The following is a 40446-nucleotide window of genomic DNA, read 5'->3' as shown; positions in this document are numbered from 1 at the left end:
TTACTATGGGACTTCCGGATCTGTCAAACTATGCGTGCCTCCCCGGCAAAGCCGGGGGGTCTCCCTTTTGGACTAGAAATATTCTTATATGCGTCCTTCAGCTCCTCGCTATCAAGATGCGACTTCATGCTAATAGCACCAAAAACGCTTTCCCTTGGATATAGGGAGTGAGAATCAGATTTTAAAAACAGAGGGCAATGATCTTTATCAAAGATCACAATATCTAGTTCACCACTAATTTCATTTTCAGGTGAGATTACCTCACCCAGACCTATGCCATATTTATTTGGCAAGTATTCTTGAAGAAAGTCTACAAAAGCATCCTCTCTGTTATCTCCCTTTCCGCCATTGTGTTTTATTTGTGTCGTTTTTTTGAATTTTGCCGACAATTCTAAACTTATCGCTTCAAATATATTTCGTATATCCATGTCTTCCCTCGAAGGCTTAACGCCATCATAAACGGCTGCCGGAAGCAACGCGTGGGCAGTCGTTTATGATGGCGTGATTTTTACGCCCGGAACAAATTTAATGGCCTTATTAAATTTCAACCGTACACCCTTTGCATATGCGGCCTACAACACTTTTTAAATTGCTTGGCAGAACCACATGCGCATTTAGCTTTAAGTGGATGAAGTGCATAGATCACCCTGCTTAGGAGGTCTGTTTGTTGACGCTCCAAGACTGAGAGTGCCTGTGCATCTGCAGGGGAAAGCAGCACCCCATTCGATGATACAGGGTACTTGATCTTTATGTTTCTGATATCTTCACGAACATTTAGTAACTTTTGAACTTCAGGCTTCTTTGAAATAGCCACCTCACAAGAGGGAAGCCTCGAATTTGGATTGTCGAAGTCAAATCTTATAGAAGGGTCTGGAACAAATAAAACTTTTTGGTCTCCCATTTTTGATGGTGTAACACAGTAATAGCGTCTATCTTTTTCTACTACTGCATGTCCGATCAAGTCAAACATAACCTTATCCCATAGAAAAATTGCCCGGCCGAAAACAACCTCACCACCGACCGTTTCAGCCTCATCTTTAGCGTTATAGGCGCACTTGTTGGGTGTATATTTGGCTCGAGGCTCAATATCAACAAATTGAACTCTATCGTTATCGGCAATATTCAAGCAGATTTTCTTTATCTCTGGTGAGATGAAACTAGGGACGACCGTTGGGGAAAATGCCATATCTATCCTTGAAATATAACAGTGTATTCAAAAGCAGCTGCATTATATCGCTCACCACTATATCTACAGACTTCTTTCGACCACAACTTGAAAAACCTTGGAGAATATTAGGTTACCTACAATTGGCACTATCGTACATAAGCGTATAAATTGCAGCTCTATTATATCCAGACATTTTCGGTGCCGTATATCTTTTTGGAAACCTCTTAAAAGTGAAAAGTTAATACCTTTTCCTGGGTATAGATGAAGGTGCTTTTGATCCCGGATACCCGACAAGAACTTCCACCTTGCAAGAAGCATGAAGCTTAGCTTGACGCACTAACGCCAGCAAAAGGCGCGCTGCCTTTTGGCGTCACTCTTGTTGCGATTGTTATATGGTTTACTCTTTGGGCCTAAGTGTTTCAATAATCTGCGCATCCACCCACATCCTGTCATAGGGTGGGTTACAGTTCGGGCAAAAGGAAAGGTATTTCCCATCGGGCGTTACGTACGCTCCGCCATCCCAACCGTCTGTGTTTATCTTATCTCCAAAGTTAATAGCCTCCCCCCAGGAGCCATTTTTTTTTCGAAAACTGATATGCATATCAGTTCTTCCATATCCGCCTTCTCTCTCGCTATCCCAAATGATATAGGACTCATCTGGAGCGATGAAAGGGTGAGCATTCCATTTGCCAGTATTTATTTCCTTAGCGAAGGGTTTCGGCGCTTCACGTTTCCCATCTACTAAACGTGAATAGCGAATAATGCCGTTTCCATTAGTGCCTACTTCGTCAAAAACCAAGGTTCCTTGTAACGAAGCGGTAAGGCGCATGATTCGTATGTCTTCGAAAGGAGCTCCAATGCTTTTCACCTCTGACCAGCCAGTGTCGGTTCGCTCTATGTACTTATCTTTCGAGTACATAATATCGCTTCCCGAAGAATAAAAGTCGTATTTCTTCCAGGCTCGGCCTTCCTTACGAAAGCTGATAACGACAGGCCGAAAAGGTCCAGCAAGGGAGGAGATAAAGTAAAATTCATCCATGCCCGAACCGTGTAGTCCACCTAGCTCCCATCCCTCTGCAGACATGGCGTCTAATGCAAGAGGCATTGCTACCATGTCCGGAGGCGTTAGCCCATAATAAAGGTCCTTAGATGCTGAAACTGTATCTTGACAATAACTCTTGCTACTTATGAGTAGCATATGAAGTAGCAGAAGAGTTGAAATACAAATATGCTTCATAACTTATCCTTATTTAAATATTATTGAGCAATAAGTTGGTTTAATTTAACTGGTCTTAAAACTCCTGACGTTCTTATGACTTTTATATGATTTTATTCTAGTAGCGATAATTAACACATTAAGTACATATAACGCCTTGATCTGCGGCGGGTCGCGCGAAGCGTGGACCGTCCGGTGGAGGCCCGCAGGGCCGGAACGAACAGCATCAACTTGTTATGATGCTCGATTTTGAACCGAAAATTTTACTAAACAATATCATACTGATACCAATACCCAGTGATACTAAAGGATACGCCCCAACTTCTTCAGTTGGTACGATTTTATAGTACGTGTGGCTTTCATCGTTTCCGATCAGATTTCTTAGATTGACCCAAAAGTCGACTGGCAGATAATCAAGAGCGTAATAGGCTACTGAATAGAGAATCAGAACATATCCCAATAGAGAAGCAATTTTTGTCGAAATGCGTTTAATGCGATTCTTTTCCAATGTTCCGTCTCTGTCTTTTACAACTTCTTAGCTCGATCTATTTTTATCGTGCTCATAACATTTTTATACTGATCACCATGACCACTATTATCCTGATTACTGTCTCGGAATCAATTCTGTGCCACTCCCTTCATACGCCCTACCTTGGGTAGCTCCAGACTGTGGGGCCGTCACGCTTGCCCGGAATAGCTCCAAGATCGTCCAGGTGCAGGAATCTGCCCTTGTGTGGACCATGCTGCTTTACTCCAATACCAGTGAACCCTTCCTCCAGCGCGATCCCCAGCAGCTCATAGGCACGCCCACCAGAAACTGATACATCCACAGCCTGCCCGGTAGTGTGTGTCATGGTGGAACCGATCCTGGCGCAGTGGTCCCGGCAGCGATAACCGGAGGTGATCACCATCGGCTTGGCAAACCTTCCCCTCACCCTGATCAATCGGCGCAACGTGCCATCCGAGAAGTGGAGTTTCCCGCAACAACGGCAGGACAGCTCCGCTTTCGTGAAGTAGGCGTTTTCAAACATGGGATTACCAGATACAAAAAAGCCCGCACGGGGCGGGCTTGGGAATGCTTCGGTTTTAATCTAAATACTTAAAGATGATGAAAATATCGGCCCATGAAACTATCCAGCTTGCAGAGAGTTTTGTACATCTTCGCTGGAATTGTGGGAAATACCTTATTATACCGTAAACACTAAAACTGTACCTGTCTAAACTTGTGATGTGTATCAAGCTGTACTGATTGCAAGGAACTAAATATGGCAGGCTTGACTATAAAGAATGCGTAGGAATCTCCATCCTCGTCGAACCACAATATTTTGTACCCCCGAGCTTCAACAGCTTCTTCTAGTTTAGATACATTAGTACGAGCAATGTAGTTCTGATCATCTTTAGATTTCTGTATTTCTGTGGTTATCTCTTGCTTTTCTTCCAGAGATATTTTTTTGAGAGATAATTTCGATAACACTTTATCTAAAGAAAAAATAAACTCCTCGATATTGTATATATTCTTCCAATCAAGGTGGCCCATATAGCCAAGCCCTGCCATAACCGTTTTAAACACTGCACAAGGTATCATCTGGTCTTCAATATCTTCTTGAATCCACTGTATAAAGTTATTTCCAAAATCATTTCGCGCCTGATTATAAAAGACTGAATCTTCTCCTCGAATATCATCATCATTTTTTCCAAGAAGTATATATTCTTTAGCCTTATCTGGATTGACAGATATTTTTGATGACACGTCAATCACTTTATCCCATACAGTCGGCACCTCTGAGTCCTTGCCTGTGCGGGCCAAAACTTTAACCGCAAAACCCACAATACTTGCAGCTAAAACTACTATTAATACAACCTTAATCATTTCCTATAGCTCTTCACAAAAATTATATGGTGGATAACATCTATATAGTGATCGCCGTGATCACCATTATTCTGATTACTGCTTCCCGAGTAAAGGCACGGATTAGGGGCTCTCTTTACCAGATTAACTCGTTAAGTCGTACCTTAGTCGTAGCTCATTAATATACTTTTGTCTTGAGCTACTTTCCCGTTCATGTGGCGCAAAATATGAACTTACGTCGTCGAGAAGATCTATTATTTTTATCAGCTTTTTTCTGCTCTGATCCTCAATTAAATCGCAGTCTAAAAAATCACTGGCGATGAGTATAGCAATTTCTTTTGAGGCTATCTGCTCTGGAAGGCCATTTTTTGTACATAAGCCATAAGTACCATCAAGAAAATATTTCCACTCACTATCAAGTGTCAGCTCTAACTCACTGTTTAATTTTGGGCTGTTTGAATAAATTCCGTCTTCTCTCAAAGACTCCAGTTGTTGGCAGTATCTGTCTTTGAATATTTTCTTGGCATCCTCAACTTTTTCCAAAGAGAGCAAAATATTTACCCAAGACAAATAACCTTTAGAATAAAATTCTGAATTTTCACTTGCCTCGTATGCCCCAAAGAAGGAGTCGCATTGAATACTAATCTCAAGACTATACGAGGCTCTAGGCATTACTTCCAGATTCTGAAGCTCCAGAAGCCTCCCTTCGTCAACATTAGCTTTATCGAGCAATTGATTTTTGGTGTAAAAATTATCAAAAAAATACCTAACCAACTCCATAATTATCAAATACCCCTCTACACGGCAACCAATGTGCGCTTGTTAAAAGTGTGTCACAAGGCTTTAACCGGTCTTTATTGACCGTGACTACACCTTCTATGGGTCGAAGAGCGTGGGCCGGAAGCAGATCTAGCAGTCTCTACAAAAACGCCCTGCCTCTATCCAAATCTTGCCTTACTGGCATTTATCTTATTACAGTATACATCGGGTTTGGCGTTGATCAACACCTTATCCCAATTACATTACGAATAGCCCATACCCAAACTACAGCCATAAAAAAGCCCCGCCGGACTAACCAGACGGGGCTTTCAAAGGGGGGTATGGTCCCGCTGCGCATACTTCGCGACAGCTTAGCTGAATATAGTATCTTCACGCCTAGGCTGTCAATACATACAGCTTGTATTTAAATACAGTTATGCGGCATTATCCGCCAGATAAAGTGCCTCTACCGTTCCCTCGATTAAGTTACACATATTCTCCACCCAGGCTTTGGATCGCTTCACCCTTATGCAGGTCTCTCGCATTTCCCACCGGTAGTAATACCGCAACCAAAAAACAGATCTCTCCAGCGCAGCCTTTTTCTTATCCTGGCGCCTGGCTATCACATTTAGATAAGCCAATACTGCAGCATCCGTGAGTGCTGCTCTCTCGTAATCTATCGGGTCCGGGCTCTCCCTGCGCCCTGATAGCATCCTGCGGCCAAATGCCGCCATGCGGGGCCAGCCCACTGAGTCCCCCGCACGTTCAGGATAAGCTCTGGACCACTCCCACAAGCGCTCGCGAATGCTAATTTCATTGACCATCTTTCCCCCTATCACGATCAACCAACGAATTGCCGGAATCTTCTCAGAAGCTCAACCTGGCTCATTCCAACACCTCCGCAATCAGTACTCGGGTATACCCTTGACCACGCTTGGCCGGCGCCTGGGTGACTCGACGCTTAACTACGCACTGGTTGTTGTCGTTCTCGATCAAGCCCAGGCCGTGGGGATTGGTCCGGCTGGGCTTTTCCAGCACATCGATCAGCAGCTTTGTGCCACCCTGCAGGTTGTCATCGTCCAGTTCACCGGCAGAACCGCGCTCAATCTCGATATACACCTGTGCCAGGGGCTCATTGGGGCGGCGTTGACCGCTTCTCACCAGGGCTGCCGCTACTTCCATGACTGAATGCTTCTTTAAATTGCACGCCCGTAACAGTACCGATGCCGTCGCTAAAGCCATTAAACACGGCCTGATCCAGTTCGGCCTGCTCGTCTCAATCATTGTCAGCGCCGGCACCGATTCCCAGGAACAACTCCGTACCCGTTTCCAGCGCAAACCCACCATTAAAACTATTCGCATACGCAACCAGGGAGGGAGTGCCGTATGAAAGGCATTGAGTATGTAACAACACCAATCACAGAGACTGAGGGAAGCTGCCGTAGGCCAATAGTCGGCATAGAAACCGTTGTGCTACATGGCAACCCCCTCGGGGAAATGATCTGCCGCCGCAATTTGGGCGGGTCATTGGATTATCACGCAGTCCTAAACCTCGACCACAACACTATTCACGAAGCCTTGGGTTCAGGCTTGGCACAGGGCCACGGAACAAACCGTGAAGAGGCTATAAAAGACGCCTTCATCAGCAGCCGGGACGCTGCAACTAATTACCTCGCAGCCCTCGATCACCTTGCAAAGCAAATCAATGAGAGCGAGTTCGCATGACCGACCACAGTGCCCACGCCTTCCTGAAAAAGGCCGCTCAGCATATGCGTGACCGTGCTGAACAACGTGATGCGGGGAATGGCGAGCGCTCCATGGCCAAAACCGTGACCGCATTCAATGCCCTACACGGAACCAAGCTCACCGAAGAACAGGGATGGCTGTTTATGGTGCTACTGAAGCAGTCCCGTGCAAGCTGCGGGGTGTTTGTACCAGACGACTATGAAGACGGCGCAGCCTATCTTGCCCTGGCCGGTGAAGCCGCAGCTAAGAACAGGACAACAACTTAAACCGAATTTCCACTGCGCCCCTGGCGCATTCAGTCAGCTGTAACTATTTGGGGTCATTAACTAAAAGGACAAATGTCATGAACGAAATACAACAGCTCGTATCTACCGGACTCGAAAATTATATTAAAGATGGCCGACTGAAAGAGGCTATTAACAAAAAGCTCGAAAAAACAATTGAATCAGTACTAGACAGTGCTCTCCGTGAATACAGTGATTTTGGAAAAGTTCTTGCAGAGAATATTAAAGAGCAACTATCCGTTAGTGCAAGTCAAATATCTCTACCAGAGTACAATAAGTATATCTCAGATATGGTTGGAGAGCTGTACACCAGTGTGCTTCATGAACAAGCCAATGATCACCTGAAACCACTAATTGAAAAAGCATTAACCCCAGTGCCCAAGGAAATTTCTGCCAGCCAACTCCTAGAAGAAATAGAAAGCAGCTGGAAAGAAGAAGAATGGGCATACGATGAAATAAAACTGGATTGGAAAGAAAGCGAACATGCAATTTATTTAACCCTTAATCATCCAGAGCACTCTTGGGAAAGTGTCCGTATTAGCCTGTTTAAGGATGAGGGCGAAAATGGTTATCGTATTTGCTATCTAAATCAGGATGGAAAAACTTACCGGCGAGGACCTCAAGCTCATACTCATAACTATGGATTGATTGGCTATCTATTCAAACTTTACTGCCGAGAAACCCTAATTACTGGAATCGAAGAGATATACGGGCACTCGATTGATCTGGATATCGATCATTAATCATTCTCACCGCGCCCCTGGTGCATTCAGTCAGCTGTACCCCCAAGCTTAGGGCCTTTGGTACTGGGCCCCTTTTTAAAAGGATCTAATTATGGATGTCCAAATTAAAAGTGTAGAACCCACCGAAGAGATTCAGGCTCCAAAGCCTGAAATGCCCGAATGGACAAAATTTGCAGGAAACGAGACTGCTGATCTTCCAGCAGGGATTGAAGCAGATACCCCAATCGCTATTCGCCTGCGCCAGGGCACGGAGCTGGCTGTATTTGCCGGTGACTCGTTTGATCTGCCCCTTGGGGATTGGGATCACGACGACCACGAAAAAGATATTGTGGCCTACCGGCTACTGTCTGCCGAAGAGGCACGAGAGTTTATCAGAGCCCAAGCTGTTATCGAATATTTCTCTGGGCATTTGGAGGAGGAGATTGATCGCTGGCACGTTCTTGTTGAAGACCTAAAGGTAAGATTCAGCAATCCCCTATTTAAATGCATGATGCCAAAGCTAGTTGTCGCCCTCCACTGTCCAGCGGATTGTGAGCATAAAGCAGTCACTGCCAACACTTCCAAATCACAAGCCTGGCTTTTACAGCAAGTCATGCCGGCGTTTAGCGAGCCATCCAAGTAAGGAGGATGTGCGGCGTGAGACTCTGGCAATCCCTCACCGGCATCGCCGCACTCATTTTCTGCGGCACCAGCCTCGCCTTTACTGTGCAGCTGTGGATCGCTATACCCAGCACTACCGGCAGCCAGGTAGTGGCCGGCCTTACCGCCGTTGCTCTGGAGCTGTGTAAGTTTAGTTTTGCGCCTCTGGGCCTCTGGCTGCGCTCCCAGGGACAGCTCAGCGGCCATGTCCTCCTCGCGCTCTGGCCATTACTGGTGGTGATCAGCATTGTCGCCACCGTTGGATTCCTCGCCACACACAGTGAAGAACAGCAGCAGCGCAGTACCCAGGGCAGCCTGGAATACCAAGCGCTTGAACAGCAGCTCAACAGCATTAAAGAACAGATCAACAGCCTAAACAGTCTGATCGCCACAGATGCCGCCAACGGCTACCGCCAGCGCGCTATTGATACCACCCCCAAATTGCATGCCCTGGAAGCCCAGCGCAGCCAGTTGATCGAAAGCCTTTCCACAGCGCAACCAGGCGCCAGCGCACACGGTGCATTTAGCAGCCTGGCCAGCACGCTCAATGTGGATCCCGTGCGACTACAGCACGTCGGATTCCTCGCCCTGGCAATCATCACTGATGTGGTAGGGCTGGTGGCGTTACTAGCGTTTAACGCTGCCTCAACGGTTTGTAAACGGTCAGCTCAACCGTTTAAACGGTTTTCAACGCCAACTAAACAGTTTTCAACGGATTCTAAACGGTTTTCAACGGACGCTAAACGGTCGCCAACTGAGCCTAAACAGTTGCTAAATGACGCTAAACAGCTGCCAACAGTAGCTAAACGGTTGCCCACGGGAGAGCAAGATTCCTCAACGCTTTCTAAACAGTTTTCAACGGTTTCTAAACGGCTCTCAACGCCAGCTAAACGGTTTGTAAACGCTAACCTCAGCCAGGATCAGATTGAACTGGCCAACCAAATTTGCGCCGGAGAGTTCGGCACCCGGCCCGTGTTACGCAACATCAGTAGGCGCATTCGTGGTGGTTACCCAGCTGTTAAACCTGTTTTCGACGCCCTGCAAGAGTCGGGAGAAATAACACGCAACAGCAAGGGCTTTGCCTTGGTGAGCCAGGGAGGGCTATTCAATGGGTAAGCTGGTGAAAGGAATCACCTGGGCTAAAGAGCAATTTGAATTAGGCTCCCGCCCCGGTAGAGACAAAATAATCGAGTGGATCACCGCCGAGCATATCCCCGGCCAGATCATCGCCGGGGAGCCCTATGTGGATGCCGATAGGTTCGCTATTCGCGATCACACAGGACAAACCCCAATGCGGCTTGGCGCCAACGACAACAGGCCAAAAACCGGTATCGACCTGCTGGTGGGCTGACAGCAATCCACATTAGTGAACAACGGACATGGCCAGACCCAGAAAGACCCGAAAGTGGGGCAATACCTCTTTACCGGACAACCTTTACCCCGACGCGCGCAAACGTGAAAACTATTGGCGCTACTGTTTACCGGATGGGCGTTACCGGGTTTTTTCTGCGCCACTAGAAGACGCTATTCGCTTGGCTCAGGAAGCCAACGCTTTACGCGGGGAAAGTGTTCAAGCTAAGCCGGTAAAAGTGCCCGACAGGGCCAGTTTCGCTCACCACGTCATACGCTACATAGAGTGGCGTGAACAAAATGACTTGTGCCTATCCAGCAAAGCAAGCTGGCGCAACCGTTGCAACGCTCTTAACCGATTTGGTCAGGATTTTGAAACCACCCCAATACACAAAGCCAAGCTAGCTGATCTGCGTAAATGGTGGGAATCCCTCACCTATCACCAGCAGCACGCACGTCGCGCCGAATTTAATAAATTTTTTAATTACTTAATGGCAGAAGGACTGTGTAAACTCGATAGTAACCCATTCACTACTGCGGATGATCGCCCACGCCTGTTAGAAAAGGGCAAGCCTACCAAAAAGCGGCAACGCCTCACCCTGGAAGCCTACTGGGCCATTTATGAGAAAGCAGGTGAACTTGGCTATGAGACACTACAGATCGCCATGGGCATCAGCATGCTCACCACCATGCGTCGTGCCGATATCTGCGAGCTCCGCTTTGATGAGCACCTGCAAGGCAACCACCTCCGAAAGACCATCAATAAATCCGAAGCGCAGAGGGACAGCCTAGCAGCCAGCCACCTCAGTTTTAACCTAAAGACGCACCAGCAACTGGGCAAGCTGATCAGCCGTGCCACAGAACTAAGTCTAAGAAACTATCACTGCCCCTACTTGCTAAGCCACACACCCAAACAACGCCGGACAGGGAAAACTAAAGAGCACATCTGCCAGGTAAGCCCCGACCGTTTGAGCGATATGTTTACCGAAGCCCGAAATACCACCAGCCTATATATCAGCCTACCCAAGGATCAAACCCCGCCCAGCTTCCACGAAGTACGCAGCCTCGCCTCAGACCGATTTAAACGGATGGGATATAACGTGAAGGATGTGCAGCACCTAATGGCCCACACCGATGAGCGTGTCACACAGGCATACCAAGCTGGGCATGGCATTGATTATGATGAGATCAGTATTTACCTGGATGAAAAGGCCATAGGCAGGGGGTTTTGAACCCCCTCCTAAGTCATAAGAAACACGAAGTAGAGCTGTTTGTGCAAAAACTTAAGAAGCAAATGCACAAACAGCGGCGCACAGTGGCTTCCCATACACCCAATTATTATGCATTAAATTTAGACCGCAAATTAAACGATCCCGAGTTTATGAAAAAATATTCGACTTCTCATTGACGCGTCTTTTAAAACCTTATCCCAGCCGATAACCTCAATATACAAATTTAAGTTTTCATGCCTCTGAAAGTAACCCAATCTATCTGGCATCGGTTTAAAATCTTTCTCTTCCTCTAGCCAAGATCTCACTTTTTTTGCTAAATCACAAACAACGAACCCATAGAATGGAGTATTCTCAGAAATTAGAATTTCTCTACCCTGAGGGGTTTTGAAATCACCGGAACGGAGTCGTCTTACATATCTTACTACTTGTTGAACGGGGTCCTCATTAGAAGACGGATTTACAAAATCATCACGCTGGGGCTTTTTGAACTCAAATATTGTGACTGGATTTGTAGCTTCGTTTTCACCACGGAAAACGACTCTTGAATCATACGCAAGAAGATCTGGTCTATCCTGCCTTCCTTTCAGTGGTAAATCTGAAGAAAGGTACTCAGTAAAATTTAACCTTTCATCAATCAGCCAAAGGTTGTGCTCCTCAAATGCTGTTGTATCTGAGTCACCCCTTCTTGGGAAAATAATATCGTGGACTACTCCTTCTGAAGAGTAGCTACCATCACCTTCAACCTGCAGACTTCTATCAAACAAATCAATAACACTACGTCTAAGAGCGATATAATGCGCAAGATCATTTTTGGTAGATCCAGAAATTCTTCTTACTATATCCGAAGCATTTTCTTTAAGATCTTCAAGATTACCTTCCCCCAAAATCCTACTTACTTCGCCCCTAACTTGAATCTCTTGCTCGTATTTTTTCTTTTGCAGTTTAGTTTCTATTTGTTCGTTAGTTGCATTGTATGGCATATCAGTTAAGTCGATTTCGCTTAACATCCCCTTATGCCAAGGAGCTTGTTCATTAACATAGTCCTTTACTTTCTTTTTCTTTTTCTCATATCTCTCCTGAACCTCTGAATTCACAGCAGATCTGGCTAATTCTGCCGCATTCTTTTCAATTTCAACCTGAGAAATCCCATAAATTACGTCATTTTCTTTTTGGAATTCAAATCCACCACGCTCAAGAGATACGTTTTCATCCAAGTATTCACCAAAAACGTAGACCTTAATCGTGAAGTTCTTTTCCGCTATTTCTTCACCAGTAATTTTTCTATCGTAAAATTCTTCAATAAACTCAGGAATATACTTATGCAAAGAAACACTTGTAACTTCTCTTCTATGAGCCACTAAGCTAACTTTGCTTGTTTGACTCCTAGGCGAATAAAATTTAAAAACCCTAGCTATAAAACGCTCTTCCCCCTCATTTCTTTCAAGACAAAAATTACTACTTGCTGAATTTATTTCCTGTATTTGACTCTGAGTTTCTACATACTCGTTAAGTATAATTACCTCTGATTCATCTTCTTCTCGAAGTACAATTTTTGGTGGTATTCTATCCTTATTTACAAAAAATGGTAACAAACGCTCAACCAAAATCCTTGCTATAGTCTGAATCTTTTTTTCTGGAAATTTTTTCTTTTTAATTTTTAAAAGTTTTATTTTGCTACCTGTAATATTTTTATTCGATTTTTCTTTTTTTTCATTTATAATTATTTCATTCTCTTTTCCCATCTTGAAAGATCTATCAAATAATTTTCCATTTTTTTGGAATGAGCTTTCTACCTCCATATCTTCAAAGTACTTCAAGCAGGTGAAGCGACCAAATCCTTTACCGCCCTCAGCTATTTTATGAGCTGAATAAAGAGTATCAAAAGAATCACGGTTTTGATCAGTAAAACCTATACCATTATCAACGACTTCGAATCCCTCTACTTCTGGTATTGAATCAACTAGATCGATCTGTCGAGCTCGCTTTATGGCAATATCTACTAGACCATCGCGCATGCACATGTTAGTAGATTCAATCGCTTGAATCGCATTGACTATGACTTCTACAATCGGTGTATAAACGCTAGTTCCCGAGCGTATATTATCTATGGCTCTTTTTATATTTACGTTACTCATGATAATCCTTTATCTTTAGCTCTGAACGTGCCAAACAGTTAATCCAAAAGAAACTTCTTAATACTTAACATCACCTTACTCTATACTCTCAAGACTCCCCCCCCTTCGAACACGAAAAAAACCAAGCGAATCATTCAGCTGCCTGTAATTGGCACAAGACTACACCAGTGGATATAAAACAGTTTTTTATATCCCAGCATTTTCGCTGCTCTTGATCACTTTTGGAACCCTTTAAAAGCCGATGACTTAGAGCTTTTCGCTGGTAGATAGACGAAGCTACTCTTGATCTCCGCTATTAACTGAGCGCACTAGGACAGCCTCGCAGCCAGCCAACTCAGCTTTAAACTGAAAACTCACACCGACGAGAGGGTCACACAGGGATATTAGGCTGGGCACGGCACTCTGATCACAACGAAATCAACATTTACCTGGGTGAGCAGGCAATCGGAAGGGAGTTTTGAAAAGGGAAATTTCAGACGAAAAAAAAGGCCGAAAAGGCCCTTTTCTCATTCCTGCGAGTTTTTGTTCACGTTTTTTTCCAGTTTTTGTTCACTGGATAAAAGGCCGTGCACCTCTTCTCGCAACCCCTTGATAAACAAGGGAAATTTGGTGGAGCTAAGCGGGATCGAACCGCTGACCTCAACACTGCCAGTGTTGCGCTCTCCCAGCTGAGCTATAGCCCCGAATATTCTGTATTTTCGTCGAAAACGGGGCGCATTCTAACAAGGTTTGGGCGCCTGTCAACAGAAAAAATCACTTTTAATCATATAGTTAGCAACAAAGCCTATGCGCGGAAGCCAAGAGCCCGCGCAAGACTCATGCCAGTACAGCGTACTCCTTCTCCCAACGTTTCAGCACTTTTTTCCCCGCCCCACCCAGGGTATCTATTGCCTGGCGCAACCGGGCGCGGCTGAGGTCTGGGCCCAAAAGGACCATGGCATCCATTACTGAGAAAGAAGCGGTGGTGCCACTGATCGCCACGAACAGGGGAGCATTGAAGTCTTTGAGCTTGATCCCCATGGATACGGCCAGCCCTTTTATCGCCTGGAAAATGCTGTCGCGGTCCCAGGCGCGCAACGCCTCCAAACGCCATAAGGCAAATTGCAGTAACCTCTTCTGCTCATCCAGCGCCAGCTTGTTGTCGATAAAGCTTTCCTCTGTTAGGCCAAGCTTTCCAGAGGCGAGAAAGCTCACCAGTGGTGCAAAGTCGCTAAAGGTCTCCATACGCTCACGGGCAAAAGGCAGGACTTTAAGCAGGTTTTCCCGGTTGAACAGCCAGTCAGTCAGGCGATCTGCGAGCAATTGGTCCCCTAATTCTCGAATCCACAAGCCATTTAACCAGGACAGCTTCTCTACATCGAAAACCGGGCCACCAAGGGAGACGCGCTGAATGTCGAAGTGCTCAAGCATATCCCCAAGGGCGAATTTCTCCCGCTCATCCGGCATGGACCAGCCCATACGGGCAAGATAGTTCAACAGAGCCTCGGACATAAAGCCAGCGCGCTGGTAATAGAGGATAGAGGTTGGGTTCTTGCGCTTGGAGAGCTTGGTTTTGTCAGGGTTTCGCAACAGTGGCAGGTGACAGAGTACCGGCATCTCCCAGCCAAGGTATTCATACAGCAGTTTGTGCTTGGGTGCGGAATTGATCCACTCCTCACCACGCAGCACATGCGTAATCTCCATCAGGTGATCATCCACAACATTGGCCAGGTGGTAAGTGGGCATACCGTCGGATTTGAGTAAAATTTGAGCATCCACCTGAGCCCAGTCGATCTCTATGGGCCCCCGCAGCAAATCCTCCACCACACAGGTGCCGCTCTCCGGCACCTGCAAGCGCACAACATAAGGCATTCCGTCGGCACGACGCTTTTCCACCTCTTCCAGTGGCAGTGCCAAATCGCTGGGCTTGAGCGCTATGCGCCCGGATTCCCGCAGTGCTTCACGGAGCTGTTCCAGTTCTTGTGCAGTTCGATAACAGTGGAACGCATGGCCTCTTTCCACCAATTCATCGCTATAAGCCCTGTAGATATCTCCGCGTTCACTCTGGCGGTAGGGGCCATGGGGCCCACCCACATCTGGCCCCTCCTGCCAGTCCAGCCCCAGCCAGCGCAGGCTATCGAGAATCGCTTTTTCCGACTCCGGAGTACTGCGTTGCTGGTCGGTATCTTCAATACGCAAAATAAACTGGCCGCCCTGCGCCCAGGCAAAACACTGGTTGAACAAGGCGATGTAGGCTGTACCAACATGGGGGTCCCCAGTTGGCGAAGGTGCTATACGGGTTCTTACACTCATGGCAAACCTGATTCAAGGTAAAATTAGAGGCTGTGAAAACGCGGGATTATAGCGCTGGCCAGCCCTGGCGCACAGACAAGGATTGTAAAAGTCTTTCATGCCACAGAGCAAAGAGGGCATATGAACATCGCACTATGTGTTAGTAATAAACTGTATTATTAGCGCAGGACACAGGATATAGTCCGGCCGGCATGTTAATCGAAGTTTCGCAAGAATTACTTTGCATAACACCTGCCAATACAGTGGGCCAACTACCTGGCAAACCATACCATGTGAGAAAATGTCGTTCGCTCACTGGTCACTGGGGGCTTCTTTGTCAGCATAATGGCAGCCCCACCCCCCTCAAGTGCTACAGCGCTGGTTGATGCCATCCTTTCCGCCCGGTTTGCAACAGGGTCCACAGCGTCTATTTTTCCTATAAGGCTCGACTGTAGGCCGGGGCCGAATCGCCTTTGTGGTGCTGAACGCTGACGTGCCCCAGCCCAGCTGACATATAGCACCTGCGACCTGGAGCCGACTTACATGCAAATCACCTTTCAGGGCGACACAACCTGTCCATTGGATAAAGTCTCCACCGCCCTTGAGCCAGCTCAGCACCAGAGGACCCATGCTATTCAGTGCGACATCTGCTTCAGCCGTAATGGTACCCACTGGTATTTTCGCAGCGAACACCCGCTGTTCGACAAACATACGTGTTTTTCCTTCAAACCGAGGGACTCCCAGCCCTCAGTGCCGTTGGTGGACGGGTCCAACCTCACCGGCATCGGTTTCAACACAACCAGGGTGAAATTACTGGGCCTGAAGCGCAGTGGTCACAAGCCCACTACCCTGGCTACCCAGGGCTGTTGCAGTTTACATACCCCCCGGTCTATCGGGTGGTACAGAATGGTATTGCGAGTTGGCAGTATATCCTGCTGCCTGTTGACAGATATTGTGACACTCAATTGGGAGTATCTCCTGGCCCGGAACTGCTATATCAAGCGCAGCAAATTACCATCAGGTTCACTGCAATGGACCCCCTACCAGACCACGGCTGTACCCAGGCAGGCACAAGCTGGCAGCCCATCACATACGTTCAGGGAGCTTGCTGCTATTCATCTGCTTGCGGGAAGTAAGTAATGTCTACAGATTTTGATGTCGTGGTGGTTGGCGCAGGTATTCTCGGTGCAGGTACAGCCGAGGCATTGTCCCAGGCCCATCACTCTGTCGTTATACTGGAACAACTCGGCATCGCTGCGGCCACATCCTCGCGCTCATCCAAATTGATCCACGGTGGATTGCGTTACCTGGAGACCGGTCAATTCCGCTTGGTATATGAATGTTTGCGTGAAAGAAGTTGGCTGCTGGAAAATAAACCCCAGCTGGTACGTATGGTGCCCTTTTATATACCTGTCTACCGACATAGTAAAAGACCACCTTGGATAGTCAGATTGGGACTCAGTCTCTATGCCCTACTCTCCGGCGTGAAGCATGGCATCTCGTTTTTCCAATCATTGCCAAAATCTGATTGGGAAAGTCTGCAGGGCCTCAAACGGGAGGGCCTTCTCGCAGTATTTCGCTATTACGATGCACAAACCGATGACGCCGCCTTGACCCGTGATGTGGTCGCATCAGCTATCGCCCATGGCGCACAAATTATCTGCCCGGGCAGTTTGGTGGGGGCTGAAGTGACCGAGGGCAGTGTCCGCGTTGACTATATGGCTGACGGAAAGCTCAATACACTGCGTACCCATGCATTAGTCAATTGCAGTGGCCCCTGGGTGGCCACCACCAATGCGCGCTGTATTCCTCCACTGCCCCTGCCGCCTATTGATTTGGTTGCCGGTACACATATTTTATTGCCCTTTTCTCTAGGGAACAGAATCTTTTATATAGAAGCGAGCGACGGGCGCGCCGTATTTGTTATGCCCTGGCAGGACAAAACGCTGGTGGGCACCACCGAACGCCCATACTATGGCGACCCGCGGGATGTAGCCCCCACTGCAGAAGAGGAGTCCTACCTGCTGCGTACGGTACAAAGTTACTTCAGCCAGACCCGCGGTTTACAAGGGAAAGATATCTATGAGAGTTTTGCTGGTCTTCGTGTACTGCCGAAGGTTGTGAGAAGCCCTTTTTCCCGCTCTCGGGAATCCATGATTTGTTGTGACAATAACAGAAAACCGCGTATCCTTGCGGTAGCTGGCGGCAAACTCACCAGTTATCGCGCCACCGCACATAAACTGGTCAAGAAACTTCAGCCCACCCTGCGAAATAAGCACCACGCACTACGGAACCCTGTTCGCCCCATCAATTCTTCGGAGCGGGAACGCAACCCCTAGGAGTTCCAGAACCCGCTATAAGCGTCACTCACACCATGAAGCCGTAATTTCGTCAAGCAGACCTGAATGCTTTGTGACCAGAATTATTTTCCCAAATCATGAATTTATCTTTCCCAGCACTCCCTGCAGGCTGTCCTTTGCATCTCCAAACAGCATCCGGGCATTTTCCTTATAGAAGAGCGGATTGGCTACGCCCGCATAACCCGAGGCCATGGAGCGCTTGAGCACCACCACTTTGTCCGCTTTCCACACCTCCAGCACTGGCATCCCGGCAATGGGAGAACCCGGTTTTTCGACTGCATCCGGGTTCACTGTATCATTCGCACCAATGACCAGTACCAGGTCCGTACTGGGAAAATCCGGGTTTATTTCATCCATTTCCAACACGATGTCGTAGGGCACGTTGGCCTCCGCCAGGAGTACATTCATATGACCGGGCAGGCGGCCCGCTACGGGATGGATACCAAAGCGCACCGTCTTACCCATTTTACGCAGCCGATCGGTCAAGTCGCTGACAGCCTGCTGCGCGTGCGCAACGGCCATACCGAAACCAGGGACAATAATAATCTTTTCAGCGACCTTTAGATCGTCGGCCAGATCTTGCTGACTGATCGACACAACCTCGCCCTCAACTTCATCATCGGAAACCACTCCGCCTTCAGAGCCGAAGCCTCCCAAAATTACGCTGATAAACGAGCGGTTCATACCGCGACACATAATATAACTGAGAATCGCACCAGAAGAACCGACCAAGGCGCCTACGACAATCAACAAGTCATTGCCCAACATAAATCCGGTCGCCGCTGCAGCCCAACCAGAATAGCTGTTCAGCATGGAGATCACCACCGGCATATCGGCACCGCCGATTGCCGCAACCAGGTGAATACCAAGCAATAACGCAATTGCAGTCATCAGAAGCAGGTTTATCAGCGTGCCGGTGCTGACTTCTGCCGGCACAAACCCAATACCCAGCACTATACAGGCCAGAATCGCGGTCAGATTCAGCCAATGGCGGGCCGGCAGTGTCAGTGGTTTACCAGACACCAGTCCTTGCAACTTGCAGAAGGCGACAAGGGAACCGGTGAGGGTAATTGCACCAATAAACACACCGAGATAGATTTCTGTACTGTGCACCACATGGGCGGCCCCGCGCAAAGTCACTTGTGGATCGAGAAAACCACCCCAGCCAATTAATACCGCGGCAAGACCGACAAAACTGTGTAATAAGGCCACCATCTGCGGCATCTGGGTCATGGCTACACGCCTTGCCAGGGCAAGTCCGATACTTGCCCCAACCACCATCGCGACGGCTACCATCCAGAGGGCTCCGGTGGCGACGCCGGCTATGGTAGCAATAATGGCGACCGTCATACCCACCATACCGTAGAGATTTCCCCTGCGTGCTGTTTCGTGGCTGGACAGACCGCCCAAGCTTAAAATAAACATCACCGCTGAGAGCAGGTAAGCCATTGCTATCATTCCGTTCATCACTAATTCTCCCTAGCGGCGAAACATTTTCAGCATTCGGTGGGTTACAAAGAAGCCACCAAATATATTAATGCTGGCAACCAGCACACCGACAAAAGCGAGGACCGTTACCAGGGCTGAGCCTGTTACCCCCAGTTGTACCAGAGCCCCGACCACCACAATGCCGGAAATCGCATTGGTGACACTCATCAAAGGGGTGTGCAATGCATGGGTTACATTCCAGATCACTTGCCAGCCTACGAAAATGGCGAGAACAAAAACGGTAAAATGTGAAACAAATTCCGGTGGTGCCACCCGCCCAAGCCACAGCAGCAACACCGCCGCCACGGCCCAAAATACAAAAATAGCCAGGGGCGATTTCTTCTTTTTAACTTTTTCCTCAACAGGTCCTTTATCCAGCTCAGCTTTTTTGGCTGGGGTTTTGGGTTGAGCTGAAATCTTTGGAGGGGGAGGGGGCCAGGTGATTTCCCCAGCCCTGACCACAGTTGCACCGCGGATCACTTCATCCTCAAAGTCAATATGGATCTCACCATCTTTATCCGGTGTCAGCTCACCCAGCAGGTGGACAAGATTGGTGGCGTACAATCTGGAAGACTGGTTCGCTGCGCGACTGGGCAGATTGGTGTAGCCAATAATGGTTACACCACTGTGCTCTACTTTTTTATCGGGTACTGTGTAATCACAATTTCCTCCCATTTCCGCAGCCAGGTCTACCACAACCGACCCTTGTGCCATGCTATCGACCATATCGGCAAGCCAGAGTTTTGGGGCAGGCTTGCCGGGGATCAATGCTGTGGTAATGACTATATCCACTTCTCTGGCCTGCTCGCGGAACAGGGCCATTTCCACTTCAATAAACTCCTTGGACATCTCCTTGGCATAACCACCAGTGCCGGAACCCTCCTCGGCTATTTCCACAGTCAGGAATTCCGCACCCATAGACTCCACCTGTTCACGCACTTCTGAACGGGTGTCGAAGGCACGCACAATAGCGCCCATACTCCTTGCAGTACCTATGGCAGAGAGGCCAGCAACACCGGCACCAATCACCAACACTTTTGCGGGGGGAATTTTTCCGGCAGCCGTAATCTGGCCGGTAAAGAAACGGCCGAAATTATGTGCAGCCTCGATTACCGCGCGATAGCCGGCGATATTTGCCATGGAGCTGAGTGCATCCATTTTCTGTGCACGGGAAATTCTGGGAACAGACTCCACAGCCAACGCATTGATTTTTTGATCAGCCAGTTTCCGCAGAAGCTCGGCATTTTGCGCTGGCTTGAGAAAAGCAATCACGGTGGCCCCTTCGGGAATCAATACCAGTTCCTCATCAGTGGGGGCCTGCACTTTAAGGACCACCCCCGCACCGGCAAGACATGCCTTTAGATCATTGCGGATTTCCGCCCCGACCTCAGCATAGGCCGCATCGGTAAAGCTGGCCATATCACCAGCCCCCTTTTCCAGCGCAATGGAAAAACCCAAATGGCGTAAACGTTTTACGCTGTCGGGAGTTGCCGCTACGCGCGCCTCTCCCTTTGCGGTCTCCCTTGGTATGGCTATTATCACCGCTGTGCCCCTCTTGGTTTGTTCTCTGGATTGACTACTAAACCTGCTTCGAAATGCTTCCGCCTGCCCAATTTATAAACAGCCGGAGTGTAAACCGGTGGGCTGAAGATGAAAAGTGGTCTCTTTTAATAGCGGTAATTGGTGAAATTTATAAGTCTCTTCTAAAAAACCAGGGTAAGGGCACACTACACACTATACGGACATCCCATCAAAAGTAACATTTGTAACCATTTCTCTTAGCTGGGCGGGCAAAAGTAAGCCTTGTTAACCGAGCCAGCGCGCAGATTGCCCGGTTTATAACACCCAGAACCCAGTCACTGCCGGTCGTAATCCGCCGAGAGGCCATATAGCCCTAACAACATCACGCTTCATTATGCTACTACCCAGATCCAAACGGTTTGATTACAAATAGCATTTCCATTATAAAATGTCATTTAGAATATTTATGACTTATTTTGATCCATTAGCAAAAATAACTTCAATACCAATATTGAATTTTACATACCCTCTTAACCAAAACTCATTAACAGAGTATTTACTGCCCAGCATAACCCTTTGCAATAAATTGTTCGAATAGAAGAAAAAGAAGAAACAATCTTACTTAACATCACACATCATATCCGACCGAATTAGATCTTCATAAAAGCACCCCGGTTGTGCAAGAAAAACAATAAACGCAAACTATCGCACCAAAAAATTGCAGTTGTCCTTATCCTCACTTCCGGAAACAAAACCAATAAGGCAACCTGCTCAGTCAAACCGTGCGAAATATATTTTTTCTTAGGATTCCAGAGATCAAATCCGATAACTTTTTCGTGCTGGCATATTAATTGAATGGAAATAAAATGATGATCCAATGCGCTAATTCCGGGTAGATCACCAGAGTGAAGCGGTTTATTTACCAACTTACCAGTAAGCCAGGAAGGAAGAATACCCCACTCTCAGGGTCGTATAAGGCATGGATGCCGATTACAAGCGCACAGGAATGTATTCACAGCGTATTTTGGGAGAGGAATATTCTTTCCTTACGGCCCGGTAGTAAATTGCCAACAAAGTCCATCGATACCAACCGCCGGATTTCGGTTGCAAACGTCGTGGGCCTGCGAGATTTGTAAACAGAGGAATTACGTATGACCAGTGAGCCACTCAATCTGATCTCGTTCCGCGGTAAGATAAAAATACTTCACCTAACCTGGGTGGCTTTCTTTATCACGTTCTTCGCCTGGTTTAACCATGCACCACTCTTAATGGCCATTTCAAAAAGCCTCTCCTTAACGCCAGAACAGATCAAAACACTGTTAATCCTCAATGTGGCCCTGACCATACCTGCGCGCATCGTGGTCGGTATGTTCACGGATAAATATGGTCCGCGACTCACTTATTCCCTGCTCCTGGCCATTGGCAGTGTGCCCTGCTTTATCTTCGCACTGGCGGACAACTTTATACAGGCAGCGATCAGTCGTTTTCTCCTAGGATTTATCGGTGCCGGTTTTGTGGTTGGCATCCGTATGGTATCGGAGTGGTTTCCCGTGCGCCAGTTGGGTACAGCCGAGGGTATTTACGGCGGCTGGGGAAATTTTGGTTCCGCTGCCGCAGCCATATCTCTGCCAGCGATTGCCCTGATTGCTGGTGGAGACAATGGCTGGCGCTATGCCATTGGCCTCACCGGAGTCATCGCACTGGTTTACAGTGTCATTTACTACCTTTCAGTAACAGACACTCCAAAAGGCTTTGCCTATTTCAAGCCAAAAAAGATCGGCGCCATGGAAATTACCAGCCGTGGAGATTTTATTCTTCTGCTAATTGTGAAGATCCCCATCTATGCAGCATTGGTATTGCTTACTTGGAAATTGTCCAGCGGGATTGGTCTTTTTTCCGAGGCTGCTGCCACAATCATTTACTGCGGCCTTGGCCTGCTCTATATGCTGGATACACGCAAGACCTTCAGAGTAAACCGCGAAGTCCTCCACAACCCGCCAGCGCCGTTACACCGCTATAAGTTCAAGCAGGTGGCGGTTCTAAATCTGCTGTACTTTGCCACTTTTGGCTCAGAGCTTGCCGTGGTTTCCATGCTGCCCCTATTCTTCTCAGAAACCTTTACCCTGGACCCGATAAAGGCCGGTCTGCTTGGTTCGGCTTACGCATTCATGAATCTGATGTCGCGCCCCGCGGGCGGACTGATTAGTGATCGCTGGGGGCGCAGGCCCACCCTGCTGGTGCTCACAGCAGGGCTGGCTCTGGGATATTTCATCATGAGTCTTATCGATACCCAATGGCCACTTTACCTGGCCGTTTTCGCTGCGATGGCCTGCTCTTTCTTTGTGCAGGCTGGCGAAGGGGCCGTATTTGCTGTGGTTCCTTTGATCAAACGCCGTCTCACTGGCCAGATTGCGGGAATCACCGGCGCCTATGGCAATGTCGGTGCTGTGTTTTATCTCACCGTTTTTAGTTTTATGTCCTACCAGGAATTCTTCCTGGTTATTGGCATCACGGCGCTGCTCGGCTTCGCTGCCGTATTATTGCTGGAAGAGCCCGAAGGGCAGATAGCGGAGACTCTCCCGGATGGCAGTGTATCAATGATCAATGTCGCCTAAAAAACTTGCATAAATTCATATCTATACTCGGCACTACTGACCTATCCCATTGACCTTACAGGAATTCGCCATGCATTTTCCGGAGAGGCGTTGTTGCTCAATTGTCAAGCTGGTATGAATATTGAATGATTAAACTAACAGTTCTTGCCCAACCAGAACTGGGTAATCTGTTATGGATATTGGCAGAAGTGGAAGCTTCTAACACCCTCAAAATCGCCCTATTCTGAAAACGTCGACTAGAGCCTGGCAGGAATTTCAAGAATGAAAAAAGCAGAATCAAAAACCAAGCTGATAATCATTGGCAATGGTATGGTGGGGCATCACCTCCTAGAACAGCTAGCAGCCCACAAACAGGTGGACTATTTCGACGTCACAATATTCTGTGCCGAGCCCAGAACAGCTTACGACCGCGTGCATCTTTCGGACTATTTTGCCGGGTCCACTGCCGAAGATCTGGCCATGGGAAGCGCCAGACAGTATCGACAGTGGGGCTTTGAACTGCTTGTCGATGAGCGCGTGATAGAAATTGACCGGGCAAACAAGACAGTTACCGCACAAAGTGGGATTGTTAAAAACTACGATCAATTGGTCCTCGCCACCGGCTCTTACCCCTTTGTGCCACAAATTCCCGGAAACCAACACAAAAAGTGCTTTGTCTATCGCACCCTTGAAGATTTGGATGCGATACGCAGTGCCGCCGCCAACGCAAAGAGGGGCGTGGTATTGGGTGGTGGACTACTGGGTCTTGAAGCCGCAAATGCATTAAAAATACTGGGACTGGACACCCACATTGTAGAGTTTGCATCTGGGCTTATGCCAATCCAGTTGGATGCAGGTGGTTCGGCTCTATTGAAGCAAAAAATAGAGGCACTGGGTGTGGATGTTCACATAGGTACTGTCACAGAGCTGATCGAAGAAGTGAACGGGCGTCTGCGCATGCAGTTCCGGGATGGCAGTGAACTAATCACTGATATGATTGTATTTTCTACCGGTATCCGCCCCCGAGACGAACTGGCTGCATCGGCCGGGCTGCAGCTCGGGAAACGTGGCGGTATCGTCATTGATCAGAACTGTCGCACCTCCGATTCTGATATATTTGCCATTGGCGAGTGTGCGCTTTTTAAACAGCGTATTTTTGGCCTTGTTGCTCCTGGGTTTTCCATGGCACGCACCGCTGTCGCGCAATTGACTGACGAACAGACATTTTTTTCCGGGGCGGATCTGAGTACCAAGCTAAAACTCCTCGGTGTTCAGGTCGGCTCCATTGGCGATGCCCACGGGCACACTGAGAATTCTGCTGCAATTACTTTTATAGATGAACAGGCCGGTGTATACAAACGCATGATCACCGATGCAGAAGGAAAGCAACTGCTTGGGGCCGTGCTGGTGGGAGACACTGATAACTACGATACTCTGCTGCAATATCACCTCAATGCTATCGTATTGCCCGAACATCCAGAACAATTAATCCTACCCACTGCGGACAACGCGGCAACTGCACCGGGTACCCCAGATCTGCCCGCAACAGCAACCGTGTGTTCCTGTCACAATGTGAGTAAAGGCCAGATCCTTGATACTATTGCCAAGGGCTGCCATTCCCTGGAAGAAATCAAGGATATAACAAAAGCCGGGACCGGCTGTGGCGGTTGTGCCCCCTTACTGAAAAACATCGTTGACGACGCCTTTACCACTTTGGGTATGGAAGTGAACAATCACCTTTGTGCCCATTTTCCCTTCTCGCGCCAGCAGCTTTTCCAGATAATACAGGTAGAGCGCATTAAGACTTTCCCTGAGCTTTTGCAGAAACGCGGCCGTGGGTATGGCTGCGAGATCTGTAAGCCCGCGGTTGCTTCCATTCTCGCCTCTCTGTGGAATGAGCATATCCTGGAACAGCCTCATGTAGGACTGCAGGATACCAATGACACCTTTATGGCAAATATGCAGAAAAACGGCAGCTATTCGGTAGTGCCGCGTATTCCCGCGGGAGAAATCACCCCACAAAAATTGATTGTGATCGGGCGGGTGGCAAAGCGTTACAACCTCTATACAAAGATTACCGGTGGCCAGCGCATCGATTTGTTTGGGGCTCGCCTGGAACAGTTGCCGGAAATTTGGCGAGCATTGATCGATGCGGGATTTGAAACTGGCCATGCCTACGGGAAATCCCTGCGCACAGTGAAATCCTGTGTGGGCAACACCTGGTGTCGATTCGGTGTGCAGGACAGTGTTTCCATGGCACTGCTTATGGAAAACCGTTATAAAGGTCTGCGCTCACCGCACAAAATAAAAATGGCAGTTTCCGGCTGTACTCGTGAATGCGCGGAGGCACAGAGCAAAGATGTCGGTGTTATCGCGACCGATAATGGCTGGAATATGTTTGTCTGTGGCAATGGGGGTATGCGCCCACGCCATGCAGATCTGTTTGCTACCGATCTCGACAACAAAACCCTGATCCGCTATATCGACCGTTTTTTAATGTTCTATGTACGCACCGCGGACAAATTACAACGCACCTCAAGATGGCTTGAAAACTTTGATGGTGGTCTTGACAATCTGCGCGAAATTATTATCGAGGACAAACTGAAAATCTGCAAGGAACTGGAAGCACAAATGGCCAGGGTGATTGATACCTATCAGTGCGAATGGAAAGCAACCATTAACGACTCTGAAAAACTCAAGCGTTTTCGGCAATTTATTAACAGTGACAAGACCGATGACAGGATTGTCTTTATGAATGAGCGCGGACAGCCACGCCCTGCCCAAGTGGAAGAAATTGTAGGCGTTGTCGAACCGATATAAAAGACTCCAATAAATTTATCTTTTATCCTGTGAGAAAGAATTATGGCTCATACTTTATTAAAATCATCCCAAACTCATTCATTTGACTTAATTCACTCTCTTTGGCAGCCGATCTGTCAGCGATCAGATCTGATCAGCGATTCCGGAGTCTGCGCCCTCTGGGAACATACTCCCACCCAAAAGAAGAGAAAAACCTGTACACTTTCAAGAAAAAGTATCGCGCTCTTTTTCTTGCCCAGCCAGGCGCAGCAGCTTTACGCCATAGACAACTGGGACCCAATCGCACAAGCTGGCGTCGTTGCGAGAGGAATTCTTGCAGAACTGGATGGGGAATTCACCATTGCCTCTCCGCTTTATAAACATCACTTCCGCCTTACAGATGGGCTTTGCATGGAAAATAGCAATATCCAGCTTTCCACCTACCCATTAACCTTTATCGGGGACACCGTTTTTATCGACAGCAATAGTATATAGTAATGGCCACAAAGAAATTTTTGGGCACACAGACTACCTGCCCTTATTGTGGCGTAGGGTGTGGGGTTTCAATCAGCCACAAAAATCCTGCGGACCCTGCCGCAATCGCGGTGTGTGGTAACAGGCACCATCCCTCCAATTTTGGTCGCCTTTGTGTCAAGGGTGCCGCATTGAGTGAAACACTGGGAGATCGTGGTCGTTTGTTGCGCCCGTATCTGCACGGCCAAGCAACCGACTGGGATACGGCCATGTCTTTTGTGGCCAATGCTTTTGCCGAAAACATTCGCAAACACGGACCAGACTCCGTGGCTTTTTACCTCTCTGGCCAGCTACTCACCGAGGATTACTATGTAGCCAATAAACTGATGAAGGGCTTTATCGGCACCGCCAATATTGATACCAATTCGCGCCTGTGCATGTCTTCGGCAGTGGCCGGCTACAAACGCGCCTTTGGTGCCGATGCAGTACCCTGCTGCTACGAAGACCTAGATCGCGCTAACCTGATTGTGCTGATAGGTTCTAATGCCGCATGGACTCACCCGATCCTGTTCCAACGTATGCAGGCTGGCAATGCCAAACTGGTGGTTATTGACCCTCGTGTCAGCGCCACGGGCGAATTGGCCGATCTACATCTGGACATCCGCCCCGGCAGTGACGCAGCACTGTTTAACGGGCTGCTGAATTTCCTTGCGCAACATCAGTATCTGGACAACCACTATATCCAGCAACACACCAACGGCTTCCAGGAGGCACTCACCACAGCCCGGACGTGGTCTCTGCAGCAAACTGCACTACACTGTGGGGTATCCGCAAAAAAACTGTTGGCCTTCTTCCAACTGTTTGCCGAGACAGAAAAAACCGTCAGTTTTTACTCCCAGGGTGTCAACCAATCCAGTAGCGGTACCGATAAGAACAACGCCATTATCAATTGCCACCTGGCCACCGGGCGCATTGGTAAAGCCGGAGCCGGCCCTTTTTCCATCACCGGACAACCCAATGCCATGGGCGGGCGGGAGGTGGGTGGTCTGGCCAATACACTGGCTGCGCATATGACGTTTAACCCGGATAACATCAATCGACTGGGCCGCTTCTGGCATGCCCCACGGGTCGCCCTGACGCCAGGGCTAAACGCTGTGGATATGTTCAGGGCGGTGGAAAGCGGCCAAATCAAAGCCATCTGGATTATGGCCACCAACCCTGCAGTGAGTATGCCCGAAGCCGGGAGAGTAGCTGAAGCCCTGCGCAAATGTGCACTCGTCATCGTTTCCGATTGCGTTGCCGATACTGATACCACCCGTTGTGCAGAAGTGCTGCTGCCAGCCACCAGTTGGGGAGAAAAAAACGGCACTGTCACCAATGCGGAGAGACGCATCTCTCGACAGCGCCCTTTTCTGCACCCTCCCGGAGAAGCCCGCCATGACTGGCAGATTATTTGTGATCTGGCGCAACGACTGGGCTATTCAGAAGCCTTTGGCTATTCACATCCAGTAGAGATTTTCCGCGAACACGCGCGGCTCTCAGGCTTTGAAAATAATGGGCGCCGCGCCTTTGATATCTCCCTGCTGAGCGATATCCAGCGTCAGGAATACGACGTGCTGGAACCGGTACAGTGGCCGGTAAACCAGGTCAACCCCCAGGGGCGTGCGCGGCTATTTAATGATGGTCGGTTTTTTACCGCCAATGGGCGTGCGCACTTTGTACCAATCACCCCCCGAGCACCGCTTCAGCAAACCTGTGCCCTCTATCCACTGTGGCTTAACAGCGGTCGCATGCGTGATCAATGGCATACCATGACCCGCACTGGTCACGCACGTACACTGCTGGACCACAGTGAAATTACCGAAATCCAGATTAACCCGCAAGATGCACGACAATACAACATTGAAGAGGGCACTTTGATCACGCTGAACAATGCCCAGGGCAAAATGTCCGGGCGTGCCACCCTGAGTGAAGCACAAAAGCCCGGCCAACTATTCGCCCCCATCCACTGGAGTGAAACCCTGGCCCGGGATGCCAGGGTCAGTGCACTGGCTGCTGCAGTTGTAGACCCCCACTCGGGCCAGCCGGAATTCAAACAGGTGCCGATCCAGGTAGAGGCACTTCCCTGCAGTAGTTACGCCACCCTGATTTGCCCCGACATCGTCGCAAAAAAACTGTGGCAATGGCTGCATAGTGCCAAAGATAAAAATCTGTTGCACTGGTACCGGGTACCCTGCACCGGCGGTTACCGCTACGAACTGGCCCTGCACCATCCTTTAAACGGGCGCGGCCTGGGCACACAACTATTAGGCGATATTCACGGCATGCACTGGCAACAGATTGAGTCACTAAAAAACCAGCGCTGGGTGGTCTATAACGACACGCTACAATTGCTTATCATTGCAGGCAACCGCTGGCAAGACCTGCCAGACCGGCGTTCGCTGGAACGCTACCTGGAGATGGCACTACCCCGGGTTCCCGCAAAACTACTGCACCCCATCGCACCCGGTGTGAAGATCATCTGCACCTGCATGCAGGTTTCCCGTGCACAAATCACCAAGGCAATCGGCAACGGTATGCACAGCCTGGCAGCTCTCGGCAACACCTTGGGCTGCGGCACGCACTGTGGCTCCTGTAAAGCAGAGATTTTATCCCTGTTGCGCACCGTCCACGCCAGTGCTACAGAAGAATAGACCGCAGCGGCAATTCCGTCGGTTGCGCCTATAATACCAATGGTATATTCCAAAAGTACCCTTCACACAGGGTATAGGGCATTTTCCCTAACAGGCTGTTAAAACCTACAGAGCGCAACTGTAACGGGCTTATTTTCAAGCAATCTGTTCGCAAGCCACCGGTCATTTCCCGCACCGAGCTCAGAGAAGTTTGCAGAAAAACCTGGCACAGCCCAAATAGACGATTTCAGTGATTAAGCTCACTTCTGCAACCCCAGGTCTTGTGTAAAACTATTGAAAATAGCGACAGGCCCTCTGTTTCGCTTTCCCAGGCACAGTCGAGTGCAAACAATTGCCATAAGACGCCACTTAATGCCCCCTTGTGGGCCGCGACCCCACCGGCCTCCTACACTTAGAGCCGGTGTATCGCAGTTTCCATTATTGCCCGAGACAGGTTTTCCTAAAATTAATGGGCTCCCATGTTCACTATCCAACATATCGATCACCTTGTATTGCGCGTAAAATCACTGGAAACCGTGCGCCGTTTTTACCAGGATATTCTCGGCTGCAAACTGGAACGGGAGAATACGAGTCTCGGCCTGTATCAAATGCGCGCCGGCAACAGCCTGATCGACCTGGTACCGATGGATCAGGAGATTGGACGCACAGGCGGTTCCGCTCCAGGGTGCGAGGGACACAATCTGCACCATTTCTGTCTGCGTGTGGACCCATTCAACGCCGACAATATTCTGCGATTCCTACAGGAAAGAAATATTGGTGCCTCACCGGTAGAACAGCGCTATGGAGCGGAAGGCATGGGGCCCTCTCTCTACATCTCTGACCCCGAGAACAACGTGATTGAGCTAAAGGGACCGCCGGATACCTAGGAATCTCTGCTAAAGTGCGCCATCGCACTTTAGCCTGGGCAAATTCTATTTAGAGAAACACTTTGAACTGGAAGAATTATGGCGTCGGAAGTAATTGATTACGCAGTAGATGGGCAATCCTATACCGGTTATTTAGCCTGGGATGATCGCATTGCTGACAAGCGCCCGGGCATTATCCTGGTACACGAATGGTGGGGGCAGAATGCCTTTATGCGGGATCAGGCGGACCAGCTCGCCAGGCATGGCTACCGCGCCTTTGCAGTGGATATGTTTGGCAGCGGTAAACACACTGACGATCCCGCCGAAGCACAAAATTTAAGCGATGCGGCGCGCAAAAACCCTGTGGCTCTGGAAGCCCGTTTTCGCACCGCGCAGTCACTGTTACAACAACACACCAGTGTCGACCCAACCCGCATCGCGGCACAAGGCTACTGCTTTGGCGGAGAAGTGGCATTGAATATGGCGCGACTCGGCCTGGAACTGCGCGGCGTAGTCAGCTTTCACGGCGCCCTGGCCAGCAATATCTCCTCTCAGAAGGGTGGAGTTCAGGCGGAAATCCAGGTGTATACCGGCGGTGCCGATGTCATGATCCCTCCGCAACAGGTGGGTGCCTTTGTCGAGGAGATGCAGGTGGCAGGTGCCAAACTCACACTGATCAGCTATCCCGGCGTACTGCACGGATTTACCAATCCTATCGCCACAGAGCGGGGCGAGAAGCTTGGGCTACCCCTTGCCTACAACAGGGAAGCAGCGGAGGATGCCCGGCAGGGAGCACTGCATTTTTACCAGAGGATATTTAGTTGAAAGGAACTGGTCACAAACCCACAGCCCGGGATATTATCGGGCTGATGGAACGCGAGAAGATGCTGTCACTGGCCGGTTCTAAACCTGAAAGACAAACCCGTTGGCCCTTTGAGAGCGACAGCCAAAGATGGTATGGAAAACCCGTTTGATTGCCGAATGACCAGCGACCTCAAGGAATTTTAATAAAGGTAGGGTATCCACTCTCCGCAATGGGCCGGCTGAGGAATGCTTACCGGCCCAACTATTTTTCTTCCAAATAGTGCGCACCACCTCCCTGCTCCGCTGCCCGGTCTCCGGGATTGCGCAACGGGCAGGTGTCCATAGAGAGACAGCCACAGCCGATACAGTCCTGCAGGCGATCGCGCAACCGGGTCAATTGACCAATGCGCTGGTCGAGGTCTTCGCGCCAGCCCGCCGACAGCCTTGACCAGTCTTTGGCAGTGGGTGTGCGGCCATTGGGCAGCGTGCCCAGAGCTTTGCGAATCCCGGCCAGGGGAATGCCGGTGCTCTGTGCGACTTTGATAATTGCCACGCACCGCAGTACATCCCGCGAATAGCGCCGCTGGTTGCCACTGGTACGCCAGCTGCTAATCAGGCCCTTGCGCTCATAGAAATGCAGCGCACTCACCGCCACACCGCTGCGCTCGGCCACTTCACCCACAGTCAACGCACGCCGAATACTACTTTCTGCGCCAGATGCCGTTTTGCTGTTATGCCCCTCAGTCACCGAAAAGCCTCCTGCAGCTATTGACCTCAATATTACTTGAGGTTTTACACTGCACAGCTTTCCAATGCAAGTGAAGGGAGACAAACCGTGAACTGCAACCGCAAACAGCCAAACCCTGCGCCTCAGCCACCGACAACACCGGGCTTCTTCCTATTGATGGTGGCAGCAGAGAGCCCAAGTATCCGCCTCGCCCGGCAGATCTTGAACCACACCTCGTCACCGACGGCCAATATGAGCCCGGAAGGTCATGCATTGGGAACCGGGCAATGAGCTTTGCAACTACCGTCACAGCACCCATGGCGCTCTCGGTAATATCCGGGGCAACCATAGACACGGTCACTGCCTGCGCTGCAAGCGCACTTTGCCAGTCACCTCAACAGCACACACCGGCTTACACTCTAATAAGCTGTTGAAAAAAGCCTTCCACGGCCTTTTTCAACCCGGGTTTGCGGCGCATGCCCGCAATCCATCCACGACAAATCAAGCACTTACATGCTTGATTTGCGACCCGAATATCCTTGTTCGAGTTGGCAGGCTACTGAAATATTGTGCGGCAGGATGTAGACTGAACCGACAGCGTGCAGACAGAAAAGCCCCGATCACCTTACTTTGACAAGGAGAAAAAGTGGAACCCATTATTTCCATTCAAGATCTCGGCAAAACCTATGCCGGCGGCTTTACCGCTCTAAAGAAAGTTAATTTGGAGATTCAACGCGGGGAAATTTTTGCCCTGCTTGGCCCCAATGGTGCCGGCAAGACCACCCTGATCAGTATTGTGTGCGGTATCGTCAATGCCAGCCAGGGCAATGTCACTGTCAGCGGCTATGATATCCAGCGGGATTACCGCAGGGCCCGCCGGGAGATCGGATTGGTGCCCCAGGAAATATCCACCGATGCGTTCGAGAGCGTTTGGAGTGCAGTGAAATTCAGCCGCGGGCTGTTTGGTAAAGCGCCCAACCCCAGCTACCTGGAAAAAATCCTGCGGCAGCTGTCCCTGTGGGAAAAGAAAGGCAACAAAATCATTACCCTGTCCGGGGGTATGAAGCGCCGCTTAATGATTGCCAAGGCACTCTCCCACGAACCCCATGTACTCTTTTTGGATGAGCCCACGGCCGGCGTCGATGTAGAACTGCGCCAGGATATGTGGGCCATGGTGCGCGGGCTGCGGGATTCCGGGGTCACCATCATTCTCACCACCCACTATATCGAGGAAGCCGAGGAGATGGCCGATCGTATCGGGGTGATCAATCGCGGTGAACTGGTCGTGGTGGAAGAGAAAAATGCCCTGATGCAGCGCATGGGGGAAAAGGAGCTCAGCCTGACACTGCCGGAACCCTTGCAAAAGATTCCCGATGCCCTCGCCGACCTGCCGCTCAGGTTGAACAGTGATGGCAGTGAATTGATATACCGCTTTGATATCAAGAGCGAAGATACCGGCATTGCGGAATTCCTGCGCTGCCTCAATGCCGCCAATATCGATTTTCGCGATCTGCACACCAGGGAGAGCTCCCTGGAGGAAATCTTTGTGAATCTGGTACACGGTGAACATCAGAAACACGAGGGACAACTCAGCGGGGAGATGCAGGAATGAACTGGTATGGCATTGGTGCAATTTACAAGTTTGAAATGGCGCGCACCTGGCGCACCCTGATGCAGAGTATCGTCTGGCCGGTGCTCTCCACTTCCCTTTACTTTATCGTGTTCGGTGCCGCCATCGGTGCACGAATGGGCAACATTGAGGGCGTCAGCTATGGGGCCTTCATTATCCCCGGACTGATCATGCTGGCGCTACTGAGCGAGAGTATCTCCAATGCCTCCTTTGGCATTTTCTTTCCGAAATTCTCCGGTACTATTTACGAAATCCTGTCCGCACCGGTATCTGTATTCGAGATTGTGGCGGGTTATGTGGGGGCCGCAGCAACCAAGTCTATCGTCCTGGGTCTCCTGATATTGGTGACGGCGCGCTTCTTTGTGGACTATGAAATTACCCACCCAGTGTGGATGGTGGTATTTCTTGTATTGACCGCCCTCACCTTCAGTTTGTTCGGCTTTATCATCGGTGTCTGGGCCGACGACTTCCAGAAGCTGCAAATTATCCCCCTGATGGTGATCACACCACTGACCTTCCTTGGAGGTGCCTTTTACTCTATCAGTATGCTGCCGGCAGTCTGGCAGAAAATTACCCTGTTCAATCCCGTGGTCTACCTGATCAGCGGTTTCCGCTGGGCATTTTACGGCGTGGCGGATGTCAATATTGGGCTCAGTGTGGGCATGACCCTGCTTTTCCTGATCCTGTGTCTTCTCGCCACCTGGTGGATATTCCGCACCGGTTACCGTATCAAAACCTGATCAAATGCAATCGGTAACTGATACGGGTGGCAATGTATAGCGGGAGCGTTTCACGCGGTGTCTGCGGGCCAGCGCATGCCCGCATCCGCACTGCATCGGACCAGCACCGCTAGCTGTGCCCTGTGATGGAGTTTAACGGTAGGCCCGTATAAACAAATCCACCGCCCTGCACACCCGCGCGCGCCGCTCCGCCCCTGCCTCCACCTCTGAGCGCCCGATCAACACGCCCAGATGCCCGCAGCCCAGCAAAATGCCGAGAAAGTTCTCTGCGGCAGCAGCCGGGTCCTCCACCCGCAACATCTCCAACTGGGTGGCCCGGATCAGCAACTGCTCCATTTCCCCAAGGATACGCTGGGGACCCGCATCAAAGAAAAGCTGCGCCATCCTCGATTCCTGCGAAGCCACAGAACACAACAGTCGCAACAGCCGGACGCTATCCTCGCTGTACACCATCTCCAGAAAAGCCTGGCCGATCCGTTCCAGCACGCCCGCTACCGAATCCTCCTCCTCGAGCACAAAGATCGGCAGGGGCATCATACTTTCACAACGATCGGTAATCGCGGCACTAAAGAGCGTCTCCTTGTCGGAAAAGTGGCTGTAGACGGTCAGTTTCGAGACCCCCGCCGCCGAAGCCAGTGCATCCATACTGGTGGCGGCAAAGCCCTGGGTCAGAAACAACTCTTTGGCTGCATCAAGTATGGCCTGGCGCTTGGCCGGGTCCTTGGGACGACCGCGCTGGGCGTTTGCCGTTGACTGCTCAGACATAGTGCTCCATATACTGGACTCTCCAGTTTAATAAATTTACTATACTCGCCAGTATAGCATTGCTGGCTACCGGGCCCTGTCTACCCATTCCCGGTTTCAGCCTGTTGCCTCGCCGCGAAGGAAGGGAACCTCTATGTACCGACCACTAATGCACACTGTATTGTTAATCAGCCTGCTTGCATCCGCCTGTACGCCATCCGATACCACAGACCGGGAGAAAAAACCGCGCCCCGCCGTGATGGTTCGCCCCGAGCTGGCCAGCACCCGGCTGGATGTATACCCCGGAGAGGTACGTGCCCGCTTCGAACCGGCCCTCGCCTTCCGTATCAATGGCAAGATCCACCAGCGCCTGGTCAACGTAGGCGATCGGGTTGAACAGGGGCAGGCCCTGGCCGAACTAGACACCGAGGACCTGCGTCTGCAACTGGACTCTGCCCGCGCAAACTTCAATTCTGCCGAGGCCGATCAACGCCTCGCCGGCAGTGAATTGGAGCGCCACCGCAAACTGCTGGCGCGCCAGCTGGTCAGCCACTCCCAGTTCGATACAGTTACAACCCGCTTTGAGGCCAGTGAAGCCCGACTGTTACAGGCCCGGGCACAGCTGGATGTGGCGCGCAACCAGGTTGCCTACGCGGTACTGAAAGCGCCGGAGAGCGGGGTGATCGCCCGCCGTAGAGCGGAGGCCGGCCAGGTTGTGGCCGCAGGCCAGGGTATTTTCACACTGGCCGCAGACGGGGAGCGGGAAGTGCGCATCGACCTGCCGGAGCAGTCCATCAACCGCTTCCGTGTGGGCCAGCCGCTGACAGTGGAACTCTGGTCGCAACCGGGCAAACCTTTCCCCGCCCAGGTGCGCGAGCTCTCCCCCGCCGCAGATCCCATTTCCCGCACATTCGAAGCCCGTGTGGCCTTCGACAACCAGGCAATTGGCGCAGAACTGGGCCAGAGTGCACGGGTTTTCGTACCCCAGGCTGCCGCCACGGACATATTCCAGGTGCCCATGTCCGCCGTGAGCGCCGACGATGGCAAGGCCTTTGTATGGGTGCTGGACCAAGAACACCAGACACTGCACAAAACAGCAGTGACCCTGGGGCCCTTCGGTCAGGAGTTTGTCCCGGTATTTGCCGGCCTGCACGCCGACGACTGGATTGTGGCAGCCGGCACCCACCTGTTGCGGGAGGGCCAGCGCGTGCGACCTGTAGACCGTATGAACCGCCCCATCAATCCGGACCGCACCCTGGTCAGCCAGGATTAAACGACCGGTCAAAACACAGCCAAAAACTGCAGAGGGCAGTCCGTTAGGTGCCCCGACAATTTTACCAATGCGTGGCCCCAACAAACCCGCCGCGCCTACCAGACAGAGACACTGCCATGGGATTTAACCTCTCCGAATGGGCATTGCAAAACCGCCCCCTGGTACTCTACGCCATGATCCTGCTGGGGCTGCTGGGCGCCGTCTCCTATACACAACTGGGGCAGAGCGAAGATCCGCCCTTTACCTTCAAGGTGATGGTGATCAATACCCTTTGGCCCGGTGCCAGCGCCGGGGAGGTCTCCCGCCAGATCACCGAGCGGGTGGAAAAAAAACTGATGGAAACCGGCGACTATCAGTACATCTCCTCCTTCTCCCGCCCCGGCCAGTCCCAGGTGTTGTTTGTCGCCCGGGACGATATGCACTCAAGGGATATCGCGGATCTCTGGTACGAGGTTCGCAAAAAGATTGGCGATATCCGTCACACCCTGCCAACCGATATTCACGGCCCCTTTTACAACGACGAGTTTGGTACCACCTTCGGCAATATTTATGCGCTTACGGGTAACGGCTTTGACTATGCACTGTTGAAGGATTACGCCGAGCGTTTGCAACTGTCCCTGCAGCGGGTGAAAGATGTGGGCAAAGTGGAACTGCTGGGCCTGCAGGATGAAAAAATCTGGGTGGAACTCTCCAACACTAAACTCGCTTCATTGGGGATTCCCCTGGCCGCGGTGCAAAACACCCTGCAGACACAAAACCAGGTCACCGACGCCGGATTTGTGGATACCGTGAGCGACCGAGTACGCATACGCGTTAGCGGACAGTTCCAGTCCGTGGAGGAAATTCGCCAGTTCCCCATCACCGCTGGCGGTCGCACCCAGAGGCTCGGCGATATCGCCGAGGTGCACCGCGGCTTTAGCGATCCGGCCCAGCCGCGCATGCGTTTTATGGGAGAGAATGCCATCGGCCTCGCCGTCTCCATGAAGGGGGGTGGGGATATTCTCCAGTTGGGCAGACAGCTGGACGCGACCTTTGCCGAACTGCAACAGGACCTGCCCCTGGGTATGGCACTCCACAAAGTCTCGGACCAGCCCGCCGCAGTAAAACGCGGGGTGGGGGAATTCTTACGGGTATTGGCCGAGGCACTGGCTATCGTGTTGCTGGTGAGTTTTTTCTCCCTGGGCAGTCGCCCCGGCCTGATCGTGGCATTGTCAATTCCGCTGGTGCTGGCCATGACTTTCGCACTGATGCAGTATTTCAACATCGGCCTGCACAAGATTTCCCTGGGCGCACTGGTGCTGGCACTGGGATTAATGGTGGATGACGCCATTATCGCCGTGGAAATGATGTCGATTAAAATGGAGCAGGGGTTCAGCCGCCTTAAAGCCGCTGGGTTCGCCTGGACCAGCACGGCCTTCCCCATGCTCACCGGCACCCTGATCACTGCCGCCGGTTTTCTGCCCATTGCCACGGCACAGTCGGGTACCGGCGAATACACCCGCTCCATTTTTCAGGTAGTCACCCTGTCACTGCTGGCCTCCTGGATCGCTGCAGTGGTGTTTGTGCCCTACCTGGGCCACTACCTGCTGCCCAATCTGACGCGTCGTGACCACAAAGGCGAGCTGCGGAACCCTTATCAGAAACCCTTCTACCAGCGCTTCCGCAAGCTGATCACCTGGTGCCTGCGCCATCGCAAAACCGTGATTGCGGCAACCCTGGCAATTTTTGTTGGCTCACTGGCCCTGTTTCGCCTGGTGCCCCAGCAGTTTTTTCCCTCCTCCGCGCGCCTGGAGCTGATGGTGGACCTGAAACTCGCCGAGGGTGCCTCCCTGGCGTCCACCGAATATCAGGCCCAACGCCTGGAATCCCTGCTGAAAAAGAATCCGCTGGTGGAGAACTATGTGGCTTATGTGGGTACCGGCTCACCCCGTTTCTATCTGCCCCTAAACCAGCAACTGCCGGCGGCCAGCTTTGCCCAGTTGGTTGTCATGACCCGCAGTGTAGAAGCGCGCGAGCAGTTGCGCAGTTGGCTGATCGAGACCATGGAGACGGAATTCCCCACCCTGCGCAGCCGGGTTTCCCGTCTGGAGAACGGCCCGCCGGTAGGCTACCCGGTGCAGTTCCGGGTTTCCGGTGAGCATATCACTACCGTTCGCAGTCTCGCCCACGCAGTGGCCGGACATATACGGCAAAACCCCCAGGTGTCCAATGTCCACCTGGACTGGGAGGAACCCAGCAAGACGGTGAACCTGAATATCGACCAGGATCGCGCCCGTGCCCTGGGTGTCAATAGCGCTGACCTGTCCCGCGCTCTGCAAAGTTCCCTCACCGGCATCACCGTAAGCCAGTATCGCGAAGACAACGAGCTAATTGATGTGCGCGTGCGCGGCCAGGAGCGTGAACGCCACGCCCTGAGTCAGCTTGGCAACCTGGCGGTGCAGACCGACAGCGGCCGCAGCGTTCCCCTAAACCAGATCGCCACCCTGGAGTATGGCTTCGAGGAAGGAATTATCTGGCATCGCGACCGATTGCCCACGGTGACTGTGCGCGCCGACATCTACACTTCAGCGCTGCCCGCCACAGTGGTGGATGCGGTGTGGCCACAACTGCAGACCGTTCGCGACCAACTGCCACCGGGTTACCTGTTGGAAGTGGGCGGCAGTGTGGAAGAATCCGCGCGCGGACAAGCTTCCGTCAACGCGGGCATGCCACTGTTTCTACTGGTGGTGTTTACCCTGCTGATGCTGCAATTGCGCAGTATGTCTCTTTCTGCCATGGTGCTTATTACTGCGCCGCTGGGCCTCATCGGCGTTACCCTGTTCCTGTTACTGTTCAACCAGCCTTTCGGGTTTGTGGCCATGTTGGGCACCATTGCCCTGGGCGGCATGGTGATGCGCAATTCGGTGATTCTGGTGGATCAGATTCAGCAGGATATGGCCCAGGGGCTCAGTGCCTGGAACGCTATTGTCGAGTCCACCGTGCGGCGCTTCCGCCCCATTGTGCTCACCGCCCTGACCGCTGTTTTGGCAATGATCCCGCTGTCGCGCAGTGATTTCTTCGGTCCCATGGCGGTGGCGATCATGGGTGGCCTGATCGTAGCTACCGGACTGACGCTGCTGTTCCTGCCAGCCCTTTACGCGACCTGGTTCCGGGTGCGGGAGGAAGATACCCCGTCAGTGGCCCAACCCGATGCCAGGGTTACGATGGATGGCCCGCTATTGGAGCCTTGAGCAGAGCGGCCAAACAGGAACTGCGGCAAGCGCTCCCGCCATCCCAGGTGAATGCTCACACGAAAACAGCAGTCACAACTGCGTTAAACGCATGATAAAAAAGGGTCCAGATTGTTTCATCTGAACCCCTATATCATCCACCGAATAACAACATGAAAAACGCCGTGCTGATCTTCCCCCGCTTTAACGGACACCAAAGTCAAACAGACGAGGTGTCTAATGCCGAAATGCTTAAACCCTAAAAAGACGTGGCAGTACTCAGACGAATTCAAGGTAAAGGCAGTGATGCTTAGCTTGATCGAAGACGTTCGAGTTAAAGAGGTCGCAGCTACTCTCGACATTCATCCCTTCATGCTGTCACGATGGCGAAAAGAGTATCGGGAAGGGAAGATTGTGGCTGATAAGAGAAAGAAACTAACCGGGGTGGTCTCCAAGCATGAGAAAGAGCTTTCTAAGGTAAAGCGACTAGAGGCGGAGAATCGCAAGCTCAAGCAGGAGGTTGACCTGCTAAAAAAGTGGCAACGGTTTCTTGCGGAGGAACATCAGCAAGATATCGATTCATCGAGAGATTCGGACAAGAACTAGGTGTTAGAACTATGTGCCAGTGGCTAGGGGTATCGCGCAGTGGCTATTATGACTGGATAAAGAGGCCCCCATCAGACAGAAAATGTCAGGATGAAGAGCTGAAGATGCAAATCCAGAAGATTTCAGATAACTCAGCAGGACGCTACGTTAGTCCGAGAATCTGGAAAGCCCTGCAGAATCAGGGGTATGAGGTTGGTCGTAAGCGTGTAGCCCGGCTGATGCAGGAGATGGGGCTCATAGGAAGGGTTACCAGAGTGACACGTAGGGCGCCTGGCATGAAGCGCTTCCTGGCCTCTGGTGAGAATCTAAGATCGGACGGAGCAGTGCCCAGCAGTAAGAACAAAGTTTGGGTTGCTGATGTAACCTATCTGAAAGTTAAAGGGCAATGGCAATACCTATCAGTGGTCATGGATTTGCACTCTTGTAATGGTCTACTAATCCCGGACACCAATTTAGGTGGTAAAGTCGCTGCCTGAGACAGAGGTGTTCAATGAGTAAACAACGTAGATCCTTCTCACCCGAGTTCAAATTAGATGCTGCCCGCCTG

At 50.7% G+C, this 40446-nt stretch carries 35 protein-coding genes, 1 tRNA gene and 1 pseudogene; 22 read left to right on the top strand and 15 right to left on the bottom strand.

Translation table 11 applies throughout. The annotated features are described in order from the left end of the window. Positions 1–23: 23 nt before the first annotated feature. The 8 genes from Q1A48_RS15475 to Q1A48_RS15440 form a co-directional block, all read right to left on the bottom strand. Positions 24–428 carry a DUF6602 domain-containing protein gene (locus Q1A48_RS15475; protein ID WP_299946665.1) on the bottom strand — a complete coding sequence of 135 codons (405 nt, stop codon included), beginning with the start codon at positions 426–428 and terminating at the stop codon, positions 24–26. Between the two features lie 116 nt (positions 429–544). After that, positions 545–1126 carry a hypothetical protein gene (locus Q1A48_RS15470; RefSeq protein WP_299946664.1) on the bottom strand — a complete coding sequence of 194 codons (582 nt, stop codon included), beginning with the start codon at positions 1124–1126 and terminating at the stop codon, positions 545–547. Between the two features lie 439 nt (positions 1127–1565). After that, entirely contained in the window at positions 1566–2405 is an 840-nt protein-coding gene (locus Q1A48_RS15465; RefSeq protein WP_299946663.1) for a hypothetical protein, read from the bottom strand. Between the two features lie 626 nt (positions 2406–3031). Further along, positions 3032–3415: a D-Ala-D-Ala carboxypeptidase family metallohydrolase gene (locus tag Q1A48_RS15460; RefSeq protein WP_299946662.1), complete on the bottom strand. Its 384-nt coding sequence runs from the start codon at positions 3413–3415 to the stop codon at positions 3032–3034. Positions 3416–3585: 170 nt separating this feature from the next. Next, positions 3586–4254, bottom strand: a complete 669-nt coding sequence (locus Q1A48_RS15455; RefSeq protein ID WP_299946661.1) for a hypothetical protein — start codon at positions 4252–4254, stop codon at positions 3586–3588. Between the two features lie 123 nt (positions 4255–4377). After that, the gene (locus Q1A48_RS15450; protein ID WP_299946666.1) at positions 4378–5013 is read right to left on the bottom strand and encodes a DUF6058 family natural product biosynthesis protein; all 636 of its coding nucleotides are present in this window, start codon (positions 5011–5013) and stop codon (positions 4378–4380) included. Positions 5014–5426: 413 nt separating this feature from the next. Beyond that, positions 5427–5816, bottom strand: a complete 390-nt coding sequence (locus tag Q1A48_RS15445; RefSeq protein WP_299946660.1) for a hypothetical protein — start codon at positions 5814–5816, stop codon at positions 5427–5429. Positions 5817–5877: 61 nt separating this feature from the next. After that, entirely contained in the window at positions 5878–6174 is a 297-nt protein-coding gene (locus Q1A48_RS15440; RefSeq protein WP_299946659.1) for a hypothetical protein, read from the bottom strand. Between Q1A48_RS15440 and Q1A48_RS15435 the strand changes: the two genes are divergently transcribed. The 8 genes from Q1A48_RS15435 to Q1A48_RS15400 all read left to right on the top strand — a co-directional run bounded on the left by Q1A48_RS15435 (position 6173) and on the right by Q1A48_RS15400 (position 10986). Beyond that, on the top strand, positions 6173–6382 hold the full coding sequence (locus Q1A48_RS15435) for a hypothetical protein (RefSeq protein WP_299946658.1): 210 nt from the start codon (positions 6173–6175) through the stop codon (positions 6380–6382). The genes Q1A48_RS15440 and Q1A48_RS15435 overlap by 2 nt on opposite strands. Then, positions 6379–6717, top strand: a complete 339-nt coding sequence (locus Q1A48_RS15430) for a hypothetical protein (protein ID WP_299946657.1) — start codon at positions 6379–6381, stop codon at positions 6715–6717. Before Q1A48_RS15435 ends, Q1A48_RS15430 begins: the two co-directional genes overlap by 4 nt. Beyond that, entirely contained in the window at positions 6714–7004 is a 291-nt protein-coding gene (locus tag Q1A48_RS15425) for a DUF6378 domain-containing protein (protein ID WP_299946655.1), read from the top strand. The genes Q1A48_RS15430 and Q1A48_RS15425 overlap by 4 nt, the downstream gene beginning before the upstream one ends. A 77-nt stretch (positions 7005–7081) precedes the next feature. Next, the gene (locus Q1A48_RS15420; protein WP_299946653.1) at positions 7082–7765 is read left to right on the top strand and encodes a hypothetical protein; all 684 of its coding nucleotides are present in this window, start codon (positions 7082–7084) and stop codon (positions 7763–7765) included. Between the two features lie 91 nt (positions 7766–7856). After that, positions 7857–8387, top strand: coding sequence for a hypothetical protein (locus Q1A48_RS15415; protein WP_299946651.1), 531 nt, complete (start codon positions 7857–7859; stop codon positions 8385–8387). A 14-nt stretch (positions 8388–8401) separates the two neighbouring features. Next, entirely contained in the window at positions 8402–9520 is a 1119-nt protein-coding gene (locus Q1A48_RS15410) for a hypothetical protein (RefSeq protein ID WP_299946649.1), read from the top strand. Beyond that, on the top strand, positions 9513–9755 hold the full coding sequence (locus tag Q1A48_RS15405; protein ID WP_299946646.1) for a hypothetical protein: 243 nt from the start codon (positions 9513–9515) through the stop codon (positions 9753–9755). Before Q1A48_RS15410 ends, Q1A48_RS15405 begins: the two co-directional genes overlap by 8 nt. A 28-nt stretch (positions 9756–9783) precedes the next feature. Then, positions 9784–10986, top strand: a complete 1203-nt coding sequence (locus Q1A48_RS15400) for a tyrosine-type recombinase/integrase (RefSeq protein WP_299946643.1) — start codon at positions 9784–9786, stop codon at positions 10984–10986. Positions 10987–11117: 131 nt separating this feature from the next. Here Q1A48_RS15400 and Q1A48_RS15395 read toward each other — a convergent pair whose 3' ends face one another. The 3 genes from Q1A48_RS15395 to gltX form a co-directional block, all read right to left on the bottom strand. Further along, positions 11118–13121, bottom strand: coding sequence for an ATP-binding protein (locus Q1A48_RS15395; protein WP_299946641.1), 2004 nt, complete (start codon positions 13119–13121; stop codon positions 11118–11120). 607 nt (positions 13122–13728) lie between these two features. Continuing rightward, positions 13729–13804, bottom strand: a tRNA-Ala gene (locus Q1A48_RS15390). A 133-nt stretch (positions 13805–13937) separates the two neighbouring features. Further along, positions 13938–15413 (bottom strand): glutamate--tRNA ligase, encoded by a 1476-nt coding sequence (gltX, locus tag Q1A48_RS15385; protein WP_299946637.1) that lies wholly within the window; start codon positions 15411–15413, stop codon positions 13938–13940. A gap of 522 nt (positions 15414–15935) precedes the next feature. Here gltX and Q1A48_RS15380 point away from each other — a divergent pair. Further along, the gene (locus tag Q1A48_RS15380; RefSeq protein WP_299946634.1) at positions 15936–16532 is read left to right on the top strand and encodes a hypothetical protein; all 597 of its coding nucleotides are present in this window, start codon (positions 15936–15938) and stop codon (positions 16530–16532) included. Beyond that, positions 16532–17731: an FAD-dependent oxidoreductase gene (locus Q1A48_RS15375; RefSeq protein ID WP_299946631.1), complete on the top strand. Its 1200-nt coding sequence runs from the start codon at positions 16532–16534 to the stop codon at positions 17729–17731. Before Q1A48_RS15380 ends, Q1A48_RS15375 begins: the two co-directional genes overlap by 1 nt. Before the next feature lie 96 nt (positions 17732–17827). Here the strand turns inward: Q1A48_RS15375 and pntB are convergent, their stop codons facing one another. Next, the gene (gene pntB / locus Q1A48_RS15370; protein ID WP_299946628.1) at positions 17828–19219 is read right to left on the bottom strand and encodes a Re/Si-specific NAD(P)(+) transhydrogenase subunit beta; all 1392 of its coding nucleotides are present in this window, start codon (positions 19217–19219) and stop codon (positions 17828–17830) included. A 12-nt stretch (positions 19220–19231) separates the two neighbouring features. Next, positions 19232–20782 carry a Re/Si-specific NAD(P)(+) transhydrogenase subunit alpha gene (locus Q1A48_RS15365; protein ID WP_299946626.1) on the bottom strand — a complete coding sequence of 517 codons (1551 nt, stop codon included), beginning with the start codon at positions 20780–20782 and terminating at the stop codon, positions 19232–19234. Between the two features lie 1130 nt (positions 20783–21912). Between Q1A48_RS15365 and Q1A48_RS15360 the strand changes: the two genes are divergently transcribed. From Q1A48_RS15360 to Q1A48_RS15335, 6 genes are all read left to right on the top strand, one after another. Beyond that, positions 21913–23376, top strand: coding sequence for a NarK family nitrate/nitrite MFS transporter (locus Q1A48_RS15360; protein WP_299946623.1), 1464 nt, complete (start codon positions 21913–21915; stop codon positions 23374–23376). Positions 23377–23637: 261 nt separating this feature from the next. Then, complete coding sequence (nirB, locus tag Q1A48_RS15355) at positions 23638–26175, top strand: nitrite reductase large subunit NirB (protein ID WP_299946620.1); 2538 nt, start codon at positions 23638–23640, stop codon at positions 26173–26175. 42 nt (positions 26176–26217) lie between these two features. After that, entirely contained in the window at positions 26218–26649 is a 432-nt protein-coding gene (gene nirD, locus Q1A48_RS15350) for a nitrite reductase small subunit NirD (protein WP_299946617.1), read from the top strand. Between the two features lie 2 nt (positions 26650–26651). Next, a complete protein-coding gene (locus Q1A48_RS15345; RefSeq protein ID WP_299946615.1) occupies positions 26652–29321 on the top strand; it encodes a nitrate reductase in 2670 nt (889 codons plus the stop codon). A 458-nt stretch (positions 29322–29779) separates the two neighbouring features. After that, entirely contained in the window at positions 29780–30187 is a 408-nt protein-coding gene (locus Q1A48_RS15340) for a VOC family protein (protein ID WP_299946613.1), read from the top strand. 78 nt (positions 30188–30265) lie between these two features. Continuing rightward, positions 30266–30991, top strand: a complete 726-nt coding sequence (locus tag Q1A48_RS15335) for a dienelactone hydrolase family protein (protein WP_299946611.1) — start codon at positions 30266–30268, stop codon at positions 30989–30991. Between the two features lie 241 nt (positions 30992–31232). Here the strand turns inward: Q1A48_RS15335 and soxR are convergent, their stop codons facing one another. Then, the gene (soxR, locus tag Q1A48_RS15330; RefSeq protein ID WP_299946609.1) at positions 31233–31718 is read right to left on the bottom strand and encodes a redox-sensitive transcriptional activator SoxR; all 486 of its coding nucleotides are present in this window, start codon (positions 31716–31718) and stop codon (positions 31233–31235) included. 87 nt (positions 31719–31805) lie between these two features. Between soxR and Q1A48_RS15325 the strand changes: the two genes are divergently transcribed. The 3 genes from Q1A48_RS15325 to Q1A48_RS15315 all read left to right on the top strand — a co-directional run bounded on the left by Q1A48_RS15325 (position 31806) and on the right by Q1A48_RS15315 (position 34067). Next, positions 31806–31988, top strand: coding sequence for a hypothetical protein (locus tag Q1A48_RS15325; RefSeq protein ID WP_299946607.1), 183 nt, complete (start codon positions 31806–31808; stop codon positions 31986–31988). Between the two features lie 355 nt (positions 31989–32343). After that, on the top strand, positions 32344–33309 hold the full coding sequence (locus tag Q1A48_RS15320; RefSeq protein ID WP_299946605.1) for an ABC transporter ATP-binding protein: 966 nt from the start codon (positions 32344–32346) through the stop codon (positions 33307–33309). Next, positions 33306–34067 carry an ABC transporter permease gene (locus Q1A48_RS15315; protein WP_299946603.1) on the top strand — a complete coding sequence of 254 codons (762 nt, stop codon included), beginning with the start codon at positions 33306–33308 and terminating at the stop codon, positions 34065–34067. Before Q1A48_RS15320 ends, Q1A48_RS15315 begins: the two co-directional genes overlap by 4 nt. Before the next feature lie 132 nt (positions 34068–34199). Here Q1A48_RS15315 and Q1A48_RS15310 read toward each other — a convergent pair whose 3' ends face one another. Continuing rightward, positions 34200–34832 carry a TetR/AcrR family transcriptional regulator gene (locus Q1A48_RS15310; protein WP_299946601.1) on the bottom strand — a complete coding sequence of 211 codons (633 nt, stop codon included), beginning with the start codon at positions 34830–34832 and terminating at the stop codon, positions 34200–34202. Positions 34833–34965: 133 nt separating this feature from the next. On the opposite strand from Q1A48_RS15310, the gene Q1A48_RS15305 reads away from it, so the two are divergent. The 3 genes and pseudogenes from Q1A48_RS15305 to Q1A48_RS15295 form a co-directional block, all read left to right on the top strand. After that, positions 34966–36084: an efflux RND transporter periplasmic adaptor subunit gene (locus Q1A48_RS15305; RefSeq protein ID WP_299946598.1), complete on the top strand. Its 1119-nt coding sequence runs from the start codon at positions 34966–34968 to the stop codon at positions 36082–36084. Positions 36085–36200: 116 nt separating this feature from the next. Continuing rightward, positions 36201–39314, top strand: coding sequence for an efflux RND transporter permease subunit (locus Q1A48_RS15300; RefSeq protein WP_299946596.1), 3114 nt, complete (start codon positions 36201–36203; stop codon positions 39312–39314). 219 nt (positions 39315–39533) lie between these two features. Further along, positions 39534–40321 (top strand): annotated as a pseudogene (locus Q1A48_RS15295) (IS3 family transposase); the annotation flags it as partial. Between the last annotated feature and the right edge of the window lie 125 nt (positions 40322–40446).

It is taken from the genome of uncultured Microbulbifer sp. (assembly GCF_947489355.1).
GTDB lineage: Bacteria > Pseudomonadota > Gammaproteobacteria > Pseudomonadales > Cellvibrionaceae > Microbulbifer.
The sequence above is the reverse complement of the archived record's forward strand: the minus strand, read 5'-3'. Positions and strand labels throughout refer to the sequence as shown.

Bases quoted from the DNA above. Each gene is read 5' to 3' on its own strand.
- Q1A48_RS15425 (WP_299946655.1), top strand. From the start codon at position 6,714: ATGACCGACCACAGTGCCCACGCCTTCCTGAAAAAGGCCGCTCAGCAT.
- nirB (WP_299946620.1), top strand. From the start codon at position 23,638: ATGAAAAAAGCAGAATCAAAAACCAAGCTGATAATCATTGGCAATGGT.
- Q1A48_RS15430 (WP_299946657.1), top strand. From the start codon at position 6,379: ATGAAAGGCATTGAGTATGTAACAACACCAATCACAGAGACTGAGGGA.
- Q1A48_RS15460 (WP_299946662.1), bottom strand. From the start codon at position 3,415: ATGTTTGAAAACGCCTACTTCACGAAAGCGGAGCTGTCCTGCCGTTGT.
- Q1A48_RS15380 (WP_299946634.1), top strand. From the start codon at position 15,936: ATGCAAATCACCTTTCAGGGCGACACAACCTGTCCATTGGATAAAGTC.
- Q1A48_RS15360 (WP_299946623.1), top strand. From the start codon at position 21,913: ATGACCAGTGAGCCACTCAATCTGATCTCGTTCCGCGGTAAGATAAAA.
- Q1A48_RS15305 (WP_299946598.1), top strand. From the start codon at position 34,966: ATGTACCGACCACTAATGCACACTGTATTGTTAATCAGCCTGCTTGCA.
- Q1A48_RS15415 (WP_299946651.1), top strand. From the start codon at position 7,857: ATGGATGTCCAAATTAAAAGTGTAGAACCCACCGAAGAGATTCAGGCT.
- Q1A48_RS15445 (WP_299946660.1), bottom strand. From the start codon at position 5,816: ATGGTCAATGAAATTAGCATTCGCGAGCGCTTGTGGGAGTGGTCCAGA.
- Q1A48_RS15440 (WP_299946659.1), bottom strand. From the start codon at position 6,174: ATGGAAGTAGCGGCAGCCCTGGTGAGAAGCGGTCAACGCCGCCCCAAT.
- Q1A48_RS15405 (WP_299946646.1), top strand. From the start codon at position 9,513: ATGGGTAAGCTGGTGAAAGGAATCACCTGGGCTAAAGAGCAATTTGAA.
- Q1A48_RS15395 (WP_299946641.1), bottom strand. From the start codon at position 13,121: ATGAGTAACGTAAATATAAAAAGAGCCATAGATAATATACGCTCGGGA.
- Q1A48_RS15475 (WP_299946665.1), bottom strand. From the start codon at position 428: ATGGATATACGAAATATATTTGAAGCGATAAGTTTAGAATTGTCGGCA.
- Q1A48_RS15340 (WP_299946613.1), top strand. From the start codon at position 29,780: ATGTTCACTATCCAACATATCGATCACCTTGTATTGCGCGTAAAATCA.
- Q1A48_RS15335 (WP_299946611.1), top strand. From the start codon at position 30,266: ATGGCGTCGGAAGTAATTGATTACGCAGTAGATGGGCAATCCTATACC.
- Q1A48_RS15315 (WP_299946603.1), top strand. From the start codon at position 33,306: ATGAACTGGTATGGCATTGGTGCAATTTACAAGTTTGAAATGGCGCGC.
- Q1A48_RS15400 (WP_299946643.1), top strand. From the start codon at position 9,784: ATGGCCAGACCCAGAAAGACCCGAAAGTGGGGCAATACCTCTTTACCG.
- Q1A48_RS15345 (WP_299946615.1), top strand. From the start codon at position 26,652: ATGGCCACAAAGAAATTTTTGGGCACACAGACTACCTGCCCTTATTGT.
- Q1A48_RS15465 (WP_299946663.1), bottom strand. From the start codon at position 2,405: ATGAAGCATATTTGTATTTCAACTCTTCTGCTACTTCATATGCTACTC.
- Q1A48_RS15300 (WP_299946596.1), top strand. From the start codon at position 36,201: ATGGGATTTAACCTCTCCGAATGGGCATTGCAAAACCGCCCCCTGGTA.
- Q1A48_RS15455 (WP_299946661.1), bottom strand. From the start codon at position 4,254: ATGATTAAGGTTGTATTAATAGTAGTTTTAGCTGCAAGTATTGTGGGT.
- nirD (WP_299946617.1), top strand. From the start codon at position 26,218: ATGGCTCATACTTTATTAAAATCATCCCAAACTCATTCATTTGACTTA.
- pntB (WP_299946628.1), bottom strand. From the start codon at position 19,219: ATGAACGGAATGATAGCAATGGCTTACCTGCTCTCAGCGGTGATGTTT.
- Q1A48_RS15435 (WP_299946658.1), top strand. From the start codon at position 6,173: ATGACTGAATGCTTCTTTAAATTGCACGCCCGTAACAGTACCGATGCC.
- Q1A48_RS15310 (WP_299946601.1), bottom strand. From the start codon at position 34,832: ATGTCTGAGCAGTCAACGGCAAACGCCCAGCGCGGTCGTCCCAAGGAC.
- gltX (WP_299946637.1), bottom strand. From the start codon at position 15,413: ATGAGTGTAAGAACCCGTATAGCACCTTCGCCAACTGGGGACCCCCAT.
- Q1A48_RS15420 (WP_299946653.1), top strand. From the start codon at position 7,082: ATGAACGAAATACAACAGCTCGTATCTACCGGACTCGAAAATTATATT.
- Q1A48_RS15375 (WP_299946631.1), top strand. From the start codon at position 16,532: ATGTCTACAGATTTTGATGTCGTGGTGGTTGGCGCAGGTATTCTCGGT.
- Q1A48_RS15450 (WP_299946666.1), bottom strand. From the start codon at position 5,013: ATGGAGTTGGTTAGGTATTTTTTTGATAATTTTTACACCAAAAATCAA.